General features: G+C 71.9%; 47 protein-coding genes. 32 read left to right on the top strand and 15 right to left on the bottom strand.

Translation table 11 applies throughout. From position 1 onward, the window contains the following. Positions 1-34 precede the first annotated feature (34 nt). Both TR48_RS00495 and nagB read right to left on the bottom strand, forming a co-directional pair. Positions 35-1,465, bottom strand: coding sequence for an amidase (locus TR48_RS00495; RefSeq protein WP_042363738.1), 1,431 nt, complete (start codon positions 1,463-1,465; stop codon positions 35-37). Positions 1,466-1,586: 121 nt separating this feature from the next. Beyond that, positions 1,587-2,372: a glucosamine-6-phosphate deaminase gene (gene nagB, locus TR48_RS00500; RefSeq protein ID WP_042363739.1), complete on the bottom strand. Its 786-nt coding sequence runs from the start codon at positions 2,370-2,372 to the stop codon at positions 1,587-1,589. A 183-nt stretch (positions 2,373-2,555) separates the two neighbouring features. On the opposite strand from nagB, the gene TR48_RS00505 reads away from it, so the two are divergent. From TR48_RS00505 to TR48_RS00520, 4 genes are read left to right on the top strand one after another with little or no spacing between them, the layout of a single operon-like run. Continuing rightward, positions 2,556-5,120, top strand: a complete 2,565-nt coding sequence (locus tag TR48_RS00505) for an ATP-binding protein (RefSeq protein ID WP_042363906.1) — start codon at positions 2,556-2,558, stop codon at positions 5,118-5,120. Next, complete coding sequence (locus tag TR48_RS00510) at positions 5,117-5,800, top strand: response regulator (RefSeq protein WP_042363740.1); 684 nt, start codon at positions 5,117-5,119, stop codon at positions 5,798-5,800. Before TR48_RS00505 ends, TR48_RS00510 begins: the two co-directional genes overlap by 4 nt. 49 nt (positions 5,801-5,849) lie before the next feature. Continuing rightward, the gene (locus TR48_RS00515) at positions 5,850-6,248 is read left to right on the top strand and encodes an OB-fold nucleic acid binding domain-containing protein (RefSeq protein ID WP_042363907.1); all 399 of its coding nucleotides are present in this window, start codon (positions 5,850-5,852) and stop codon (positions 6,246-6,248) included. A gap of 4 nt (positions 6,249-6,252) precedes the next feature. After that, positions 6,253-6,966, top strand: a complete 714-nt coding sequence (locus TR48_RS00520; protein ID WP_042363741.1) for a DUF3159 domain-containing protein — start codon at positions 6,253-6,255, stop codon at positions 6,964-6,966. 217 nt (positions 6,967-7,183) lie between these two features. Here the strand turns inward: TR48_RS00520 and TR48_RS00525 are convergent, their stop codons facing one another. After that, complete coding sequence (locus tag TR48_RS00525) at positions 7,184-7,846, bottom strand: potassium channel family protein (protein WP_042363742.1); 663 nt, start codon at positions 7,844-7,846, stop codon at positions 7,184-7,186. Then, positions 7,846-8,508 carry a potassium channel family protein gene (locus TR48_RS00530; RefSeq protein ID WP_042363743.1) on the bottom strand — a complete coding sequence of 221 codons (663 nt, stop codon included), beginning with the start codon at positions 8,506-8,508 and terminating at the stop codon, positions 7,846-7,848. Before TR48_RS00530 ends, TR48_RS00525 begins: the two co-directional genes overlap by 1 nt. A gap of 226 nt (positions 8,509-8,734) precedes the next feature. Between TR48_RS00530 and TR48_RS00535 the strand changes: the two genes are divergently transcribed. The 8 genes from TR48_RS00535 (at position 8,735) to TR48_RS00570 (ending at position 16,350) form a co-directional block, all read left to right on the top strand. Then, positions 8,735-10,810 carry an APC family permease gene (locus tag TR48_RS00535; protein ID WP_042363744.1) on the top strand — a complete coding sequence of 692 codons (2,076 nt, stop codon included), beginning with the start codon at positions 8,735-8,737 and terminating at the stop codon, positions 10,808-10,810. Next, positions 10,807-12,171, top strand: coding sequence for a class I SAM-dependent RNA methyltransferase (locus tag TR48_RS00540; RefSeq protein WP_042363745.1), 1,365 nt, complete (start codon positions 10,807-10,809; stop codon positions 12,169-12,171). The genes TR48_RS00535 and TR48_RS00540 overlap by 4 nt, the downstream gene beginning before the upstream one ends. A 68-nt stretch (positions 12,172-12,239) precedes the next feature. After that, positions 12,240-12,476: a toxin-antitoxin system HicB family antitoxin gene (locus tag TR48_RS00545; protein WP_042363746.1), complete on the top strand. Its 237-nt coding sequence runs from the start codon at positions 12,240-12,242 to the stop codon at positions 12,474-12,476. 52 nt (positions 12,477-12,528) lie between these two features. Further along, the gene (locus tag TR48_RS00550; protein WP_236651952.1) at positions 12,529-12,960 is read left to right on the top strand and encodes a fic family toxin-antitoxin system, toxin component; all 432 of its coding nucleotides are present in this window, start codon (positions 12,529-12,531) and stop codon (positions 12,958-12,960) included. A 23-nt stretch (positions 12,961-12,983) separates the two neighbouring features. Further along, positions 12,984-13,814 carry a putative RNA methyltransferase gene (locus TR48_RS00555; RefSeq protein WP_042363747.1) on the top strand — a complete coding sequence of 277 codons (831 nt, stop codon included), beginning with the start codon at positions 12,984-12,986 and terminating at the stop codon, positions 13,812-13,814. Between the two features lie 217 nt (positions 13,815-14,031). Beyond that, positions 14,032-15,180: an AAA family ATPase gene (locus TR48_RS00560; protein ID WP_052442301.1), complete on the top strand. Its 1,149-nt coding sequence runs from the start codon at positions 14,032-14,034 to the stop codon at positions 15,178-15,180. A 5-nt stretch (positions 15,181-15,185) separates the two neighbouring features. Then, positions 15,186-15,572 carry a nucleotide pyrophosphohydrolase gene (locus TR48_RS00565; protein WP_084728683.1) on the top strand — a complete coding sequence of 129 codons (387 nt, stop codon included), beginning with the start codon at positions 15,186-15,188 and terminating at the stop codon, positions 15,570-15,572. 193 nt (positions 15,573-15,765) lie between these two features. Then, a complete protein-coding gene (locus tag TR48_RS00570) occupies positions 15,766-16,350 on the top strand; it encodes a DUF6099 family protein (RefSeq protein ID WP_152627729.1) in 585 nt (194 codons plus the stop codon). Here TR48_RS00570 and TR48_RS44170 read toward each other — a convergent pair. Both TR48_RS44170 and dapD read right to left on the bottom strand, forming a co-directional pair. Then, entirely contained in the window at positions 16,325-16,498 is a 174-nt protein-coding gene (locus TR48_RS44170; RefSeq protein ID WP_170183513.1) for a hypothetical protein, read from the bottom strand. The genes TR48_RS00570 and TR48_RS44170 overlap by 26 nt on opposite strands. Positions 16,499-16,712: 214 nt before the next feature. After that, positions 16,713-17,717 carry a 2,3,4,5-tetrahydropyridine-2,6-dicarboxylate N-succinyltransferase gene (dapD, locus tag TR48_RS00575; protein ID WP_042363748.1) on the bottom strand — a complete coding sequence of 335 codons (1,005 nt, stop codon included), beginning with the start codon at positions 17,715-17,717 and terminating at the stop codon, positions 16,713-16,715. 163 nt (positions 17,718-17,880) lie between these two features. Between dapD and TR48_RS00580 the strand changes: the two genes are divergently transcribed. The 3 genes from TR48_RS00580 (at position 17,881) to TR48_RS38500 (ending at position 20,662) form a co-directional block, all read left to right on the top strand. Next, on the top strand, positions 17,881-18,432 hold the full coding sequence (locus tag TR48_RS00580) for a cysteine hydrolase family protein (RefSeq protein ID WP_042363749.1): 552 nt from the start codon (positions 17,881-17,883) through the stop codon (positions 18,430-18,432). Between the two features lie 154 nt (positions 18,433-18,586). After that, a complete protein-coding gene (locus TR48_RS00585) occupies positions 18,587-19,507 on the top strand; it encodes a GlxA family transcriptional regulator (protein WP_042363912.1) in 921 nt (306 codons plus the stop codon). 171 nt (positions 19,508-19,678) lie between these two features. Continuing rightward, entirely contained in the window at positions 19,679-20,662 is a 984-nt protein-coding gene (locus TR48_RS38500) for a hypothetical protein (RefSeq protein ID WP_052442303.1), read from the top strand. Positions 20,663-20,729: 67 nt separating this feature from the next. On the opposite strand, the gene TR48_RS00595 is transcribed toward TR48_RS38500, so the two are convergent. Further along, complete coding sequence (locus tag TR48_RS00595) at positions 20,730-21,197, bottom strand: GNAT family N-acetyltransferase (RefSeq protein ID WP_042363750.1); 468 nt, start codon at positions 21,195-21,197, stop codon at positions 20,730-20,732. A 132-nt stretch (positions 21,198-21,329) separates the two neighbouring features. Between TR48_RS00595 and TR48_RS00600 the strand changes: the two genes are divergently transcribed. The 4 genes from TR48_RS00600 (at position 21,330) to argF (ending at position 27,223) form a co-directional block, all read left to right on the top strand. Next, the gene (locus TR48_RS00600; RefSeq protein ID WP_042363751.1) at positions 21,330-22,838 is read left to right on the top strand and encodes a 3' terminal RNA ribose 2'-O-methyltransferase Hen1; all 1,509 of its coding nucleotides are present in this window, start codon (positions 21,330-21,332) and stop codon (positions 22,836-22,838) included. A gap of 4 nt (positions 22,839-22,842) precedes the next feature. Continuing rightward, complete coding sequence (locus TR48_RS00605) at positions 22,843-25,497, top strand: polynucleotide kinase-phosphatase (protein ID WP_042363752.1); 2,655 nt, start codon at positions 22,843-22,845, stop codon at positions 25,495-25,497. A gap of 100 nt (positions 25,498-25,597) precedes the next feature. Beyond that, complete coding sequence (locus tag TR48_RS00610; RefSeq protein ID WP_042363753.1) at positions 25,598-26,131, top strand: GNAT family N-acetyltransferase; 534 nt, start codon at positions 25,598-25,600, stop codon at positions 26,129-26,131. 90 nt (positions 26,132-26,221) lie between these two features. Then, positions 26,222-27,223 (top strand): ornithine carbamoyltransferase, encoded by a 1,002-nt coding sequence (gene argF / locus TR48_RS00615; RefSeq protein ID WP_042363754.1) that lies wholly within the window; start codon positions 26,222-26,224, stop codon positions 27,221-27,223. Positions 27,224-27,251: 28 nt separating this feature from the next. Here the strand turns inward: argF and TR48_RS00620 are convergent, their stop codons facing one another. After that, complete coding sequence (locus TR48_RS00620; RefSeq protein ID WP_042363755.1) at positions 27,252-28,205, bottom strand: helix-turn-helix transcriptional regulator; 954 nt, start codon at positions 28,203-28,205, stop codon at positions 27,252-27,254. Between the two features lie 95 nt (positions 28,206-28,300). Here TR48_RS00620 and TR48_RS00625 point away from each other — a divergent pair, with 95 nt between their 5' ends. The 5 genes from TR48_RS00625 to TR48_RS00645 all read left to right on the top strand — a co-directional run bounded on the left by TR48_RS00625 (position 28,301) and on the right by TR48_RS00645 (position 35,122). Further along, positions 28,301-29,749: an MFS transporter gene (locus tag TR48_RS00625; RefSeq protein ID WP_042363756.1), complete on the top strand. Its 1,449-nt coding sequence runs from the start codon at positions 28,301-28,303 to the stop codon at positions 29,747-29,749. A gap of 133 nt (positions 29,750-29,882) precedes the next feature. Further along, positions 29,883-32,591 (top strand): aconitate hydratase AcnA, encoded by a 2,709-nt coding sequence (gene acnA, locus TR48_RS00630; protein WP_042363757.1) that lies wholly within the window; start codon positions 29,883-29,885, stop codon positions 32,589-32,591. Between the two features lie 136 nt (positions 32,592-32,727). Then, a complete protein-coding gene (locus tag TR48_RS00635) occupies positions 32,728-33,480 on the top strand; it encodes a Clp protease N-terminal domain-containing protein (RefSeq protein WP_042363758.1) in 753 nt (250 codons plus the stop codon). 178 nt (positions 33,481-33,658) lie between these two features. Then, positions 33,659-34,030: a hypothetical protein gene (locus TR48_RS00640; RefSeq protein ID WP_042363759.1), complete on the top strand. Its 372-nt coding sequence runs from the start codon at positions 33,659-33,661 to the stop codon at positions 34,028-34,030. A gap of 99 nt (positions 34,031-34,129) precedes the next feature. After that, entirely contained in the window at positions 34,130-35,122 is a 993-nt protein-coding gene (locus TR48_RS00645; RefSeq protein WP_174501653.1) for an LLM class flavin-dependent oxidoreductase, read from the top strand. Positions 35,123-35,125: 3 nt separating this feature from the next. Here TR48_RS00645 and TR48_RS00650 read toward each other — a convergent pair whose 3' ends face one another. After that, positions 35,126-35,719: a TetR/AcrR family transcriptional regulator gene (locus tag TR48_RS00650; RefSeq protein WP_236651941.1), complete on the bottom strand. Its 594-nt coding sequence runs from the start codon at positions 35,717-35,719 to the stop codon at positions 35,126-35,128. A 334-nt stretch (positions 35,720-36,053) separates the two neighbouring features. Here TR48_RS00650 and TR48_RS00655 point away from each other — a divergent pair, with 334 nt between their 5' ends. From TR48_RS00655 to TR48_RS00685, 7 genes are all read left to right on the top strand, one after another. Next, a complete protein-coding gene (locus tag TR48_RS00655; protein WP_304941214.1) occupies positions 36,054-37,226 on the top strand; it encodes an ROK family transcriptional regulator in 1,173 nt (390 codons plus the stop codon). 168 nt (positions 37,227-37,394) lie between these two features. After that, entirely contained in the window at positions 37,395-38,501 is a 1,107-nt protein-coding gene (locus TR48_RS00660) for a sugar ABC transporter substrate-binding protein (RefSeq protein WP_042363763.1), read from the top strand. Positions 38,502-38,660: 159 nt separating this feature from the next. Further along, the gene (locus TR48_RS00665) at positions 38,661-39,449 is read left to right on the top strand and encodes an ATP-binding cassette domain-containing protein (RefSeq protein ID WP_174501528.1); all 789 of its coding nucleotides are present in this window, start codon (positions 38,661-38,663) and stop codon (positions 39,447-39,449) included. A 29-nt stretch (positions 39,450-39,478) separates the two neighbouring features. After that, positions 39,479-40,714, top strand: a complete 1,236-nt coding sequence (locus TR48_RS00670) for a sugar ABC transporter permease (RefSeq protein ID WP_084728684.1) — start codon at positions 39,479-39,481, stop codon at positions 40,712-40,714. A gap of 285 nt (positions 40,715-40,999) precedes the next feature. Then, positions 41,000-42,901, top strand: a complete 1,902-nt coding sequence (dxs, locus tag TR48_RS00675) for a 1-deoxy-D-xylulose-5-phosphate synthase (RefSeq protein WP_042363766.1) — start codon at positions 41,000-41,002, stop codon at positions 42,899-42,901. A 144-nt stretch (positions 42,902-43,045) separates the two neighbouring features. Beyond that, positions 43,046-44,410 (top strand): ArnT family glycosyltransferase, encoded by a 1,365-nt coding sequence (locus tag TR48_RS00680; RefSeq protein ID WP_236651942.1) that lies wholly within the window; start codon positions 43,046-43,048, stop codon positions 44,408-44,410. Positions 44,411-44,528: 118 nt separating this feature from the next. Beyond that, the gene (locus tag TR48_RS00685; protein ID WP_161789760.1) at positions 44,529-45,464 is read left to right on the top strand and encodes a DsbA family protein; all 936 of its coding nucleotides are present in this window, start codon (positions 44,529-44,531) and stop codon (positions 45,462-45,464) included. 275 nt (positions 45,465-45,739) lie between these two features. Here TR48_RS00685 and TR48_RS00690 read toward each other — a convergent pair whose 3' ends face one another. From TR48_RS00690 to TR48_RS00710, 5 genes are all read right to left on the bottom strand, one after another. Continuing rightward, positions 45,740-47,869, bottom strand: coding sequence for a 3-hydroxyacyl-CoA dehydrogenase NAD-binding domain-containing protein (locus tag TR48_RS00690; RefSeq protein ID WP_042363767.1), 2,130 nt, complete (start codon positions 47,867-47,869; stop codon positions 45,740-45,742). Then, positions 47,869-49,092, bottom strand: a complete 1,224-nt coding sequence (locus TR48_RS00695; protein ID WP_042363768.1) for a thiolase family protein — start codon at positions 49,090-49,092, stop codon at positions 47,869-47,871. Before TR48_RS00695 ends, TR48_RS00690 begins: the two co-directional genes overlap by 1 nt. Before the next feature lie 171 nt (positions 49,093-49,263). Continuing rightward, complete coding sequence (locus TR48_RS00700) at positions 49,264-50,565, bottom strand: HRDC domain-containing protein (protein ID WP_439654433.1); 1,302 nt, start codon at positions 50,563-50,565, stop codon at positions 49,264-49,266. A 217-nt stretch (positions 50,566-50,782) separates the two neighbouring features. After that, positions 50,783-51,508 carry a response regulator transcription factor gene (locus TR48_RS00705; protein WP_042363769.1) on the bottom strand — a complete coding sequence of 242 codons (726 nt, stop codon included), beginning with the start codon at positions 51,506-51,508 and terminating at the stop codon, positions 50,783-50,785. A 290-nt stretch (positions 51,509-51,798) separates the two neighbouring features. After that, positions 51,799-52,506: a DUF3000 domain-containing protein gene (locus TR48_RS00710; RefSeq protein WP_042363770.1), complete on the bottom strand. Its 708-nt coding sequence runs from the start codon at positions 52,504-52,506 to the stop codon at positions 51,799-51,801. 142 nt (positions 52,507-52,648) lie between these two features. On the opposite strand from TR48_RS00710, the gene hemE reads away from it, so the two are divergent. Continuing rightward, positions 52,649-53,659, top strand: a complete 1,011-nt coding sequence (gene hemE / locus TR48_RS00715) for a uroporphyrinogen decarboxylase (RefSeq protein ID WP_236651955.1) — start codon at positions 52,649-52,651, stop codon at positions 53,657-53,659. 172 nt (positions 53,660-53,831) lie between these two features. Here hemE and TR48_RS00720 read toward each other — a convergent pair. Beyond that, positions 53,832-54,658, bottom strand: an 827-nt coding sequence (locus tag TR48_RS00720; protein WP_084728654.1) for a DUF4349 domain-containing protein, incomplete at its 5' end; no start/stop codon positions are given.

A 54,658-nucleotide genomic window follows, 5' to 3' on the forward strand; every position in this document is an offset into this window, starting at 1 on the left:
CCCCGCGCCCCTTACGTGTTGCGGCTGAAGGAGGTCACCAGAGGCTGGGCTTGCGGGCTGCCCAGGGGCGGGCTGCCTCCAGCTGGGCGGAGAGGGAGATCAGCGTCGCTTCGTCGCCGTAGCGTCCGCCCAGCATGACGCCGATCGGGAGGCCGTCGGCCGTCCAGTGCAGCGGGAGGTTGACCGACGGCTGGCCCGTGGCGTTGTAGAGCGGGGTGAACGGGGTGAACGCCGCGAGCGCCTCGAACTCCGCGGCCGGGTCCGCGTCGTCGCGGAGGCCGCCGACGAGGGCCGGGGGCTGGGCCAGGGTGGGGGAGAGGATGACGTCGTACGCCTCCTGGAGCTGGGCGACCAGCAGGCCGAGCGCGCGGAAGGCGTAGAGCGCCATCGCGAAGTCGGGGCCGGAGACGTGGGCGCCCTGGGCGCGCAGGTGGCGCGTGAGCGGCATCAGCTTGTCCTCGTCCTCGGGGGCGACCGGGGTCTGTGTGGCCATCACCGCCCAGACCTGGCCGAAGACGGTGCGCAGGGTGTCGTCCGCCGGGAGGTCCAGCGTCTCGACGGTGTGGCCGAGGGACGCCAGCAGCTCCGCGGCCGCCTCCGTGGCCGCCACGCAGTCGGCGTGGACCTCGACGCCGGGGACCGGCGCCTGGGTCAGCACGGCCACCCGCAGGGCCCCGGGGGCGCGGTCGGCGAACCCGCGGAACGACTCGCCGGGCGCCAGAGACGGCGCCGCGTACGGCTCCCCGGGCATGCTGCCCGCCAGGACGTCCAGCAGGGCCGCGGCGTCGCGGACGGTGCGCGCCAGCGGGCCGGAGGTGGAGAGCCCGGAGACGTCGTAGAAGGTCGGACCGGACGCCACCCGGCCGCGGCTCGGCTTGATGCCGAACAGGCCGCAGACGGAGGCGGGGATGCGGATGGAGCCGCCGCCGTCGCTGCCGTGGGCGAGCGGCGCGAGGCCGGAGGCCACCGCCGTGCCCGCGCCGCCGCTGGAGCCGCCTGCGGAGCGCTCCAGGTCCCAGGGGGTGCGCGCGGGCGGGGCGACGAGGTTCTCGGAGTAGCAGGGCAGCCCGAACTCGGGTGTCTGCGTCTTGCCGAGCAGGACCGTCCCGGCGGCGCGCAGGCGGGTGACGACGTGGTCGTCGACGGCGGGCACGTTCTCCGCGTACGCGGCCGAGCCGAGGGTGGCCCGCACGCCCGCGACGAAGTTGAGGTCCTTGACGGGCACGGGGACGCCGTGGAGCGGCGACAGCGGGCGATCCTCGCGGCGTGCGTCGGCCGCGTCCGTCTCGGCCTGGCGGGCCTGCTCCAGGGCGATGTCGGGGGTCACCGTGACGTACGCCCCGACCGTGTCGTTGAGCCGGTCGATCCGCTCCAGGTAGTGCTCGGTGAGTTCGACGGGGGAGAGCTTCCCCGTCGCGATCAGCTCACCCTGCTCCAACGCGGTCAGGTCGTGCAGTTGGGTCATCCCCGGCCTCCTTGCCGTGCCTGCGAACCGGCAGCTACCAACGGGTAGCTCCCGGCGCGATCCTCGCACCGGGAGCCGGAGACCCGCCAGGGTCGGGGTGTGAAAAGACCGCAGGGGCCGGTTACAGCCCCTGCCAGTGCGGCTTCGCCGCGTAGGTGGCGCGGAAGTAGTCGGCGAGCTTCAGGCCCTTCGCCGCGGCCTCGTCGACCACGACGGTCGCGTGCGGGTGCAGCTGCAGCGCCGAGGCGGGGACCAGCGCGGAGACGGGGCCCTCGACGGTGGCCGCCACCGCGTCCGCCTTACCGGCGCCGGTGGCCAGCAGGACGAGGTGACGGGCGTCGAGGATGGTCCCGATGCCCTGGGTGATCACGTGGTGCGGCACCTGGTCGATGTCGTCGTCGAAGAAGCGCGCGTTGTCGATCCGGGTCTGCTCGGTGAGCGTCTTGATCCTGGTGCGCGAGGCGAGCGAGGAACAGGGCTCGTTGAAGCCGATGTGGCCGTCGGTGCCGATGCCGAGCAACTGCAGGTCGACGCCGCCGGCGTCGGCCAGGGCCTGGTCGTAGGCGGCGCAGGCGGCGGTGATGTCGGCGGCGTTGCCGTCGGGGCCCGTGAACGAGGACTCGCCGAGGCCCAGCGGCTCGACGACCTCGCGCAGCACGGTGGAGCGGTAGGACTCCGGGTGCCCGGCCCGGAGACCGACGTACTCGTCGAGCTGGCAGATCCGCGCCCGGGAGGCGTCCACCTCTCCGGAGCGCACCTTGGCGGCGAGCGCCTGGTAGATCGGCAGCGGGGTCGAGCCCGTGGCCACGCCCAGAAGCGCGTCCGGCTTCCGGGTCAGCAGGTCGGCGATCGCCGTGGCGATGAGCTCGCCACCCGCCGCGGCGTCAGGAACGATCACAACTTCCACGCTGGCCTACCGATCTGGAGAGCTGGAGAGGTATAGACCAATCTAGCAGCACGGGCGGCCGCCGCGCTCCCCCGTTCCCGCCGTCGCCGTGCGTGACTCCCAGCACCTCCACTCCGCGCGAGTGTCCAGGTCACGTACGCTCGCAGTCGGGTCGACACCGGGTCGGCAAGGAGAATGGTCGACATGGGACGCGGCAGGCTGCGCATCTATCTGGGGGCGGCTCCCGGCGTGGGCAAGACCTACGCCATGCTGGGCGAGGGCCTGCGTCGCGCCGGGCGCGGCACAGACGTCGTGGCCGCCTTCGTCGAGACACACGGACGGTCCAACACGGCCGAGCGCATCGACGGCTTGGAGGTCCTGCCCCGCCGGACCATGGCCCACCGCGGCGCGGAGTTCACCGAGATGGACCTCGACGCGGTTCTGGCGCGCCGCCCCGCCGTCGCGCTCGTGGACGAGCTCGCCCACACCAACGTGCCCGGCTCCCGCAACGCCAAGCGCTGGCAGGACGTCGAGGAACTGCTCGACGCCGGGATCGACGTCATATCCACGGTCAACATCCAGCACCTGGAGTCGCTGGGCGACGCCGTCGAGGGCATCACCGGCGTGCGCCAGCAGGAGACCGTTCCGGACGAGGTGGTGCGCCGGGCCGACCAGATCGAGCTGGTCGACATGGCCCCGGAGGCGCTGCGCCGCCGCCTCGCCCACGGCAACGTCTACGCGCCGGAGAAGATCGACGCCGCGCTGGCGCACTACTTCCGGCCCGGCAACCTCACCGCGCTGCGCGAGCTCGCGCTGCTCTGGGTCGCCGACCGTGTCGACGAGTACCTGCAGCGCTACCGCGCCGAGAACCACATCGCCAGCACCTGGCAGGCCCGTGAGCGCATCGTCGTCGGCCTCACCGGCGGCCCCGAGGGCCGCACGCTGATCCGTCGCGCCGCGCGCATCGCGGCCAAGGGGTCCGGCAGCGAGATCCTCGCCGTCTACGTCTCCCGCAGCGACGGACTGACCAGCGCCTCACCCAAGGAGCTGACCGTCCAGCGGGCCCTGGTCGAGGACCTCGGCGGCACCTTCCACCACGTGCTGGGCGACGACGCGGCGGAGGCGCTGCTGGACTTCGCCCGCGGCGTCAACGCCACCCAGATCGTGCTCGGCTCCAGCCGCCGCAAGGCCTGGCAGTGGATCTTCGGTCCGGGCGTCGGGGCCACCGTCGCCCGGGAGGCCGGCGACATCGACGTGCACATCGTCACCCACGAGCAGGTCGCCCGCGGCCGGGTGCGGCCGATCCGGCGGATCGCCAACCTCGGCATGCCGCGCACCGTGGCGGGCTGGCTGGTGGGCGTCGGCGGGCCGCTGCTGCTGACCTGGGTGCTGAGCTTCTTCCCCTCGACCAGCGACAACCACACCGAGATGCTGCTCTACCTGGGCCTGACGGTGGGCGCCGCGCTGCTCGGCGGGCTCTTCCCGGCGCTGGCCTCGGCGGCGGTCGGCTCGCTGCTGATCAACTGGTTCTACACGCCGCCGCTGCACACGCTGACCATCAGCTCGCTCCAGAACATTGTCGCCGTGGCGGTCTTCCTCGCCGTGGCGCTCTCGGTCGCGTACGTCGTCGACCTCGCCGCCCGGCGCACCGCCGAGGCCGCCCGCAGCCGGGCCGAGGCGGAGACGCTGAGCTTCCTCGCCGGCAGCGTGCTCGGCGGCACGAGCGGGCTGCCCGCGCTGCTGGAGCGGGTCCGGGAGACCTTCCAGATGGAGTCGGTCACCCTGCTGGAGCGCCCCGACGAGTTCGCCCCCTGGCGCACCGCCGGCTGCATCGGGCCCAGCCCGGTCACCCGCCCCGAGGACGCCGACGTCGACGTGCCCGTCGGCGACCACCTCGCGCTCGCGCTCAGCGGCCGCGTGCTGCCCGCCGGGGACCGCCGCGTGCTGGTCGCCTTCGCCGCCCAGGCGGCGGTGCTGCTGGAGAAGCGCCGCCTGGAGGAGGAGGCGGCCGAGGCGCGTCGCCTGGCCGAGGGCAACCGGATCCGCACCGCGCTGCTCGCCGCCGTCTCGCACGACCTGCGCACCCCGCTGGCCGGGATCAAGGCCTCGGTCTCCTCGCTGCGCTCCGACGACGTCTCCTGGGAACCGGAGGACGAGGCGGAACTGCTGGCGGGCATCGAGGCCGGCGCGGACCGGCTGGACCACCTGATCGGCAACCTGCTCGACATGAGCCGCCTGCAGACCGGAACGGTCGTGCCGATCGTGCGCGAGATCGACCTCGACGAGGTCGTCCCGCTGGCGCTGCTCGGCGTCCCCCCGGGCGCGGTGCGCACGGAGATCCCGGAGACGCTGCCGATGATCTCCGCCGACCCCGGCCTGCTGGAGCGGGCGCTCGGCAACGTGATCGAGAACGCGGTGAAGTACAACACGGGCAACCGCGCCGGGCCCGACGGCAAGGGCTGCCGGGTCGCGGTCTCCGCCAGCGAGCTCAACGGCCGGGTCGAGGTGCGGGTCGCCGACCACGGCCCCGGCATCCCCGACGACGCCAAGGACCGGGTCTTCGAGCCCTTCCAGCGCTACGGCGACGCCCCGCGCGGCGCGGGCGTCGGGCTCGGCCTCGCGGTCGCCCGCGGCTTCGTCGAGGCGACCGGCGGCACGCTGACCGCCGAGGACACGCCGGGCGGCGGCCTGACCATGGTGTTCACTCTTCCGTGTGCGGCATACGCCGCCGCACCGCTGGTCACCCACGAAAGGCAGCAGCTCACATGACCCGGGTCCTGGTCGTCGACGACGAACCCCAGATCGTCCGCGCCCTGGTGATCAACCTCAAGGCCCGGCACTACGAGGTGGACGCGGCCCACGACGGCGCCTCCGCGCTGGAGCTGGCCGCCGCCCGCCACCCCGACGTGGTCCTGCTCGACCTCGGCCTGCCGGACATGGACGGCACCGAGGTCATCCGCGGCCTGCGCGGCTGGACCAAGGTGCCGATCATCATCCTGTCCGCCCGGCAGAACTCGGACGAGAAGGTCCAGGCGCTGGACGCCGGCGCGGACGACTACGTCACGAAGCCCTTCGGCATGGACGAGCTACTGGCCCGCCTGCGCGCCGCGGTCCGGCGCGGCGCGCCGGTCGGGCCCGAGGCCGAGAGCGCGACCGTCACCACGGCGTCCTTCACCGTCGACCTGGCCGCGAAGCGGGTGAGCCGCGACGGCAAGGACATCCGGCTGACCCCGACCGAGTGGCACCTGCTGGAGGTCCTGGTCCGCAACAGCGGACGCCTCGTCAGCCAGAAGCAGCTGCTCCAGGAGGTCTGGGGCCCCGCCTACGGCACCGAGAGCAACTACCTGCGGGTCTACATGGCGCAGTTGCGGCGCAAGCTGGAGGTCGACCCGAGCGCTCCGCGGCACTTCGTCACCGAGCCGGGCATGGGTTACCGGTTCGAGTTGTGATCCGTCCGGGCAGGCCCTTCGGGCCATGTCCGGGCTGTACCCTTCGGGCATGAGCAGTGAGATCTCCAGCGCGCGCCCGCAGGGGCGCCTGCGCCGCATGTTCAGCAAGCTGAGCAGCAGCAACGAGGAGCTGAACGCGGAGCAGCTGCGCCAGGACGTCGAGCAGACCGGTGCCATCCCCATCGTGTCCTGCGGCGACCGCCAGGAGGTCACCGTCAGCGGCACGCTCCGCGCCGTCACGCTGCGCCCGCGCGCGGGCGTCCCGGCGCTGGAGGCCGAGCTCTTCGACGGCACCGACGCGCTGGACGTGGTCTGGCTCGGCCGTCGCTCGATCGTGGGAATCGAGCCGGGGCGCAAGCTCATCGCCCACGGCCGTATCAGCCATGCCCGGGGGCGCCGGGTGCTTTTCAACCCGCGCTACGAACTGCGTCCCCACGGACAGGAGTGACCGCGTGAGCCACCGCGCAGCGTCGGCCGAGGCCGCCGCCGACACCTCCCTCATCGACGCGTTCGGGGGGATCCGCGGCATGGTCGACATGACCGTGCCCGGCCTGGTCTTCGTCGTCCTCTACACGATCACGAAGAGCGTCGGGATCTCGTCGTGGTCGGCGGTGGGCGTCACCCTGCTGCTGGTCGTCTGGCGCCTGCTGCGCAAGGAGACGCTGAAGCACGCCTTCGGCGGCGTGCTGGGCGTGGCCATCGGTGCGTTCATCGCCATGGAGTCCGGCAAGCCGCAGAACTTCTACCTGCCGTCGATGATCTACGGCCTGGTGCTGATGGTCGTCTACGCGGTCTCGGCGCTGGTGCGCTGGCCGCTGCTGGGCGTCATGCTGGGCCCGGTGCTCGGCGAGAACATGACCTGGCGCACGCAGAACCCCGGCCGCCTCGCCGCGTACACCAAGGCGACGTGGGTCTGGGTCGCGCTCTTCGCGCTGCGCGCGGCGATCCTCTTCCCGCTGTACTGGGCGGGCCAGATCACCTGGCTCGGCGTCGCCAAGATCGGCCTGGGCGTCCCGCCGTGGCTGGTCGCCATCTACCTCTCCTGGCTGATCCTCTCCAAGGCCCCCGCCCCCATCAAGGTCACGTCGGACGAGGACCCCGAAGCCACCGACGCCCCCGAGCCCCAGGCCGGCCGCACGACGGACGACGCCTTCTCCGAGCGGTAGTCGCAGCACGCGCAGGGGCGCGGGGCTCCGCTGATGTGCGGCTCCGCCGCGTGGGCGCGACTTGGTCAGGAGCGCTCCTGTGGGTCGTCGCAGCACGCTCACGGGCGCGCGGGGAACTGCGCGAGCAACCCACCGTGTGCGGATGGCCCTGCCCGCTGACCGACTCACCGCACAGGGTGGCTCGTCGCGCAGTTCCCCGCGCCCCTGAGCGCCGCAACTAACTCGGGGCGGCGAAGAGGGCCTCCAGCTCCGGTTCCCGTTCCGCCGTCGCGACGAAGAGCAGTTCGTCGCCGCCCTCGAGGACGTCGCTGCCGGACGGCACCAGCACGCGGCCCTCGCGGATGATGGTGACCAGGGCCGTGTCCTCGGGCCAGGCGATCGACTTGACCTGGGTGCCGACCACCGGCGCGTCCGCGCCGAGGGTGAGTTCGACGAGGTTGGCGTCGCCCTGGCTGAAGCGCATCAGGGTGACCAGGTCACCCACGCTCACGGCCTCCTCGACGAGCGCGGACATCAGGCGCGGCGTCGATACGGCCACGTCCACGCCCCAGGCCTCGTTGAACAGCCACTCGTTCTTCGGGTTGTTCACCCGGGCCACGACCCGCGGAACCCCGTACTCGGTCTTGGCCAGCAGCGAGACGACCAGGTTGACCTTGTCGTCGCCGGTGGCGGCGATCACGACGTTGCAGCGCTGCAGCGCCGCCTCGTCGAGCGCGGTGATCTCGCACGCGTCGGCCAGCAGCCACTCCGCCTGGGGGACCCGCTCGACCGAGATGGACTTCGGGTTCTTGTCGACGAGGAGCACCTCGTGACCGTTCTCCAGGAGCTCGCCCGCGATGGAACGACCCACCGCGCCCGCTCCGGCGATTGCTACGCGCATCAGTGCTCCTCCGGGCCCTTCGCGAAGACGGCCTCGACGGCCTCCAGATCAGCCGTGCGCAACATCACATGCACCAGGTCGCCCTCCTGCAGGACCATGTCGGGCGTCGGCAGGACGCCCTGGCCCAGGCGGGTCACGAAGGCGACGCGCACCTCGGCCTCCTGCTCGAGCTTGGAGACGCGGTGACCGATCCAGGCGGGGGAGTAGGGGACCTCGGCCAGCTGGACGGTGCCGCTCGGGTCCTGCCAGTTCGGCTCGGAGCCGGACGGGAGGAGCCGACGCAGCATCTGGTCCGCGGTCCAGCGGACGGTGGCGACGGTCGGGATGCCGAGGCGCTGGTAGACCTCGGCGCGGCGCGGGTCGTAGATCCGGGCAGCGACGTTCTCGACGCCGAAGTTCTCCCGGGCCACCCGGGCCGCGATGATGTTGGAGTTGTCGCCGCTGCTCACCGCGGCGAACGCGCCGGCCTCTTCGATTCCGGCCTCACGCAGCGTGTCCTGGTCGAAGCCGACCCCGGTCACCCGCTTGCCGATGAAGTCCGACCCGAGACGGCGGAACGCCGTGGGGTCCTGGTCGACGACGGCGACCGAGTGACCCTGCTTCTCGAGGGTGCGCGCGAGGGTGGATCCCACGCGTCCGCAGCCCATGATGACGATGTGCACGATCGTCCTTCCGGTGTCGGTGTTCGAGGTCGATGGTGACACCCTCTTAACGCTCTCTTGTCACCAGGGTGGCACTCCCGGAATGATTTGGTACCCACAGCGCGGTAGTTGAACAACCTTCGTCGCGGAACCCTCACAGGAGGTAACGGGCCCTTTCCGCCTGCGAAGCCCCTGTTTTTTGGACCCTGCTACCTGCGAACCTTCGGCAGCATCTACCATCCTCTGCGTGCCAAAACTCACGGACCTGTCTAAGCGCATCCTTATCGGTCGCGCGTTGCAGAGCGACAAGCTCGGCGAGACCCTGCTGCCCAAGCGGATCGCTCTGCCGGTCTTCGCCTCCGACGCGCTCTCCTCGGTCGCCTACGCGCCCGAGCAGATCTTCCTGTCCCTGTCGGTGGCGGGCATTGCCACGATCCACTTCTCCTGGTGGGTCGGCGCGATCGTCGGCTTCGTGATGCTGGTCGTCGTGGCGTCCTACCGCCAGAACGTCCACGCCTACCCGAGCGGCGGTGGTGACTACGAGGTCGCTACCGTCAACCTGGGCGGCAACGCGGGCCTGACCGTGGCCGCGGCGCTGCTGGTCGACTACGTGCTGACCGTCGCGGTCTCCACGACCTCGGGCGTCGCCAACATCGTCTCCGCGATCCCCTCCCTGCACGGACACGAGGTGGCCCTCTCGGTCACCCTGGTGCTGGTGCTCATGGCGATGAACCTCCGCGGCGTGCGCGAGTCCGGCACCGCCTTCGCGATCCCGACCTACGCCTTCATGGGCGGGATCTTCGTCATGATGATCTGGGCCGCGATCCGGAACTTCGGCTTCGGCGCCCACATGCACGCGGCCAGCGCCGGGTTCTCGATGGTGCCGGAGCCCGGCCACGTGGACCCGACCGGCATCGCCATGGTCCTGCTGCTGCTGAAGACCTTCTCCTCCGGCTGTGCCGCGCTGACCGGTGTCGAGGCGATCTCCAACGGCGTCCCGGCCTTCCGCAAGCCCAAGAGCAAGAACGCCGCCACCACGCTGCTGATGATGGCTCTGATCGCCGTCACGATGCTCGTCGGCATCATCTGGATGGGCAACCTGACCGGCCTGAAGATGGCCGAGAACACCAGCCAGCTGCACGGCGCCCCGGCCGGCTACCAGCAGAAGACGGCGATCGCGCAGATCTCCGAGGCGGTCTTCTCCAACTTCCACCTGGGCTTCTACTTCATCGCCGCGGTCACCGGCCTGATCCTGGTGCTGGCTGCCAACACGGCCTTCAACGGCTTCCCGGTGCTCGGCTCGATCCTCGCCCAGGACCGCTACCTGCCGCGCCAGCTGCACACCCGCGGTGACCGGCTCGCCTTCTCGAACGGCATCATCCTGCTGGCGGGCGTGGCGATCGTCTTCATCGTCGGCTACGGCGCGGACCCGAACCGCCTGATCCAGCTCTACATCATCGGCGTCTTCGTCTCCTTCAACATGAGCCAGACCGGCATGATCCGGCACTGGACGCGCCTGCTGAAGACCGAGACCGACCCGGCCGTCCGCCGCAGGATGATCCGCAGCCGCGTCATCAACGCGATCGGCCTGACCTGCACGGCCTGCGTGCTCGTCGTCGTCCTGGCGACCAAGTTCATGTCCGGCGCCTGGATGTCCTGCCTGCTGATGGTCGTCTTCTTCATCACCATGAAGGGGATCAACAAGCACTACACCCGGGTCTCCGCGGAGCTCGCCCTCGACGACGCCGAGGCCGAGGCGGAGGCGCTGCCGGCCCGCATCCACGGTGTGGTGCTGGTCTCCAAGCTGCACAAGCCGACCCTGCGGGCGATCGCCTACGCGCAGCTGTCCTCGCGCGGCAGCGCGCGGCTGGAGGCGGTCACCGTCGACGTCGACCCGCTCGACACCAAGGCGCTTCAGGAGGAGTGGGAGCGCCGTGGCATCGAGGTGCCGCTGAAGGTCCTGCACTCGCCCTACCGCGAGATCACCGGCCCGGTCGTCGAGTACGTGCGCCAGCTGCGCAGCAGCAACCCGCGCGACGTCGTCACGGTCTACATCCCGGAGTACGTCGTCGGCCACTGGTACGAGCACCTGCTGCACAACCAGAGCGCGCTGCGCCTCAAGGGCCGCCTGCTGTTCAAGCCCGGGGTGATGGTGACCTCGGTACCCTGGCAGCTGGAGTCCTCCGAGCGCCGCCGCAAGCAGCGCCCGTGGAACGCGCCGGGGCAGATCCGGCGCGGCGACGTCGGACGCCGCGAGGAGCGGCCGACGGCGACCGCCTCCGCCGTTCCCGCTCCCTCAGCCGCTAAGGACGACCAGGCGTGACCTCCCGCCGCAGCACCGCCCCCCGCCGTTCCGCCCAGTCGGACGCACCGTCGCTCGTCGGCGAGCGCTACGAGGTCGAGGTGGGCCCGGTGGCCCACGGCGGCCACTGCGTCGCCCGCCACGAGGGCCGGGTCCTCTTCGTCCGGCACACGCTGCCGGGCGAGCTGGTGATCGCCGAGGTGACGGACGGCACCGCCTCCTCGCGCTTCCTGCGCGCGGACGCGGTGGAGGTGCTGCGGCCTGCCAAGGAGCGTGTCGCACCGCCCTGCCCGTACGCGGGCCCGGGGCAGTGCGGCGGCTGCGACTGGCAGCACGTGACGCCGGGCGGGCAGCGCAAGCTCAAGGTCGCGGTGCTGACCGAGCAGCTGCGCAACCTCGCCGGGCTCACCCCGGAGGAGGCGGGCTGGGACGGCAGCGTCGAGCCCGCCCCGGGCGACAAGCTCCCGGCCGGTCAGGTCCCGGCCTGGCGCACCCGGGTGCAGTACGCGGTCGACCGGGCCACCGGTCGGGCCGGGCTGCGCCGCCACCGGTCGCACGAGGTGGTGCCCGTCGACCGGTGCCTGATCGCCGCGCCGGGCGTGCAGGAGCTCGGGATCGAGCGGCGCGAGTGGCCGCAGATCGCGAGCGTCGAGGCGATCGCGGCGACCGGCTCCTCCGACCGGTCCGTGATCCTGGTCCCGACGCCGGGCGGCCGGCTGCCGATCGTCGAGCTGGACAAGCCCGTCTCGGTGCAGCGCATCGACGACCAGGGCGGTCACCACCGCGTCCACGGCCGCACCTTCGTGCGCGAGCGCGCGGCGGACCGGACCTGGCGGGTCAGCAACGGCGGCTTCTGGCAGATCCACCCGGCCTCGGCCGACACGCTCGTGAACGCCGTGCTCGACGGCCTGGAGCCGCGCGAGGGCGAGAACGCGCTCGACCTGTACTGCGGTGTCGGCCTGTTCGCGGGCGCGCTCGCGGACCGGCTCGGCGAGGACGGCGCGGTCCTCGGCATCGAGTCCAGCAAGCAGGCCGTCGCCGACGCCCGCCACAACCTCGCCGACCTGATCGGCGAGCAGCGGGTGCGGATCGAGGCGGGCCAGGTCGAGAAGCTGCTGCCGCGCACGGGCATCGAGGAGACCGACCTGATCGTCCTGGACCCGCCGCGCTCCGGCGCGGGCCGGGAGACGGTCAAGCACCTCGCCGGTCTCGGCGCTCGCCGCATCGCCTACGTGGCCTGCGACCCGGCGGCGCTCGGCCGGGATCTGGCCTTCTTCGCCGAGTCCGGCTACCGGTCGGTCAGGCTGCGGGCGTTCGACCTTTTCCCGATGACGCACCACTTCGAGTGCGTGGCGATTCTGGAGCCCCGAGGCGGGGAATGACCTCTGCCACGGGCTTGTCCGAAAACTGACCCCTTCCTGTGCTAGCAGAATCGCGCTAGCTTCAACGTATGAGCAAAAAACAGTTGAATGTCCGGGTTGACGCCACGACGGCGGAGATCGCGCGCACACGGGCGGAACAGGAGGGGATCAGCATGAACCAGTACATCGAGAAGCTGGTCCAGCAGGACATGGGCGAGACGGGTCGCGCCTTCGTGGACGCCGCGGCGCAGTTCATGAAGGAGTACGAGGCGGTCTTCCTCGCGGAGTTCGGCGGAGATCGAGAGGGCCCGGGACAGCGCCGTTGAAAGGATCCTGTCGTTGACTGTCAATGTCGAGATCGACCTGTCCTGGCTGCTCATGGTCGCCGAGCAGTACACACCGGGCGACCCCCGGGTCACCGACTACGGCTCCCTCGTCGCGGCGGTGACCCGGCATCAGGCCGAGATCTTCGACGTCCTCGTCTACCCCGAACCCGAGGACCGCGCGGCCGCGTTGATGCACCAACTGATCAGGGTGCCGGCGCTGGAGCGCAACAACGAACTGTTCGCGACGGCCGTGGCCTTCGCCTACCTGGTCGCCGGAGGCGCCACGGTGGCCACCACGACCCGCGAGATGCGCGCCCTGTCACGGGCCGTCCGCGAAGGGCGCCTCGGCGTCGGCGGCACGGCGCAGCGCCTGGGCGGCTGGGTCGTCGACCAGACCCCCGAGGGCGCCGCCTCCGAACGCGCCGAGGACGATGCCGACGACCCCGACGAGGAGCCGGGCGAGGAAGGCTCCGACGAGGACTGACGGGCGAGGACTGAAACCGCACCATGCTCCACGACATCGTTCCCTGGCTGCGCTGCCCGCTCTGCCGCGCCGAGTTGACGCTCGATCAGAACTCCTTGCGCTGCCCCGCGCGCCACGCCTTCGACGTGGCCAGGCAGGGCTACGCCAACCTGCTCCCCGGCGGCGCGCACACCGGCACCGGCGACACGGCGGCCATGGTCGCCGCCCGCGTCGACTTCCTCGGCGCCGGCCACTACGCGCCGATCGCCGACGCGCTCGCCGCGGCCGTCCCCGCCGGAACGGAGCACGTCGTCGACCTCGGTGCGGGCACCGGCTCGTATCTCGCGCGGGTGCTCGACGCGGTGCCCGCCGCGCACGGACTGGCCCTGGACATCTCCAAGTTCGCGCTGCGCCGGGCCGCGAAGGCCCACCCGCGCGCGGGCGCGGTCGTCTGCGACGCCTGGCAGCCCCTACCGCTGCGGGACGGCGTGGCGGACGTGGTGCTGAACGTCTTCGCGCCGCGCCGCGGCGAGGAGATCCGGCGCGTGCTGCGACCGGGCGGCCTGCTGCTGGTGGTCACCCCGACGCCACGCCATCTGGCGGAGCTGGTCGGCGAGCTGGGCCTGCTCGGCGTCGACGACCGTAAGGACGAACGCCTCGCCAGGGCCCTGGAACCCCACCTCGCGCCCGAGGGCGCGAGCGAGCACACCTTCACGATGAAGCTCACCCACACCGAGGTCGCCACCGTTGTCGGCATGGGCCCCAGCGCCTGGCACACGGCCCCGGAAGTCCTCGCGGCACGCATCGCCACCCTCCCGAACCCAGCCCCGGTCACGGCCTCGGTCACGCTCAGCCGCTTCACCGCACCCACCTGAGGGCGCGCGGCTCCGCCGCCCGAATGGGCGCTGCGGGGACGGAGAGCCGACCCTGTCGGGTTCTGCCCGGGCGTGCGGCGACGTCCGTGTCCCGTCCGGCGTCCCGGGCCCTTGGCGCGTCGCCGCGTCCCCGGAGTGTCGGAACGTTCCCCCGGCGGGGTGGATCATTGGCTGGTGAGACGTTTCCGCAGGTCATTGGGGCAATAGTCTCGGGGTCGTGCCTCTTCGCCCCGCGCTGACCGAGCTGAGACCGGCCGCCTTCAAGTCCTTCCGCGACGCGGTTCTCCCGCTCGACGCGGTGACCCTGCTGCACGGCGCCCCGGGCGCGGGCAAGTCCAACGCCCTGGAGGCGCTGGTCGTGCTCGCCGTTCTGGCGGAGGGGGAGGACGCGGGCACGGCGCTGGCCGCCGCGCGTGGGGGCGCGGCGGGGTGTGTGCCGTTCGGGGAGGACACGGTCCGGCTCGGCTGCTCCGTCGACGGGCCGCACGGCGAGGCGCGCCTGGACGTCACGGTGCGGGTCGAGGGCGAGGACGCGGTCGTCGTCGGCGAGCGCCTCGCGCTCGGCGGGCGGTTGTTGGTGACCACGGGCGCGGTCGACCCGGTCGGCGGGCGGATCGACGTGGCCTGGCACAGCGACGGGCGGCAGGGCGACATCCGCGCGCCGCTCTCCGCGTCCGCGCTCGTCACCGCGCAGCTGCCGCTGCGCGTCGCCGGGGCGACGGCGGGGGAGCGGCTGGTGCTGGCCGCCGCCGAGCAGGTGCTGACAGCGCTGCGGGAGACCTTCGCCCTCGACCCCGCGCCCGCGCGGATGCGCGCCTGGGTCAGGGCCGACGACGACGCCCGCCTGCGGGGCACCGCCGAGAACCTCTCGGCGGTGATCGCCCGGATCGAGGGCGAGTGCCGGATCCGCTTCGGCAAACTCGTGCAGGCGGCCCGCGAGATGAGCGCCGTGCCGGTCAGCGGTCTCGGCGCGCTGCGCCGCCGCGAGGACGACGGGGCCGCGTGGGTCTGCGCCGCCCTGGACGAGCCGGGCGGACGCCGCGTCGCCGCGGACACGCTGCCCTCCGGCGCGCTGCGTCAACTGGCCTTCGCCACCGCGCTGCTGACCGGCCCAGGGGTGCTCCAGATGAGCCCGGCCGCCGAGGTCCCGGACGCGGAGCGGCTGCTGCAGATCCTCGCGGACGGCCTCGACCTCGGCCTGCCGCCGGAGCGCACCGCCGCGCTGCTCGCGCTGGCGGCGGAGGTCGCCGCGCGCGGCCACGTGCGGCTTCTCGCCACGGCGGGCGTCCCGGTCGCGGTCCCGGGGGTGCGCACGGTGCTGTGCCGTCGGGACGAGGCGGGGCACAGCGTGTTTCGGGGAGAATGATCCGCATGGACGCATCCACGCCGCAGGGCGAGCAGGGACCGGCCGAGTCCGAGCAGGGTCTGACCGTCGAGGTGCTCACGGGCCGGCTGCGGGCCTTCGCGGCGGCGCGGAACTGGCAGCCGTACCACACGCCGAAGAACCTGGTCGCCGCGCTCAGCGTGGAGGCGGCCGAACTGCTGGAGATCTTCCAGTGGTTGACCCCGGAGCAGGCCGCCGAGGTGATGAGCCACCCGAAGCGCGCGCACCAGGTCGAGGACGAGGTCGCGGACGTCCTCGCCTACCTGCTGCAGTTCTGCGGCGTCCTCGGCGTCGACCCGCTGGCCGCGCTGGCCGCGAAGATCGAGCGCAACGAGCTGCGCTTCCCTGCGGCGGCGCCGCAGCCGCTGGACTGAGCGGCACAAGGGGCGCACCGGCGCTCACCCTTGCGGGTGGCCGGGTTTTCCACACCCCCGGGGTTGTCCACAGAACGCGGGCGGCCCGGGACGGCGGTCGGTGATCGGGCGGAGTCTGGGTTCCAACAGAAGCGGGGCGCGGCGGAGACTACGTCGGCCCGGCTCGGCCCGGATCCGAGGGGTGGGTGGCGTCATGGACGCACTGCGACTGATCAAGACGACCCGGCACGCGCTGGTGGAGGCGCGGTCCGCGACCGACGTGACGGTGGAGGCGTGGCAGGCGTGCCGCGTCACCGAGGCGGTGGCCCAGACGGCGGCGCTGGCGCTGACCCACCGGGCGCTGGAGGGCGGCCCGGGCTGCGGGCCGGTCGAGATCGCCCGGGCGCTGGCCGAGGCGGGCGCCCACGCGGCGGAGTGCATCGGCCGCCCACCGGACGAGCCGGTCACGGGGGACCGGGCCGCCCGGCTCAGCGAGTTGGCGGATCCGGTGGCCACGGTGCGCGAGCTGCGCGTGCTGCTGCGGGAGGTCTGCCAGTCGCTGCTGGTGGTCGCCCTCGGGGCGGACGAACAGAGCCTCTACTGGTCCTGCGTCGACGGGGTCGACGCCGCGTTCGAGGCCCGCGAGCTGGCCACCGAGCTGATGCGGGCGCTCGGCGAGGAGCCGCCGGACACGGCGGCGGCGACCGGGGAGACGGAGGCCGAGGGAACGAGCGAGGGTGCGAGCGAGGAGGAGGTGCTGGCCCGCATCGGCGTCAGGCTCGATCCGCCTCCGGGGTGAAGACCCCGCCCTCCCGCTCCTCCTCGTCGGCGGGGGCCGCCGACGGCTGGAGCTCGGCGTCGAGCTGGACCAGGTCGGCGCTGAGCGCCGCCAGCATCAGCTCCATCTGCGCCAGCAGGTTCTGGGGGCTCGGTGGTTCGGACGACATGGCGGGGCTGGCCCTCCTCGGAGCGGGGACGGGACCGGCGTTCAGTGCCGGTCCCGTGCGGCCAACGATCCGACCAACCGGCCGGTCACTCCCCGTCACACCCAAGAGCGCACCCGCCAGGGGCGGTTCACCCCCAAGCGGGACGCCGTTTGAACGGCGGCGTCCTCGCCTGCTAGAGGCCCACGGAGCGACGGTGCCGCCGACTGGGCGCGCCTCAGTTGTGCGCGTGCAGGTCCGCGTTCAAGCCGCCCCAGCTGCCGCTGCGGGCGATGACCTCGACCGCGCCCGACTGGGAGTTGCGGCGGAACAGAAGGTTCGACTGACCGGACAGCTCGACGGCCTTGGCCACGCTGCCGTCGGGGGTGGTGACCCGGGTGCCCGCGGTCACGTAGAGGCCGGCCTCGACCACGCAGTCGTCGCCGAGGGAGATGCCGATACCGGCGTTGGCGCCGAGCAGGCAGCGCTGGCCCACCGAGACGACCTGCTTGCCGCCGCCGGAAAGCGTGCCCATGATCGACGAGCCGCCGCCGATGTCGCTGTGGTCGCCGACGACCACACCGGCCGAGATGCGGCCCTCGACCATCGAGGTGCCCAGGGTCCCGGCGTTGAAGTTGATGAAGCCCTCGTGCATGACGGTGGTGCCCTCGGCCAGGTGCGCGCCGAGGCGGACCCGGTCGGCGTGGGCGATCCGGACGCCGCCGGGGGCGACGTAGTCGGTCATGCGCGGGAACTTGTCGATCCCGTAGACGGCCAGTTGGCCGCCCTCCGCCCGCACCGCGAGGCGCGTGGCCTCGACCTGAGCGACGGGCACGGGGCCGATGCTGGTCCAGGCGACGTTGGCCAGCAGCCCGAAGATCCCGTCCAGGCTCTGGCCGTGGGGCTGGACCAGGCGGTGGCTCAGCAGGTGGAGGCGCAGGTACACGTCGTGGGTGTCCAGCGGCTTGTCGTCGAGCGAGCCGATCACCGTGCGGACCGCGATCACCTCGACGCCGCGGCGCGGGTCCACCCGGAGGGCGGCTGCCGCGCCGGCGCCCAGCTCAGCCTCGGCCTGCTCGGCGGTCAGGCGGACGGACCCGGCCGGGCCGGACTCCTCCGACCCCGCCGCGACCAGCTTCGGCGCGGGGAACCAGGTGTCGAGGACGGTGCCGTCGGCGGCGACGGTGGCCAGGCCGACGCCGACGGCGCCGCCCTTGGGAGCGGTGGAGGTCTCAGTAGTCACGCCAGAACGCTAACCAATCGGGCGGGCGGATGCCGAACCCGTCCCGCTGGACGGACTGCGTGTCCGCTCTGCGGCGGCCCCCGCGGGTGCTGACCGGATCGTTCCGGCGCTCGACCCGATGCGGCCTTATCCGCGCGCGTCATGCCAGGCCAGACTAGGTCTCATGAGTCGCGCACTGATCGTCATCGATGTCCAGGAATCGTTCCGCGCCCGCGCCGAGGGCCCCGAGGGCTGGGCCGGCATCGACAACCCCAAGATCGCCGAGCCGGTCAACCGACTGGTCCGGCTGGCCCGTCGGCAGGGCGACACCGTCGTCTGGGTCCTCCACGAGGAGCCGGGCACCGGGACCGAATTCGACCCGGCCAGTGGCCACGTCCGGCTGCTGGAGGAGCTGGACCAGCCGCTCGACGGCGAGATCACCGTCCGCAAGACCAGTCACAACGCGTTCACGACCACCAACCTGCAGCAGCAGCTGACCGAGCGGGGCGTGACCGAGCTGGTCCTCTGCGGCATCCGCACCGAGCAGTGCGTGGAGACCACCACGCGCGTGGGCAGTGACCTCGGCTACCGCTGCACCTTCGTCACCGACGCCACCACCACGAACCCGATCGGTGCGCTGAGCGTCGCCGCCATCGTCGAGCGCACCGAGGCGGTGCTGCGAGGCCGCTTCGCGGAGATCACCACCGTCGACGAGCTGGTCGCCGCGGCCGGATGAGCCGCACCCCGGCGGGCCTCGGCCGCTTGATCCCGGGCCGGGTGAGCCTCGGCCGGGTGGACATCGGCCGGGTGGGCCCGGGCCGGGTGGGTCGCCGTCGGCCGGCGGGGGAGGGCGACGGCGGCGGGCGCGGAGGTCGGGCGATGATGTGCCGGTGACGTGTCGCATCGCCTTCCTCCTGGCCCCCGGGGTCCATCTGCTGGACCTGGCCGGGCCGGCCCAGGTCTTCGGGACCGCGGCGACCTTCGGGCACCCCTACGAGCTCTGCTACGTCGCGGAGCGGGAGTCCGTGCTCAGCGCACAGGGCCTCCCGCTCCAGGCCGGGACCGAGTGGCCTGAGCTCGGGGTGGACGACCTGCTGGTGGTGCCGGGCTGGCACGTTCCGGACCAGCCGGACGCCGAACTGCCGCTGCCCCTCGGGGAGGCCTCGCTGGAGGCGCTGCGGGCACACCACGCGGCGGGGGGTACCGTCGCCAGCGTCTGCGCCGGGGCGCAGGCGCTCGGCGCCGCCGGCCTGCTCGACGGGCGGCGCTGCACCACCCACCACGATCTGCAGGACGAGCTGGCACGCCGTCATCCGCGGGCCCACGTGGTGCGGGACGTGCTGTTCACCACCGACGACCGGGTGGTGACCTCGGCGGGCATCGCGTCGGGGATCGACCTGGCGCTGCACCTGGTCGCCGGACGGCACGGGCCGGCCGCGGCCGCGCAGGTGGCGCGGGACATGGTGGTCTACGCCCGGCGCAACGGCCACGAGCCACAGGCGAGCGCGATGTTGCGGCACCGTTCGCATCTGGACGACAGCGTCCACCGGGTGCAGGACCTGATCGACGCCCGGTTCGCGGAGGCGTTGCCGCTGGCGCGGCTGGCCGCGGCGGGCGGGGTCAGCGAACGCACGCTGACCCGTGCCTTCACCCGGGCCACCGGGGGGCTGACGCCGCTGCGCTACCAGCAGGCGCTGCGGCTCGAGCGGGCGGAGCACCTGATCAGCCACGGTGCCACCGTCGAGGCGGCGGCACGAGATGTGGGTTTCGACGACGCCCGGATGCTGCGCCGCCTGCGCTCGCGGGGCTGAGTGCCACTCATGTCGGATGTTGCACAAGAGAAATGAGCGGCACTCAGCTTTCTTGCCGCTGACTCACAGCTCTCGCTCAGTCCTTACCTTCGGGCCTCTTGTTGTCACCCCATGGCGGGGTGTGTGATGTGGACTCGTCAGGACTTCCTTCCCCAATCAGGAGGTACGAGGATGTTCCGGATACGACGGGGCGCCACCGCGTCCATCGCCGCCGGGTGCGGCATCGCCTTAGCCGCCCTCTTCGCCGGCGCCCCCTCCGGTGTCGCGGCCGCACGGCCCGCCGCCCCACAGGCCGCCGCCCCGCAGGCCGCCGCCCCGCAGGCGGGCAACGTCCGCCTGGTCCGCTCCCACGGGCACGTCTACCGGGTGGAGATCCACGGCCGGCACGGGGTGATCCCGATGCGCGGCGCGCGCGGTGACGCCGTGCGCAGGCAGGTGGGCCGGGCTCCCGCCGACAGCACGCTGATCTACAACGGCGGGCCTGTCCAGCACCAGGTGAGCGTCTACCTGGTCTTCTGGGGTAACCAGTGGGACAGTGACAGCAATGGCGTGGAGCAGTACCAGAGCAACCTCTTCAACGGTCTCGGCACGTCCTCGGACAGCTGGTCCACCGTCACCTCGCAGTACACCGACAACAGCGGCCAGGGCCCGTCGTTCGGCGGTCCGGTGCTCGGCGGCACGTGGGTGGACGACTCCGCCCCCGCCCCGGCCAACGCCCAGCAGGCCGACATCGCCGCCGAGGCCGACGCCGCCGCCTCCCACTTCGGCGTCTCCGGTCCGGACGTGCAGATCGTCGTGATGAGCCCGAGCGGCACCTCGCCCGACGGCTTCCCCAACAGCGGCTTCTGCGCCTGGCACGACTACGACGGCACGGTCTCCTACACGAACATGCCCTACGTCCTCGACGCCGGTTCGAGCTGCGGCGCGAACTCGGTGGCGAACCAGCTGGACGGCTTCAGCATCGTCGGCGGCCACGAGTACGCCGAGTCGCTGACGGACCCGCAGCCCTCCAGCGGCTGGGTCGCCTCCGACGGCGAGGAAAACGGCGACCTCTGCGCCTGGCAGAACCTGGGCACGATCTCGCTGCCCACCGGCGACTTCGCCATGCAGCCGACCTGGAGCAACGCGGCCGGCGGCTGCGCGATGTCGGGCTGACGCAGGCCCGCTGAACCATCAGGTGGCGGGTCGTGGGCGCCGACAGCGACCCGCCACCGACCAGGTCTCAGGCCAGCCGGAGTTCGGCGGCCACCTGGCCGTAGATCACCTCGCCGGTCGGGCGGAAGCCGAGGTTCAGATAGAACCACTCCGGGCCGTGCCGGCCCGGCAACCACAGCACGCTGACCTGGCGCTCGCCGCGACTGCGGGCCTCGGCGCAGATCGCGGCGACGGCGAACCGGCCGTAACCGCGCCCCTGGTGCTCGGCGGCGATGTTCAGCCGCCAGATCCCGCAGCGGAACGCCTCGACGGGGCTGCGCGGATCGAAACTGCCCATTACGAAGCCGACCAGTTGATCCCGGTCGAAGACAAGCCGCGGCCACGCATGGGACCCGTGGGCGTACGCGTCGGCGAGCGACTTCACCACCGGGGCGACGAAGCCGTTCTGTTCCGGGCGGACCAGCAGAGCACAGGCCGCATCGACGTTCGCTGCCGTGACCTGTTCCAGTCGCAGCCAGGGCGAGAAGGGCGTCATGTCGGCACGATACGTATCCGGATGCCCGGGCAGAAGATCTGGGGTCCGATCCGTTCCACGGGAATTCGCCCAGGCTCCGGCCAGGGCAAAAGTCCGTGGGCGAAAGTCGAACACTTGGTCATACTCGTCCCTGTGTTCCTGACGATCAGCACCACCGGCACCGACCGGCGTCCCGCCACCGACCTGGGCTTTCTCCTGCACAAGCACCCGGAGAGGGCCCAGTCCTTCAGCACGGCCCACGGCCTCGCGCACGTCTTCTACCCGGAGGCGACCGCCGAGCGCTGCACGGCCGCGTTGCTGCTGGAGGTCGACCCGATCGCCCTGGTCCGCCGGGGCCGCGGCGCGAAGGGACGCGGCGGTTCTCCGGACTTCGCGCTCGCCCAGTACGTCAACGACCGCCCGTACGCGGCCTCCTCGCTGCTCGCGGTCGCCATGAGCGCCGTCTTCAAGAGCGCCATGAAGGGCGACTGCAAGAACCGGCCCGAGCTGGCCGCCGCGCCGCAGCCGCTGACGATCGAACTGCCCGCCGTCCCGGCCAAGGGCGGCGCGGACCTGGTGCGCCGCCTGTTCGAGCCGCTGGGCTGGCTGGTCGAGGCCGAGCCGCTGCCGCTGGACGCGACCTTCCCGGAGTGGGGCGAGTCCCGCTACGTCGCGCTGCGCCTGACCGGCACGCTGCGGCTGGCCGAGGCGCTCAGCCAGCTCTACGTGCTGCTGCCGGTCCTGGACGACGCCAAGCACTACTGGGTCGCCCCGGACGAGGTCGACAAGCTGCTCGCCCGTGGCGAGGGCTGGCTGGCCGAGCACCCCGAGCGACAGCTGATCGTCCGTCGGTACTTCTCCCGCCGCTCCTCCCTGGCGCGCGCCGCCAACGAGCGGCTGGAGCTGGCGCGGCTGGCGGAGGCGGACGACCGCGAGCCGGAGGAGCTCGACAACGCCGTCCCGGAGGAGGGCGCGGAGCCGACCGCCGCGGACGGACAGGCGCCCGGCGCCGAAACGGCCGAGCCGGCGCCGACCCCGCTGGCCGTCCGCCGTCGCGCCGCCATCATCGAGCGGCTGCGCGCCGCCGGGGCCAAGCGCGTGCTCGACCTGGGCTGCGGCGAGGCCGCGCTCGTGGCCGAGCTGCTCAAGGACCGCGCCTTCACCGAGATCGTCGGCGTCGAGGTCTCCGCCCGCGCCCTCGCGATCGCCGCGCGCCGGCTACGCCTGGACCGGATGAACGAGCGCCAGGCCGCCCGGGTCAGGCTGGTCCAGGGCGCGCTGACCTACACCGACGCGCGCCTGACCGGCTACGACGCCGCCGTGCTGTCCGAGGTGATCGAGCACCTCGACGAGGAGCGGCTGCCCGCGCTGGAGTACGCGGTCTTCGGCGCGGCCCGACCCGGCGCGGTCGTGGTTACCACGCCCAACGTCGAGTACAACGTGCGCTGGGAGTCGCTGCCCGCCGGTCACGTCCGGCACGGCGACCACCGCTTCGAGTGGGACCGGGCCCAGTTCCGCGCCTGGGCGGAGCGGACCGCCGAGACCTACGGCTACTCCGTCGACTTCGGTCCGGTCGGCGACGAGGACCCGGAGGTAGGGCCGCCGACCCAGCTCGCCGCCTTCACCCGCACCGATGAGACCACCGCCCCGAAGGGAGCGTGACCCGATGACCGACACCACTGCGACCGAATCCGCCGCGACCGGAACCGAGGGGGCGCTCCGGCGCGAACTCGCGGTCCCCGATCTCTCCCTGGTCGTGCTCGTCGGCACCACCGGCTCCGGCAAGTCCAGCTTCGCCGCCCGGCACTTCCTGCCGACGCAGGTCGTCTCCTCCGACGCCTGCCGCGGCCTGGTCGCCGACGACCCCAACGACCAGGCGGCCACCGGCGACGCCTTCGACCTGCTCCACTACATCGCCGGCAAGCGCCTGGCGGCCGGTCGCGTCACCGTCGTCGACGCGACCAACGTGCAGCAGGAGTCGCGCCGCAAGCTCGTCGAGCTGGCCCGCGAGCACGACGTGCTGCCCGTCGCCATCGTGCTGGACCTGCCGCCGCAGCTTTGCGCGGAGCGCAACTCCCGCAAGCCGGACCGCGCGCACTTCCCGCCGCGGGTGCTGCAGCGTCAGCAGAGCGAGCTGCGCCGATCGCTGCGCCACCTGGAGCGTGAGGGCTTCCGCAAGGTTCACGTGCTGCGCACCGAGGCGGAGGTCGACGCCGCCGAGGTGGTCTACGAGAAGCGCTACAACGACCTCCGGCACCTGACCGGGCCCTTCGACGTCATCGGCGACATCCACGGCTGCCGGTCCGAGCTGGTCACCCTGCTCGGCAGGCTCGGCTACGCGGTGACCCGCGACGCCGAGGGCCGCGCGGTCGACGCCGCGCACCCGGACGGCCGCACCGCCGTCTTCGTCGGCGACCTGGTCGACCGCGGCCCGGACACCCCGGGCGTTCTGCGCCTGGTGATGGGCATGGTCGCGGCCGGGCACGCGCTGTGCGTGCCGGGCAACCACGAGAACAAGCTCGGCCGCGCGCTGGCGGGCCGCAAGGTGACGGTCAGCCACGGCCTCAAGGAGTCGCTGGACCAGCTGGCCGCCGAGCCGCCGGAGTTCGTGGCGCAGGTGCGCGCGTTCATCGACGGCCTGGTCAGCCACTACCTGCTGGACGACGGCCGGCTGGTGGTCTGCCACGCCGGTCTGCCGGAGAAGTACCACGGCCGCACCAGCGGCCGGGTGCGCTCGCACGCCCTCTACGGGGACACCACCGGCGAGACCGACGAGTACGGCCTGCCCGTGCGCTACCCGTGGGCGGAGGAGTACCGCGGTCAGGCGCTGGTCGTCTACGGCCACACCCCGACGCCGACCGCGAGCTTCCTCAACAACACCATCTGCCTGGACACCGGCTGCGTCTTCGGCGGCCGGATGACCGCGTTGCGCTACCCGGAGCGGGAGCTCGTCGAGGTCGACGCCGAGCAGGTCTGGTACGAGCCCGTCCGGCCGCTGATCAGCGACGCGCCCGGCGCCCGGGAGGGCCGCCCGCTCGCGCTGACGGACGTCGCGGGCAAGCGCATTGTGGAGACCCGCCACCACGGCCGGGTCGCCGTCCGGGAGGAGAACGCCGCGGCCGCACTGGAGGTGATGAGCCGGTTCGCGATCGACCCGCGCCTGCTCGCCTACCTGCCGCCGACCATGGCCCCGGTGGGCACCTCGCAGCGCGAGGGCTACCTCGAGCACCCGGACGAGGCCTTCGCCGCCTACCGGGCGGACGGCGTGCGCCAGGTCGTGTGCGAGGAGAAGCACATGGGCTCGCGCGCGGTCGTCCTGGTCTGCCGCGACGCGGAAGGCACGGCGGGCGAGAAGCGCTTCGGTGTGCCGACGGGCGGCCAGATCTGGACCCGCACTGGCCGGGCCTTCCTCGACCACCTCACCGTGCCCGGCGTCCCGGACGGGCACGGCGCGGTGACGCGCGCGGTGCTGGACCGGCTGCGTGCCGCGGCGGAGTCCGCCGGGCTCTTCGCGGAGCTGGACAGCGACTGGCTGCTGCTCGACACCGAGCTGCTGCCGTGGTCGCTGAAGGCCGAGAGCCTGCTGCGCCGTCAGTACGCGGCGGTCGGCGCCGCGTCCGGCGCGGCGCTGGGCGCGGCGCGGGCCGCGCTCGCGGCGGCGTCCCGGCGCGGGGTCGACGGCCTGGACGTCGCCGAGCTGTCCGAGCGCCAGGCGGCGCGCGCGGCGGACGCCGCCGCGTTCACCGAGGCGTACCGGCGCTACTGCTGGACGGTCGAGGGGCTGGACTCGGTGCGCCTCGCACCGTTCCAGCTGCTCGCCGCCGAGGGCGCGAACCTGGCCGTGCGCCCGCACGACCAGCACCTCGCCTGGATCGACCGCCTCGTCGACGCGGACGCATCGCCGCTGCTGCGTCCGACCAGGCGACTCGTCGTCGACACCGAGGACCCGGACTCCTGCGCGTCCGGCGCGGCCTGGTGGGAGGAGCTGACCGCGCGCGGCGGCGAGGGCATGGTCGTCAAGCCGGTGGCCGCGCTGGTCCGCTCGGAGGCCGGCGGCGGACGCCTGGTCCAGCCGGGGGTGAAGGTCCGCGGCCGCGAGTACCTGCGGATCATCTACGGTCCCGACTACACGCGCCCGGAGCACCTGACCCGTCTGCGGTCCCGTGCCCTCGGCCACAAGCGGTCGCTCGCGCTGCGCGAGTACGCGCTCGGGATCGAGGCGCTGGACCGCCTGGCGGCGGGCGAGCCGCTGTGGCGCGTGCACGAGGCGGTCTTCGCGGTCCTGGCCCTGGAGTCGGAACCGGTCGACCCCCGTCTGTAGTGGCAGTCCCCGGGGCGTGGGGTCCGCCGCTGCGGGAGGATTTCCCCACGCTCCGGGGGCCTGGCCCATCGGAAAATCGGAAAGCAGCAGGGAACAGCTCATGACCTACCGCATCCACCGCGTCCAGCCCGAGGACTGGCAGCGTGTCCGCGACATCCGCCTGCGGATGACCAAGGACACGCCCATGGCGTACCTGGAGTCCCACCAGACCGTGCTCGACCACGGCGAGGACCTCTGGCGGTTCCGTGCCGCGCGCAGCACCCAGCCCGGGAACACCGGCTATGCCGCCGTCCTGGAGGAGACCGGGGAGTGGGTCGGCGTGATGAACGCCTACGTTCCGGCCGCGGACCCGGGGCAGGCCCCGGAACGGGCATGGCTGGTGGGCGTCTGGGTGGACCCGGCCCACCGGGGCCCGGAGGTCGGCTTGACCGACGCACTGCTGGACACCTGCATCGCCTGGGCCAGGGACGAGGCGGCGGCTCCGGCGCTGTACCTGGAGGTGCACGAGCGCAACGTGCGCGCCATCCGCTTCTACCGGCGTCGCGGCTTCCTGCCGACCGGCCACACCCAGCCGTACGACCTCGACCCGGAGACCATGGAGCTGGAGATGAAGCTTACGCTCGGCACTGCATAACCATCCACTCCTATGCACGTATATGCTGGGCGTCAGTCGTCACCGATCCCCGTGGCGTCCCCGTCCGCCCACGTCTGCCAGGAGCCCGGCATGGCCTTCAATCTGCGCAACCGGCACTTCCTCAAGGAGTCGGACTTCACCGCCCAGGAGTTCCGCTTCCTGGTCGACCTCTCGGCCCGGCTCAAGGCGGCCAAGTACGCGGGGACGGAGCAGCCGCGCCTGCGCGGCAGGAACATCGCCCTGGTCTTCGAGAAGGGCTCCACCCGCACCCGCTGCGCCTTCGAGGTCGCCGCGGCGGACCAGGGCGCGCACACCGTCTACCTGGACCCGTCCGGTTCCCACCTCGGCAGCAAGGAGTCCGTCAAGGACAGCGCCCGGGTGCTGGGCCGGATGTTCGACGCGATCGAGTACCGGGGCCACGGCCAGGCGATCGTCGAGGAGCTTGCGCAGCACGCCGGCGTCCCGGTCTGGAACGGCCTCACCGACGAGTGGCACCCCACGCAGATGCTGGCGGACGTCCTCACCGTCCAGGAGCACAGCGCCAAGCCGCTGGGCGAGGTCTCCCTCGCCTACCTCGGCGACGCGCGCAACAACATGGGCAACTCCCTCCTGGTCACCGGCGCCCTGCTCGGCATGGACATCCGCATCGTCGCGCCGAAGGCGCTCTGGCCGGCCGACGAGGTCCAGTCCGAGGCCCGCCGCCTCGCGGCGGGGAGCGGCGCCCGCATCACCCTCACCGACGACGTGGCGGCCGGCGTCGCGGGCGCGGACTTCCTCTACACCGACGTCTGGGTCTCCATGGGCGAGCCCAAGGAGGTCTGGACGGAGCGCATCGCGCTCCTCGCCCCGTACCAGGTCTCCATGGACACCGCCCGCGCGACCGGCAACCCGGACGTCAAGTTCCTCCACTGCCTCCCGGCCTTCCACGACCTCGGCACCGAGGTCGGCCGCCAGATGCACGCGGCCACGGGCATGACCGAACTCGAGTGCACGGACGAGCTCTTCGAGTCGAAGCACTCGATCGTCTTCGACCAGGCGGAGAACCGCCTCCACACCATCAAGGCCGTCATGGTCGCGACGCTGGGCGACTGAGGCCGGCCGGCGCCGCCATGCATCGAGGTCACCCCGTGGCGTTCTTGGCCCGCTCGCCCAGGGTGCGCAGCTGGTCGACCAGGGCCGGGGGCGACTGGACGGTGAAGGGCAGGTCGAGCATCAGCAGCCGGACCGCCATCCAGTCGAGGCGGTCCGCGTCGACCCGCCAGCGGGCGCGGCCGTCCGGCAAAGGGGAGACCTCGCCCGGGGCCTGGCCCAGTTTGGACCTGAGCAGGTCCGGGTCCGCGTCGAAGTCCACGACCGCCGGGGACGACGGCCACATCCGGCGCAGCTTGTCCTGGACGAAGGCCGCCGCGTCCGCGGCGGGCAGGTCGCGGGCGGTCGACCGGGCACCGGTGGCCGTCGGGGTGACGAGGCGGTCCACGCGGAACAGCCGCCAGTCGTCGCGGTCCAGGTCCCAGGCGACCAGGTACCAGCGGCGGCCGGTCGCCACCAGGCGCTGCGGTTCGACGTGGCGTCGCGTCTCCGCTCCGTCCGCGGCGCGGTAGGAGAAGCGGACGCGTTCGTGGTTGGTGATCGCGCCCGCGACCACCGTCAGCACGGCCGGTTCCACGCGCGGTCCGCCGCCCGTCATCGTGACCACGGCGGAGCCCAGCGCGCCGACGCGGTAGCGCAGGCGTGAGGGCAGGACCTGCTCCAGCTTGGTCAGCGCGCGCAGGGACGCGTCCTCGATGCCGTCGACCGCGCTGCCCGCGGCCGCGCGCAGGCCGACGGCGATGGCGACGGCCTCCTCGTCGTCGAGCAGCAGCGGCGGCAGCGCGCGGCCTGCGACGAGGCGGTAGCCGCCGATGGAGCCCATGGTGGCCTCGACCGGGTAGCCGAGGTCCCGCAGGCGGTCGACGTCGCGGCGGATGGTGCGGGTGCTGACCTCGAGCCGGTCGGCGAGCTCCGTGCCCGACCACTCCCGCGGGGTCTGCAGCAAGGAGAGCAGATTCAACAGTCGTGCCGAGGTGTCCATCATGTTTTCCAGAGTCCGCGACCACTAGGACAAGACCTGTCCTATATGCCGCATAGCGTGGCTCCTGTCAACGAGAGAGCGGCAGGGGAGAAGGACAGATGAGCACCACGGATCGCAGGCGGTGGATCGCCCTCGCCGTCGTGATGACGGCCAGTTTCATGGACCTGGTGGACGCGACGATCGTCAATATCGCCATCCCGAGCATCCAACGCGACACGGGCGCGGGCTTCAGCGCGATCCAGTGGATCACCGCCGGTTACGCGCTCGCCTTCGCGGTCGGTCTGATCACCGGCGGTCGCCTCGGGGACATCTACGGCCGCAAGCGCGTCTTCCTCATCGGCACCGCAGGATTCACCGCCGCCTCGCTCCTGTGCGGACTGGCGGCCAACCCGGAGATGCTGGTCGCCACCCGCATGCTGCAGGGCGCGACCGCCGCGCTGATGGTGCCGCAGGTGCTCTCGATCATCCACGCGACCTTCAGCGGCGAGGAGCGCGGCAAGGTCTTCGGGATGTTCGGCGCGATCATCGGTCTCGCCGCCGTCACCGGCCCGCTGCTCGGCGCGGTGCTGACGACGTGGAACCTGTTCGGTCTCGAGTGGCGGCCGATCTTCCTGATCAACCTGCCCTTCGGCATCGCGGGCCTGCTCCTCGGCCGCCGCTTCATCGACGAGTCGAAGGCGCCGCACGCGCTGCGGCTGGACCTGATCGGGGTCGCGCTGGCCACCGCCGGTCTGCTGATGGTGATGTACCCGCTGGTCCAGGGCCGGGAGAACGGCTGGCCGGTGTGGGGCTGGGCGCTGATGGCGGCCGGTCTCGCGACGCTCGGCGGCTTCGTCCGGTACGAGCGCTTCAAGGGTGCGAAGGACGGCTCCCCGCTGGTCGAGCTGGGCCTGTTCAAGGCGCGCAGCTTCGCCGCCGGCATCGGCGTCCAGCTGATCTTCGGTGCGGGCTGCGGCATCTTCTTCCTGGTCTGGACGCTCTACATGCAGATCGGCCTCGGCTGGACCCCGCTGCACGCCGGCCTGACGGGCCTTCCGTTCACCGTCGCCTGCTCCGCCGCCGCCGGGATGTCGGTCCAGCTGCTGGTGCCCCGCCTCGGCAGCCGCCGGGTGCTCCAGCTCGGCGCGCTGACGACCGCCGCGGGCGCGCTGATCTACATCGGCGAGGCCTACCGCTACGGCCAGGGCGTCCACTCCTGGCAGATGGCGCTGCCGCTGCTGGTCATGGGCGCCGGGATGGGCATGATCTTCTCCCCGTTGACGGACGCGGTTCTGTCCGAGGTCCCGAGGCAGCACGCCGGCTCGGCGTCCGGGCTGATCAACACCACCAACCAGCTCGGCAACGCTTTCGGCCTGGCGCTGGTCTCGCTCGCCTTCACCGGCTCGACGGTGGTCCGCTCGTTCGGCCACGCCATGTTCTGGATGGTCGGTGCGCTGGCCGTGGTCACGGTCCTGATGGCCGCTCTGCCCAAGCGCGGCGCGCACGCCCCCGAGGGCGTCGCCGACGCTGCGGCGGACGCCGCCGACCAGCCGGTTCTCGTCGGCTGACCCCGCCACCCGGTTTCGCGCGATTCACCGACGTGTACTAGGGTGGTATCTCGACATCAAGATATCTGCCGCTACACTCGACTTGGATCGCGTGAGCAGCGCGCCCGGAAGACCCAGAACACAGGGAGAAGTCGTGTCCGCGAACAGCTTCGACGCCCGCAGCACGCTGCAGGTGGGCGACGAGTCGTACGAGATCTTCAAGCTCGACAAGGTCGAGGGCGCCGCCTGCCTTCCCTACAGCCTGAAGATCCTGCTGGAGAACCTGCTCCGCACGGAGGACGGCGCGAACATCACCGCCGACCACATCCGGGCGCTCGGCGGCTGGGACCCGAACGCGGAGCCCTCCGAGGAGATCCAGTTCACCCCCGCCCGCGTGATCATGCAGGACTTCACCGGCGTGCCCTGTGTCGTCGACCTCGCCACCATGCGTGAGGCCGTCAAGGAGCTCGGCGGCGACCCGTCCCGGATCAACCCGCTGGCCCCGGCCGAGATGGTCATCGACCACTCGGTCATCGCCGACAAGTTCGGCACCAAGGACGCGTTCACCCAGAACGTCGAGATCGAGTACGGCCGCAACAAGGAGCGCTACCAGTTCCTGCGCTGGGGCCAGACCGCGTTCGACGAGTTCAAGGTCGTCCCGCCGGGCACCGGCATCGTGCACCAGGTCAACATCGAGTACCTGGCCCGCACGGTCATGGTCCGCAACGGCCAGGCCTACCCCGACACCTGCGTCGGCACCGACTCGCACACCACCATGGTCAACGGCCTGGGCGTGCTGGGCTGGGGCGTCGGCGGCATCGAGGCCGAGGCCGCGATGCTCGGCCAGCCGGTCTCCATGCTGATCCCGCGCGTGGTCGGCTTCAAGCTCACCGGCGCGCTGCCGGACGGCGCCACCGCCACCGACCTGGTGCTCACCATCACCGAGATGCTGCGCAAGCACGGCGTCGTCGGCAAGTTCGTGGAGTTCTACGGTGACGGCGTCGGCTCCGTGCCGCTGGCCAACCGCGCCACGCTCGGCAACATGTCGCCGGAGTTCGGCTCGACCTGCGCGATCTTCCCGATCGACGGCGAGACCATCAACTACCTGCGCCTGACCGGCCGCAGCGAGCAGCAGCTGGCGCTCGTCGAGGCCTACGCCAAGGAGCAGGGCCTGTGGCACAACCCGGCGCAGGAGCCGGTCTACTCCGAGTACCTGGAGCTGGACCTGGCCACCGTCGTGCCGTCGATCGCCGGCCCGAAGCGCCCGCAGGACCGCGTGATCCTGGCCGAGGCCGCCTCCAAGTTCCGCACCGCCGTGCGTGACTACATCTCCACCTCGGACGAGGCGGGAGAGGAGTCCTTCCCGGCCTCCGACGCACCGGCCGCCGCCAACGGCATCCACAACCCGTCCCCGGTCACCGCCCCCGACGGCTCGACCTACGAGATCGACAACGGCGCGGTCGTGATCGCCTCGATCACCTCCTGTACCAACACCTCCAACCCCTCGGTCATGCTGGGCGCCGCTCTGCTGGCCAAGAAGGCCGTGGAGAAGGGCCTGACCGTCAAGCCGTGGGTCAAGACCACGCTGGCGCCGGGCTCCAAGGTCGTCATGGACTACTACGAGAAGGCCGGCCTCCTCCCCTACATGGAGAAGCTGGGCTTCAACCTGGTCGGCTACGGCTGCGTCACCTGCATCGGCAACTCGGGCCCGCTGCCCGAGGAGGTCTCCAAGGCCGTCAACGACCACGACCTGGCCGTCGTCTCGGTGCTCTCCGGCAACCGCAACTTCGAGGGCCGGATCAACCCCGACGTCAAGATGAACTACCTGGCCTCGCCGCCGCTGGTGGTCGCCTACGCCATCGCGGGCAACATGAACGTCGACATCACCCGTGACGCGCTGGGCGCCGACGCCGAGGGCAACCCGGTCTACCTGCACGACATCTGGCCGACCGAGCAGGAGGTCGCCGACGTCATCGCGACCTCGATCGACCAGGACATGTTCACCAAGGACTACGCGGACGTCTTCGCGGGCGACCACCGCTGGCAGTCTCTTCAGGTGCCGACCGGCAACACCTTCGAGTGGGACGCCGAGTCCACCTACGTCCGCAAGCCCCCGTACTTCGAGGGCATGGCGCACGAGCCGGCTCCGGTCACCGACATCTCCGGCGCCCGCGTCCTGGCCAAGCTGGGCGACTCGGTCACCACCGACCACATCTCCCCGGCCGGCAACATCAAGGACGGCACCCCGGCGGCCGAGTACCTCAAGGCCAACGGCGTCGAGAAGCGTGACTTCAACTCCTACGGCTCGCGCCGTGGCAACCACGAGGTCATGATCCGCGGCACCTTCGCCAACATCCGCCTGCGCAACCAGATCGCGCCGGGCACCGAGGGCGGCTACACCCGCGACTTCACCCAGGCCGACGGCCCGGTGTCGTTCATCTACGACGCCTCGCAGAACTACCAGGCCGCCGGCACCCCGCTGGTCGTCCTGGCCGGCAAGGAGTACGGCTCCGGCTCGTCCCGCGACTGGGCGGCCAAGGGCACCGCGCTGCTCGGCGTCAAGGCCGTCATCGCCGAGTCCTACGAGCGCATCCACCGCTCGAACCTGATCGGCATGGGCGTCCTGCCGCTGCAGTTCCCGGAGGGCCACACGGCCGACTCCCTCGGCCTCACCGGCGAGGAGACCTTCTCCTTCGCGGGCGTGACCGAGCTGAACGAGGGCCACACCCCGAAGACGGTCAAGGTCACCACGGACTCCGGCGTCTCCTTCGACGCCAAGGTCCGGATCGACACCCCCGGCGAGGCGGACTACTACCGCAACGGCGGCATCCTGCAGTACGTGCTGCGCTCGCTGATCAAGTAATCCGCGACCGGTCGGCGACGGCCCCGCTCCCCTCCCGGGAGCGGGGCCGTTCCCGTTTCCCGGCGAAGCCGTTGACGGGATGTACCCCCATGCATAACCCTAAGAGGGGTTAGAGAGGCTCCATGGAGGAGGCGGCATGCCGAAGATCAACGTCTATCTGCCCGACGACCTCGCCGCCGCGGTGAAGGCCGCCGAGATCCCCGTCTCGGCCGTCTGCCAGAAGGCCCTGGCCGACGCCGTCCAGGCGGTGACGCTCGCCCGCAAGGGCGTGGCCCTGCTGCGCGACCCGGACTTCGACCCGGACGCCCGTCCGGAGCTGGCGGCCCGCCTCGCCGGCCGGATGACGGACCGGCTCAAGGCCTCGGTCGAGCTCGCCCACCAGGCCGCGGGGGAGGATCCCGTCGGCACGAGGCACCTGCTCGTCGGTCTGATCGACGAGGGCGGCAACCTCGGGGTCCGGCTGCTGCCGGCGCTCGGCGAGGAGCCCGACGCGCTGCGGGAGGCCGCGCTGGCGAGCACGGCGGACGAGCCGCTGCCGAACGCGACGGGGGCGGTGCGGGAGGCGGGCGGCTTCTGGACCGGGCTGACCATGCCCGCCCGCAGCGCGATCGGCGCCGCGTTGGAGGCGGCGCTCGAACTCGGTCACAACTACATCGGCTGCGAGCACCTGCTGATCGGCCTGCTCGCCGAGGAGGAGAGCGGCGCGGGGCGGATCCTCGTCGCCGCGGGCCTGGACGCCGCCGCGGTCCGCCGGGCGATCGCCACCGCGATGGCCGGCTTCGCCCAGGCTCGCCAGAACGCGACCCCGCCCGGCACCGAGTCGCTGCTGCGGCAGCTCGCCCAGCGCCTCGACGGCATCGAACGCCGCCTCGGCGCGGCGGGTTTCTGAGCCGTACCGGCGCGGCTCAGGTGTGCCTGAGCCGCGCCGACGCGGAGGGCTGGTCGAGGAGCGCCTGCAGCTTCTTCGGGGCGAGGGTCCGGTAGCTCTCGGTTGCCTCAGCGTCGGGTGCCGGGGCGCGGCATGATCGGCTGGTCGAAAATCGAAAATCTGTTCCTATACTGGTGGAGTGAACACCTCGCCCGTCCCTCCCGGCTGGCCGGAGCGCGTGCAGCCCCCTGGCAGCCCCGGCTGGGAGGAGTCTGCGCGCAGGTGGCTCTACGACCAGGTCCCGGGCGAGTGGCGGCGGTACCACGTGCTGTACAAGCACCCGCTGATGCTCGCGAGGGATGTCCGCTACCTCACCGACGGCTCCCTGCAGGTCGCCCGCGCCGCGTACTCCCGCGCCCGCGTGGAGCTCGCCGAGAACTTCGAGCCCCACGCGATCGAGGAGCGCCTGCGCGCCTACGCGGAGGAGGGCGCCCGGCTCAACGTCCTGGCCCGCCAGGTGCAGCTGGTCGAGGATGCCCTCTCGGGCGTGCGCTGGGTGCCCAAGCTCTGACGGCGGGCGTGCGCGGGCGCTTGTTCTCTCGTGCGGGCGGTGGTACCCATGCCGATAGCTGACGTGTCGTCAGTTCTCGGCGCCGGAAGGGACGAACCCGTGACGGTCACCACGCTGCGCTTCAACCAGGTCGCGCCCGGCCTGGACCGCAAGGATGTCGCCGCCCGCTACCGCGCCACCGTCGAGATGGCCGTTCACGCCGAGGCGCACGGCTTCGACCTGATCACGCTGGAGGAGCACCACGGGGTCGCCGACGGCTGGAGTCCCGCGCCGATCGCGACGGCCGCGGCGATCGCTGGGGCCACCAGCCGCATCCCGATGATGCTGTGCGCGCTGATCACTCCGCTGTACGACCCGCTGCGGCTGGCCGAGGAGCTGACGGTGCTGGACCACCTCAGCGACGGTCGGGTCACCACCGTCGCGGGGCTCGGCTACCGGCCGGCCGAGTACGAGCTCATGGGCGTCGAGTGGAAGGAGCGCGGCCGGATCCAGGACGAGGTGCTGACCGCGCTGGTCGCGGCCTGGTCGGGGGAGGAGTTCGTGTACCGCGGCCGCACGGTCCGGCTCACTCCGCCGCCGTTGACCGCGCCCCAGCCGCCGCTGATCGTCGGCGGCTCGTCCCGGGCCGCCGCGCGGCGCGCGGTCCGGCTGCGGCTGCCCCTGTTCACCGCCGCCCACCTGCCCGAACTGGTCGAGTACTACGCGTCGCTGGCAGCGGCGGCGGACTGGCACGAGGGCTTCGTCCTGCTGCCTCCGGAGCGCACCCGGATGGTCCACTGCACCGAGGACCCCGACCGCGCCTGGGCGCGGTACGGCGAGCACTTCCTGCACGAGGCCCGCACCTACGCCTCGTGGCAGACGCCCGACATCCGCTCGGCGGTCGCGACGAAGGCGCTGACGGTCGATCAGCTCCGGGCGGAGGGCGTCTACTGCTGCCTGACCCCGCAGGAGTGCGTGGCGGTCGCCGGGGAGGAGGGGCCGATGGGCACGCTGCTGCTGCACCCGATGTGCGGAGGGATGCCCGTCGAGGCGGGCTGGGAGAGCCTGCGTTTGTTCACGGACCAGGTGATGCCGCGACTCAGGAGCGCGTAGCGGTCAGTCCGGGGCGGTGAGATAGCCGCGCAGGAGCTTCTTGCACTCGGCGATGAGCACGGGATCGCCCTCGGTGTCCTGGCGGAAGGCGAGGCGCAGGACCGCGTCCGCGCATTCCAGCGCGACCTGCAGGGAGATGCGCGCCGCCGCGCGGTCCTCGCCGCCGATGAGGTCGCCGAGCAGGGCCCAGAGCCGGTCCGCGACCGCGGCGTTGTTCTCCAGGACCGAGTCCAGCAGGTGCACGCTCTGCGCGTCCTCGCGCCCGACCGCGCCGAAGTCGACGACGCCGAAGCCGGGGACGGCGCGGTGCATGGCGACATACTCCTCGACCGCCAGGTCGACCATGGTGGCGATGTCGGACGGCCGCTCGGCCTCCATCCGCCGGGTCAGCCGGTCCATGAAGTGCTCGAGGTTGCGCTCCGCGAGCGCGCCCAGCAGTCCGTCGACACCCGGGAAGAACTGGTAGAGGGTGCCGATCGGGACCTCCGCGCGACGGGCGACCTCCTTGGTGGTCAGCGCGGTGTATCCGACCTCGTCGAGCAGGCGCGCGGTGGCGTCGAGGATGCGGTCGAAGCGCTCCTGACTGCGCCGCTGCACGGGCCGGCGACGGACGCTGCCTTCGGATGGCGCGGGAACGTGCATGGCCTCACTCTGCCTGATCGGATACGGCCTTGGCGAGTCACTAACGTGAGTTCTCCTCGCGTTGCTGGGGGTCTGCCCGAAGGCAGCCCTTGCCTTCGCCCCTCCCCGCGCCGCGCGGGGCAGTACCGGCGCGCTACGGCAACGTTTAGGGCACCTCTTTCCGTTCAGCCTTGACACGACTTCATCCCATTGGCTCTGCTTGAAGTTCAGAAGTTGTATTCAAGGCCGAAAGCAGGCCGCGAAGAGGTCTCCGCCGCAAGGGCGCGGGGAGGATGGATCGATCATGTCCGTGGAAACGCCGGGTTCACAGTCGTCGCTGCACCGGGCCAACCTGGAGCGTGTGCTCCGGGCCGTCCGGATGGCCGGATCGCTGACCCAGGCCGAGATCGCGCGGAGCACGGGGCTCTCCGCGGCGACGGTCTCCAACATCGTCCGCGAGCTCAGCGAGGTCGGGACGGTGGTGGTCACGCCCACCTCCTCCGGCGGGCGCCGGGCCCGCAGCGTCTCGCTCAGCGCGGACGCGGGCATCGTCGTCGGCGTCGACTTCGGCCACTCCCACCTGCGGGTGGCCATCGGCAACCTGGCGCACCGGGTGCTGGCCGAGGAGAGCGAGCCGATCGACACCGACGCCTCCGCCGACCAGGGCTTCGGCCGGGCCGAGCAACTGGTGGCCCGACTGCTGGAGCAGACCGGCTTCCCCGTCGAGAAGGTCATCGGCGTCGGGCTCGGCGTCCCCGGCCCGATCGACGTGGAGACCGGCGCGCTCGGCTCGACCGCGATCCTGCCGGGCTGGACCGGCATCAATCCGGCCCAGGAGCTCTCCCGCCGCCTCGGCATGGCGGTCCTCGTCGACAACGACGCGAACCTCGGCGCGCTGGGCGAGCTGGTGTGGGGCGCCGGCCGCGGGCTCTCCGACCTCGCCTACATCAAGGTGTCCAGTGGCGTCGGCGCCGGCCTGGTCATCGCCGGGCAGATCTACCGGGGCCCCGGCGGCACGGCCGGCGAGATCGGGCACATCACGCTGGACGAGGCGGGCCCGGTCTGCCGCTGCGGCAACCGCGGCTGCCTGGAGACCTTCGTCAGCGCCCGGCACATCCTGGCCCTGCTGCAGCAGAGCCACGGCGCGGACCTGAGCATGCCGAAGGTGGTGCAGCTCGCGCAGCGCGGCGACCTCGGCTGCCGTCGCGTGATCGCGGACGCCGGCCGCCAGATCGGCACGGGTGTCGCCAACCTCTGCAACCTGCTGAACCCGCGCCGGGTCATCCTCGGCGGCGATCTGGCCGAGGCGGGGGACCTGGTGCTGGACCCGATAAGGGAGTCGGTGGCCCGCTACGCCATCCCGAGCGCCGCGCGACAACTGTCGGTCGTGCCCGGAACGCTGGGCGGAAGGGCCGAGGTTCTTGGAGCCTTGGCGTTGGTGATGTCCGAAATGAGCGATTCCAGCGCATTGTCCACGGGGTGATGTCCGCATTCCGGGGGCTTGGTTGCCGCCATGCCTTCAGGAAGATAACGAATGGATTCGGATCGCCTGTTCATCGACTTTAATTATTGACGTCAGCCCGGAGTGCGGGGTTGACTCCTCACACCTCGGTCGCAGTGTGGCGACCGCGTCAGGGAGGCACCCCAAACGATGAACAGCACTCTGCGCCGCACGGTCGTGGTAACCACCGCCGTTTCCATCGCGCTCGGCCTGGCCGCTTGTGGCAAGGCGGGCAGCAGCACCGCCAGCTCTTCTTCTTCCTCCAGCTCGGCCGCGGGCGGCTCGCAGACCATCGGTCTGCTGCTCCCCGAGAACACCACCACCCGGTACGAGCAGTTCGACAAGCCGCTGTTCGAGGCCAAGGTCAAGGCCCTGGCCCCGAACGTCACCGTCCAGTACGCCAACGCCGGTGGCAGCGCCCAGACCCAGGCGCAGCAGGTCCAGACGATGATCAACCAGGGCGTCAAGGTCCTCGTGATCGACGCCCAGGACTCGGCCCAGATCAAGGCCTCCGTCCAGGCCGCCCACGACAAGGGCATCAAGGTCGTCGCCTACGACCGCCTGGCCCAGGGCCCGGTCGACGCCTACGTCTCGTTCGACAACGAGAAGGTCGGCGAGCTGCAGGGCCAGGGCCTGCTGACGGCCATGGGCTCGGCAGCCACCGCGTCCGCCAAGGTCGTGGAGATCGACGGCGACTCGGCCGACCCGAACGCCGCCGACTTCAAGAAGGGCTTCCAGACCGCGGTCCAGGGCAAGGTGAACATCGCCTACGACGCCTCTGGTCTGTGGAAGCCCGACGTCGCCGCGCAGAAGGCCACCGCCGCCTTCAACCAGCTCGGTGCGAAGAACGTCGCGGGCGTCTACTCCGCCAACGACGGCATGGCCGCCGGTATCGTCACCTCGATGAAGAACGCCGGCGTCAACGCGCCGATCGGTGGCCAGGACGCCCAGCTCGACGCGGTCCAGCGCATCGTGGCCGGCACCCAGGCGTACACGGTCTACAAGGCGTACAAGCCGGAGGCCGAGGCGGCCGCCACGCTCGCCGTCGACCTGCTGAACGGCCAGTCCATCAGCTCGGTCGCCACCGCCACCAAGACCAGCCTCTCCGGCAACACGGTCCCGTCCGACCTGCTCACCCCGGTCCTGCTGACCAAGGCGAACATCAAGGACACCGTCGTCGCCGACGGCCTCTACACCGTCTCGCAGATCTGCACCTCGGACTTCGCCACCGCGTGCAAGGCCGCGGGCCTGCAGTAGTCCGGACGTAGTCCCGACGGTAGGTCAGATATCCGCCCGCACACGGGATTCCCGTGTGCGGGCGGACGCGGGACATTCCATTCAAGGCTTTACGCACGACCTCGCAGGCGCCAGGGCTGGCGCGGCATCCCGTCCGAGGCACCGGACGGGGAGAAGGAGTTGGTTCACGTGACAAGCGCGCCCGTACTGGCGTTGCGCGGAGTCTCCAAGCGGTTCGGCGCCGTCCAGGCGCTGACCGACGTCGAGCTGGAGGTCCACGCCGGAGAGGTGGTGGCCCTGGTCGGTGACAACGGCGCCGGTAAGTCCACCCTGGTCAAGACCATCGCTGGGGTCCACCCCATCGATGACGGCCAGATCGAGTGGGAGGGACGCCCGGTCCACATCAACCGGCCGCAGGACGCCCAGCACCTCGGCGTCGCGACCGTCTATCAGGACCTCGCCCTCTGCGACAACCTGGACGTCGTCAACAACCTGTTCCTCGGGCGCGAGTTGAAGCGCCGCGGCACCCTCGACGAGGTCGCCATGGAGCAGAAGGCGCGGGAGCTGCTGGACACCCTGTCCATCCGCATCCCCTCCGTCCGCATCCCGATCGCGTCCCTGTCGGGTGGACAGCGACAGGTCGTCGCGATCGCCCGCTCGCTGATCGGCGAGCCGAAGATCGTCATCCTGGACGAGCCGACCGCCGCCCTCGGCGTCGAGCAGACCGCGCAGGTCCTGGACCTGGTCGAGCGGCTGCGCGAGCGCGGCCTCGGCGTCATCCTGATCAGCCACAACATGGCCGACGTCCGCGCCGTCGCGGACACCGTCGCGGTCCTGCGCCTCGGGAAGAACAACGGCACCTTCCCGGTGCAGCAGACCACGCAGGAGACCATCATCGCCGCCATCACCGGCGCCACCGAGAACGCGGTGACCCGGCGCGCGGCGCGCACGGCGGAGGCCGCGAAGTGAGCAACGACACCAAGACCACCCCGAACACGATGCCGGGCCCCGCCGTCGACCCGCGGCTGCTCCAGCGCGAGTCGGGCCTCTCGGGCTACCTCACCGAGTTCGTCCGCAAGGTCCGCGGCGGCGACCTCGGCTCGCTGCCGGTCATCATCGGCCTGATCGTCATCTGGCTGGTCTTCAGCCTCAACGACGACAAGTACTTCGCCGCCTCGACGGCCGAGTTCATCGCCTACTACATGGTGGGCATCGGTCTGCTCGCCGTCGGCCTGGTCTTCGTGCTGCTGCTCGGCGAGATCGACCTCTCGGTCGGCGCCGTCAGCGGTCTGGCCGCCGCCGTCTACGCGGTGCTGTCCGTCAACGACCACGTCGACCCGTGGCTCGCGGTGCTGCTCACGCTGCTCACCGGCACCGCGATCGGCGCGCTGCACGGCTTCGTCTTCGCCAAGATCGGCGTGCCGGCCTTCATCGTCACCCTGGCCGGCTTCCTGGCCTGGCAGGGCGTGATGCTGTGGCTGCTGGGCAACTCCGGCACCATCAACCTGGACGACAAGGGCCTGAACCACTTCCTGTCCGGGAACTCGTACTTCCTCGGCGGCGACATCTCCGGCGCCTACATCCTGGCCGTGCTCGCCGTGGCGTCGCTGCTCTTCGGCGGCTTCAGCGAGCAGCGCCGCCGCCGCTCCGCCGGCGTCCCGTTCAAGCCGACCAGCGAGCTCGTGCTGCGCGCGGCGCTGCTGGCGATCGGCGCCTTCGGTGCGGCCTACGTGCTCAACCAGGCCAGCGGCGTGCCGAACGCGCTGGTGCTCTTCCTGGCGCTGCTGATCATCTGCGACTTCGTGCTGCGCCGCACGAGCTACGGCCGCAAGATCTTCGCCGTCGGCGGCAACATCGAGGCGAGCCGCCGCGCCGGTATCTCCGTCCCGGCCATCCGGATCTCCGTCTATGCGATCTCCGGCACCTTCGCCGCGCTCGGCGGTCTGGCCATCGCGGCCACCACCAACGCGGCCGGCCAGGCCGGTGGCGACCCGAACAACCTGATGATGGCCATCGCCGCGGCCGTCATCGGCGGCACCTCGCTCTTCGGCGGGCGCGGCCGGGTCTGGTCCGCCCTGCTCGGCATGCTGGTGATCGAGTCGATCAACGCCGGCCTCTACATGCTCGGCCTGACCCTGGACATCCAGTACATGATCACCGGTGGCGTGCTCCTCGCCGCCGTGGTCGTGGACTCGCTGTCCCGGCGCACCCAGAAGTCCTCGGGACGCGCCTGACGTCCTGCTCGGGGGACGGCCAGCACCGCCGGCCGTCCCCCGAAAGGACGCGCGAAACGCCGTCCGCCCTCCGCAACGTGTTCGGTTCTCTTGAGGGGGAGAGCCGGTCACGGGGCTGACGGAACGCAAAATGACCGCCCGGCACCGATACCGCTCCGGTGCCGGGCGGTCGCGCGCGTGCAGAGGACAACTAGACTGAGCGGACTTGGGCGTCCACGGCCGCCCGGGTGGGAGAGGGCACCGGGCGAAGACGCCCGGCGCCGGACAGAGATAGAGGAGGAACGGGTGGCCCTGCTGACCCGCATTCGGGGACCGCGCGATCTGGACCGTCTCAGCCCGGGACAGCTGGCCGTGCTGGCCGAGGAGATCCGTGGCTTCCTGGTCGAGGAGGTCTCGAAGACGGGTGGCCACCTCGGCCCCAACCTCGGTGTCGTCGAGCTGACCATCGCCCTGCACCGGGTCTTCGAGTCGCCGAAGGACCGGATCCTCTTCGACACCGGGCACCAGTCCTACGTCCACAAGATCCTCACCGGCCGTCAGGACTTCAGTCGCCTGCGCAGCAAGGGCGGCCTCTCCGGCTACCCGTCGCGCGGCGAGTCCGAGCACGACGTCATCGAGAACTCGCACGCCTCGACCGTCCTCGGCTACGCCGACGGCCTGGCCAAGGCCAACCAGCAGCTCGGCCACGCCGACCGCCACGTCGCCGCCGTCATCGGCGACGGCGCGCTGACCGGCGGCATGGCCTGGGAGGCGCTGAACAACATCGCCGAGAGCGACCGCCCGGTGATCATCGTCGTCAACGACAACGAGCGCTCCTACTCGCCGACCATCGGCGGCCTGGCCAACCACCTCGCCACGCTGCGCACCACCCAGGGCTACGAGCGCTTCCTGTCCTGGGGCAAGGACGCGCTGCAGCGCACGCCCGTGGTCGGCCAGTCGCTGTTCGAGACCCTGCACGGCGCCAAGAAGGGCCTGAAGGACTTCATCGCGCCGCAGGGCATGTTCGAGGACCTCGGCCTGAAGTACGTCGGCCCGATCGACGGTCACGACGTCTCGGCGCTGGAGTCGGCGCTCAAGCGCGCCAAGGGCTTCGGCGGCCCGGTCATCGTGCACTGCCTGACCCAGAAGGGTCGCGGCTACCGCGCCGCCGAGCAGAACGAGGAGGACCGCTTCCACGCGGTCCCCGTCATCCACCCCGACACCGGCCTCCCGGTGAAGACGGCGGGTCAGGACTGGACCTCCGTCTTCGGCGAGGAGATGGTCGCCATCGGCCGCGAGCGCAAGGACGTGGTCGGCATCACCGCCGCCATGCTCCACCCGGTCGGCCTGGCCCCCTTCGCCAAGGAGTTCCCGGACCGCATCTACGACGTCGGCATCGCCGAGCAGCACGCCGCGGTCTCGGCCGCCGGCCTCGCGACGGGCGGCCTGCACCCGGTCGTCGCCGTCTACGCGACGTTCCTGAACCGCGCCTTCGACCAGGTGCTGATGGACGTCGCGCTGCACCGCTGCGGCGTGACGTTCGTGCTCGACCGAGCCGGTGTCACCGGCGCGGACGGCGCCTCGCACAACGGCATGTGGGACATGTCGATCCTTCAGGTCGTCCCCGGCCTGCGCCTGGCCGCTCCGCGCGACGCCGACCAGCTGCGCGCGCAGCTGCGCGAGGCCGTCGAGGTCGAGGACGCGCCGACGGTCGTCCGCTACTCCAAGGGCAACGTCGGCCCCGCGGTCGCGGCCGTCGGCCGCGTCGGCGGCATGGACGTCCTGCTGGACGGCAGCGTCGACGGCGCGGACGCGGACGTGCTCATCGTCTCCGTCGGCGCGATGGCCCAGACCTGCCTCGACGCGGCGGACAAGCTCGCCGCCCAGGGCATCGCCGTGACGGTCGTCGACCCCCGCTGGGTCAAGCCCGTCGACCCGGAGCTCGCGCCCCTCGCGGCGCGGCACCGCGCGGTCGTCACCGTCGAGGACAACGGCCGCGTCGGCGGCGTCGGCGCGACGATCGCGCAGGCCCTGCGCGACGCGGGCGTCGACGTCCCGCTCCGGGATCTGGGGATCCCGCAGCAGTTCCTCGACCACGCCACCCGCGACGAGATCCTCCAGGAGATCGGCCTCACCGCCGAGGGCGTGGCGGAGAAGGCCGCCGCCCTGGTCGCCAAGGTCTCCCTGGACCCTGCGACGGTGCTGTAGTTGCAACCTCCCAAGGGGCGCGGGGAACTGCGCGAGCGACCACCCGGTGCGGATGGCCCTGCTCGTTCGGCGACTCACCACTTCGGTGGCCTGGCGCGCAGCGCCTCGCGCCCCTGGGTGCTGCAGCTGGCTCTCCTCGCAGCCGTGACCGTCCTGGTCCACGTGCCGGCGTTCACGCGGGCCTTGTGGAACCCCGACGAGGGGTACCTCGCGACCGAGGCGCGGATGCTCGCGCACGGCGGGACGCTCTACGTCGACGTCGTGGACCGCAAACCGCCGCTGTTGCCGTGGCTCTACCAGGGCGCGTTCGCGCTCTTCGGCTCGGACTCGCTGTGGCCGCTGCGCGTACTCGCGGTCCTCGCCTGCCTCGCGACAGCGCTGTTCACCGCCGCCGTCGCCCGTCGCCGCTGGGGCGACGCCGCGGGGACGGGCGCGGGGCTGTTCACCGTGCTGCTCAGCGTCGCGCTCGCGCCGGAGGACACCCAGGCGGCGACCTTCGAGGTCTTCATGCTGCCCGCCACCGCAGCGGCGTTCTGGTGCGCGAGCACCAGGCGCTGGGCCGGTGCGGGGCTCGCCGCGGCCCTCGCCGCGATGGTGAAGCAGACCGGGGGAGTCGTCCTGCTCCCGGCGCTCTACCTGCTCTGGCGCGACGATCGGCGCCCCCGCGCCGCCCTGCGGCTGCTCCTCGGCTTCGTCGTTCCCGTCGCCGCGCTCGCCCTGTTGACCGGCCCGAGGAACTTCCTCTTCTGGGTCGTCTCCGGCTCCGGCGACTACGCCTCGCTCGACGGGGCCTGGACCACCGCGCTGGGACGGGCCGCCGGGAACGCGGGGATCATGCTCGCCGCCGTCGTCCCCGCGGTGATCCTGCTCGTTCGCAGCCTGCGCGTCTCGCTCCGCGAGGAGACTGACGTGTGGCTGTGGTTCGCCGGCTCCGCCGTCGGGGTCGTCGTCGGGTTCCACTTCTTCGGGCACTACTACCTCCAGCTCGTCCCGCCGCTGGCCCTGCTGTGCGCCGGGGCCCTGCACCGCGTGGCCGAACCGCGCTGGACCCGGGTCGCGGTCACCTGGACGGCGATGGCCGCCGCGGTCTTCGTCGCGCTCGGCCTCCTCGCGTCGACGCAGCCGCTGACGCGCGTGCGGACCGTGGCGCAGGCCGTCGACGCGGACACCGGCCCTGACCAGCGCGTGCTGGTCTGGGGCATGCACCCGGAGATCTACTGGCTGGCCGACCGCGCCCCCGCGAGCCGCTACCTGACCGCGGGGCTGCTCACCAACTTCGCCGGCGGCCGGGGCGGCAAGGGCGTGGGGGTCCAGAAGGCCGTGGCGGGCGCCTGGACGACCTTCGAGCGGGAGGTGGCCGCCCATCCGCCCGCGCTCGTCGTGGACGACTCCCAGGGCGCTCCCTACGCCCCCGCGGCCGTCCCGCCGATCCGGGACCTGCTCGCGGCGCGTTACGAGCGGGTCGGGACCGCGGGGGGCGCGGTGATCTACCGGCTGCGCGGGCGTTGAGCCATGATCCAGTTGAAGCCTTCACATGTTCGCATGAGAGGCTGACCCCCGTTCCCCGAACTGAGCAGTAGGCCAGTCGGACACACAGCACGGACCGAGTAGTCGAGGACAGGTGGAAGTGAAGAGCTCCACGGACAACAGCCCGCAGCCGGCGGGGGCGTCAGTTCGGAGTACGCCGTGGCGCCGCTGGATCGTGGCCGGCGGTGTCGTCGTCGCGATCTTCGTGGTCGCGGGCCTGATCGGATCCGTGGTGCGGGCCCACAAGGAGACCCAGCTGGCGCCTCCGGCCGGGGCGATCGGCACGCCCGCCCTGGCCGTTCCGGAGTACGGCCACGCGGCCGTCACCCTGACCGTCTACGAGGACCTGCGCGACCCCGCGACGCTGGCCTTCGAGAACACCTACGGCGCGACCCTGCGCCAGCTCGTCGCCTCCGGCGTGGCCAACGTCTACTACCACGAGACCGACGGCGTGGACGCCAGCCAGGGCGGCGACGGCTCGCTCCAGGCGGGCAACGCGCTGGGCTGCGCGCTGGACGCGAAGAAGTTCGCCGACTACCGCGCGGTCCTGCTGAACCACCAGCCGGCCGAGTCGGACGACGCCTTCGCGTCGACGAGCGAGCTGATCACGCTGGCGAAGAAGATCAAGGGCCTGGACACCGACGTGTTCCGCGCCTGCGTGGACAACGGCGACCACAAGGTCTGGGTGCAGGACTCCACGAAGGCGTTCACCGCGCTGAAGCTGGGCGCGGCCCCGGTCATGGTGATGCAGAGCGCGGCCGACGCCGGGGCCGGCAACGCGAACGCGACGACGGTCGTCTCCGCGACGCAGTCGCTGACCCCGCAGCAGCTGCGGGACCGCGTCCTCGCCGCGGCGGTCTCGGCCACCCCGTCCTCGGGCGACCTGCCCTCCATCGCCGTCACCAACGGCGCGACCCCGACGCCGACGGCGTCGCTCACGCCGAGCACCTCGGTGTCGGCGAGCCCGAAGCTCAAGGCGGCCAAGGACAAGAAGCCCACGGCCTCCGTCACCCCGTCGGCCTCCGTCACCCCCTGACGCGCCCGGCGAACCCTCCCGCGGGAACGCGACCAACCCCAGGCCCCGGCCCTTCGGCCGGGGCCTGCGGCATCCCCGCCGCAGCCCCAGTGCTTCGGCGCCGCGCACGGCCGCCTGAGCCGGGCCCGACGCCCGGGTCGGCAGCCCGGGACAGCGACACCGCGACGGCCCGACTGGGACCCCGGCGCGGGAGCCGGTCGGGTGGGAGGCAAAGCGGAAGGGCGGCTTCCCGAGAGGATCTCGGGAAGCCGCCCTTTTGGGTGTCAGCTATCGCCTCACGCCGGGACGCTCGCGACGCCCTGGGCGAGGAAGCGCTTGCCGTTGGCCCGCTCGGAGACGCCCGCGCGGTCCAGGTACGGCGTGATGCCGCCCAGGTGGAACGGCCAGCCCGCGCCGGTGATCAGGCAGAGGTCGATGTCCTGCGCCTCGGCGACGACGCCCTCGTCCAGCATCAGCTGGATCTCCTGGGCGACGACGTCCAGCGCGCGGTCGCGGACCTGCTCCTCGGTGAGGACCTTGTCGCCGACCTGAAGCAGCGCGACGACCTCGGGGTCCAGCTCCTGCTGGCCCGACGCCCAGGTGTAGAAGCCGCGCTTGCCGGCCTGGACCACGCGGGCCAGGTTCTCGGAGACGAAGAAGCGCTCGGGGAAGGCGGTGTGCAGGGTCTCCGACACGTGCAGGGCGATGGCCGGGCCGACCAGCTCCAGCAGCATGATCGGGGACATCGGCAGACCGAGCGGCTCGACGCCCTTCTCGGCGACGGCGATCGGGGTGCCCTCGTCGATGATCTGCTGGATCTCGCCCATGAAGCGGGTGAGAATCCGGTTCACGACGAACGCCGGGGCGTCCTTGACCAGGACGGCGGTCTTCTTCAGCTTCTTCGCGACACCGAACGCGGTCGCCAGCGACGCGTCGTCCGTCTTCTCGCCGCGGACGATCTCCAGCAGCGGCAGGACCGCGACCGGGTTGAAGAAGTGGAAGCCGACGACCCGCTCCGGGTGCTCCAGCTTCGACGCCATCTCGCTGACGGACAGCGAGGAGGTGTTGGTCGCCAGGATGCAGGTGGGCGAGACCACGGCCTCGACCTCGGCGAAGACCTGCTGCTTGACGCCCATCTCCTCGAAGACGGCCTCGATGACGAAGTCCGCGTCGCCGAAGGCGGCGGCCTTGTCGAGCGAGCCGGTGACGAGCGCCTTGAGGCGGTTCGCGTTGTCGCCGTTGATCCGGCCCTTGGCGAGGAGCTTGTCGATCTCGCCGTGGACGTAGCCGACGCCCTTGTCGATGCGCTCCTGGTCGATGTCCGTGAGGACGACCGGCACCTGGAGGCGGCGGGCGAACAGCAGCGCGAGCTGCGAGGCCATCAGGCCGGCGCCGACGACGCCCACCTTGGTGACCGGGCGGGCCAGCGACTTGTCCGGCGCACCGGCCGGGCGCTTGCCGCGCTTCTGGACCAGGTTGAAGGCGTAGATGCCGGAGCGCAGCTCGCCACCCATGATCAGGTCGGCCAGCGCGGCGTCCTCGGCGTCGAAGCCGGCCTGCAGGTCGCCGTCCTTGACCTGGGCGATGATGTCCAGCGCCCGGTAGGGGGCCGGAGCGGCGCCGTGGACCTTGCCGTCGACGACGGCGCGGCCCCAGGCGACGGCGTCGTCCCAGGCCTGACCGCGGTCGACCTCGGGACGCTCGACGGCGAGGGCGCCGGTGAGGACCTTGGCGGTCCACAGCAGCGACTGCTCGACGAAGTCGGCCGGCTCGAAGATCGCGTCGGCGATGCCGAGGTCGAAGACGTCCTTGCCCTTGAGCTGCTTGTTCTGGGCCATCGCGTTCTCGATGATGACCTGGACGGCCTTGCCCGCGCCGATCAGGTTCGGCAGCAGGGTGCAGCCGCCCCAGCCCGGGACCAGGCCGAGGAAGCACTCCGGCAGCGAGAAGGCCGGCAGGCCCGAGCTGACGGTGCGGTAGGTGCAGTGCAGGCCGACCTCGACGCCGCCGCCCATCGCCGCGCCGTTGTAGAAGGCGAAGGACGGGACGGGCAGGGCCGCGATCCGCTTGAAGACGTCGTGGCCGCCCTTGCCGATGGCCAGCGCGTCGCTGTGCTCCTTGAGCACCTCGACGCCCTTGAGGTCGGCGCCGACCGCGAAGATGAACGGCTTGCCGGTGATGCCGACGGCGACGATCTCGCCGGCCGCGGCCTCACGCTCGACCTGGTCCAGCGCCTCGTTCAGCTTGGCGAGGGAGCCCGGGCCGAAGGTGGTCGGCTTGGTGTGGTCGAAGCCGTTGTCCAGGGTGATCAGCGCGAAGCGGCCGGCGCCCAGCGGCAGGTCGAGGTGACGCACGTGAGCGGTCGTCACGACCTCGTCCGGGAACAGCTCGTGAGCCTTGAGCAGCATCTCGGTGGTGGTGGTCATCACTTGCTCCCGTTACCGTCGAAGTGCGGGTTCTCCCAGATGACCGTTCCGCCCATGCCCATGCCGATGCACATGGAGGTGAGGCCGTAACGGACGTCCGGACGCTGCTCGAAGCGGCGGGCCAGCTGGGTCATCAGACGCACGCCGGAGGAGGCCAGCGGGTGGCCGAAGGCGATCGCGCCGCCGAAGGGGTTGACCCGCTCGTCGTCGTCGGCGATGCCGAAGTGGTCGAGCATGGCCAGCACCTGGATGGCGAAGGCCTCGTTGATCTCGAACGCGCCGATGTCGGAGATGGACAGACCGGCCTTGGCCAGCGCCTTCTCCGTCGCCGGGACCGGGCCGATGCCCATGACCTCGGGCTCCACGCCGGCGAAGGCGAAGGAGACCATGCGCATCTTGACCGGCAGCTCCAGCTCGCGCGCCACGTCCTCGGCGGCGATCAGGGAGGCGGTGGCGCCGTCGTTCAGGCCGGCCGCGTTGCCGGCGGTGATCCGGCCGTGCGGGCGGAAGGGGGTCTTCAAGTTCGCCAGCGACTCCAGCGTGGTGCCCGGGCGCATCGGCTCGTCGGCGGTGGCCAGGCCCCAGCCCGTCTCCCCGCCCTCCGGGTTGGTGCGGCGGATGGCCACCGGCACCAGGTCGGGCTGGATGTTGTTGTCGGCGTAGGCCTTGCCGGCCTTCTCCTGGCTGCGGACGGCGTACTCGTCGCAGCGCTGCTTGGTCAGGTGCGGGAACCGGTCGTGCAGGTTCTCCGCGGTCATACCCATGAACAGGGCGGACTCGTCGACCAGCTTCTCGGAGAGGAAGCGCGGGTTCGGGTCGACGCCCTCACCCATGGGGTGGCGGCCCATGTGCTCGACGCCACCGGCGAGGGCGACGTCGTAGGCGCCGAAGGCGATGCCACCGGCGACGGAGGTCACCGAGGTCATCGCGCCGGCGCACATGCGGTCGATGGAGTAGCCCGGAACGGACTTGGGCAGACCCGCCAGCAGGGCGGCGGAGCGGCCGAGCGTCAGGCCCTGGTCGCCGATCTGGGTGGTGGCGGCGATCGCGACCTCGTCCACGAGGGCCGGGTCCAGGTTCGGGTTCCGGCGCAGCAGCTCCCGGATCGCCTTGATCACCAGGTCGTCGGCGCGGGTCTCGGCGTAGATGCCCTTGGGGCCGGCCTTGCCGAAGGGGGTGCGGACGCCGTCGACGAAGACGACGTCCCTCGCGGTACGAGGCACGGTGGCTCTCCTCCCAAGCGCCCGTTCGCAGCGGGCACGGTGTGGTCACAGGGGAACGGAGCAGCCGACGGCGGCAGAAGCTCGCGACTGCGGCTCACGACTGCGACGTCCCGAGAGTGATGCTACCCGCCGGTAACCAACGCGCCAAGGAGGGGAGGGATGAGCCGTGGGTCACTCCACGGCGGAAGCGTGCGCCGCGGCGCCGTTCGGGCTCACCCGCGCGGTCACGAAGGCCCGGGCGATCACCGGGGAGACCTGCTGAACCTGCCACGGACGCGCGCCGAGCACCGCGAGCGCGTCCGCCACCGATCCGTCGGTGACCCGGGAGGGCGGCGTCCAGGCGAGGCGGCGCACCAGCTCGGGGGTGACCAGGTTCTCCTGCGGCAGGTGCAGCTGCTCCGCGAGCGTGGTCACGGCGGCGCGGGCGGCGGAGAGCCGGGCGGCGGCGAGGGGGTCCTTGTCCGCCCAGGCGCGCGGCGGAGGCGGTCCTTCGTGCGTCGCGGTGGCCGTCGGCAGCTGCAGCTCCGGCAGCGCCCGGGCGACCTCGATCGCGGCTATCCACTGTTCCAGCGCGCGTCGGTGCATGCGCGGCCCGAAGCCCGCCACGGCCTGCAGCCCGGCGATGGACGACGGCATCGCCAGCGCGGCCGCCACGATCGCGGCGTCGGAGAGCACGCGGCCGGGGGAGACGTCGCGCTCGCGCGCCAGCCGGTCCCGCACCTGCCACAGCTCCCGCACGGCCGCCAGCTGCCGACGTCGGCGGATCTTGTGCACGCCGGACGTCCGCCGCCACGGGTCCACCCGCGGCGCGGGCGGGGGAGCGGCGACGATGGCGGCGAACTCCTGCTGCGCCCACTCGAGCTTGCCCTGGTCGTGCAGCTCCTGCTCGAGCGCGTTGCGCAGCTCGACCAGTACCTCCACGTCGAGCGCGGCGTAGCGCAGCCACGGCTCAGGCAGCGGGCGCGTCGACCAGTCGACGGCGGAGTGGCCCTTCTCCAGGCTGAGCCCGAGCACGTTCTCGACCATCGGCCCGAGACCGACGCGCGGAAAGCCCGCGAGGCGTCCGGCCAGCTCGGTGTCGAACAGCCGGGTCGGCCGCATGCCGAGCTCGGCGAGGCAGGGGAGATCCTGGTTGGCCGCGTGCAGCACCCACTCGTTGTCGGCGAGCACGGCCCCGAGCGCGGAGAGGTCCGGACATGCGACCGGGTCGATCAGCGTGCTGCCGGAGCCCTCGCGACGCAGCTGCACGAGGTACGCCCGCTGCCCGTACCGGTACCCGGAGGCCCGCTCGGCGTCGATCGCCACCGGGCCGTGCCCGCGCGCGAACCGGCGGACGATTGCGTCGAGCGCGTCCGCGTCCGCGATCACGGGCGGAATGCCCTCGCTCGGCTCGAGCAGAGGCACCGCGTGGACCGCCTGCCCGGGGGCATCGCTGCTTGCTTGGTCGATGGCGTCTTCAGGGGCGTCGGTCACGAACAAAGACTACGCCCGTAGCCGGTCGATGCTCTTCCGGTGCGCCAAGCGGTTGCACCACTAGGGGCGCGGGGAACTGCGCGAGCGACCACCGTGTGCGGACGGCCCTGCTCGAGCGGTGACTCATCACACGGGGGTGGCTTGTCGCGCAGTTCCTCGCGCCCCTGGTAGTGCAGCGGGAGGTCCGCCGAAACGTTCCCTCCGGGGAGGGGCAGGATCAGTGGATGATGCCCGTCCGGAGCGCCACCGCGACCATGCCCGCGCGGTCGCCCGTGCCGAGCTTGCGGGCGATGCGGGCCAGGTGGGACTTCACGGTGAGCGCCGAGAGGCCCATGGCGACGCCGATCGCCTTGTTGGACTGCCCCTCCGCGACCAGGCGCAGGACCTCGACCTCGCGGCCGGAGAGCTCGCGGTACGCCTGCGGCGCCGGCTGGCCCTGGGCCGGGGCGGAGCCCGGGACGCCGGGGCCGGGCGGCATCTGCATGCCGGGGCGCCGCAGGTGGGACGCCGAGCCGGGGAGGCCCGGGCGCAGTGCGGGGACGCCGTTCATGCCGGGGCGCTGCGGGACGCCGTTGCCGACGCGGGTGCCGGTCACGACGTAGCCCTTGACGCCGCTGGCCAGCGCACTGCGGACCGCGCCGATGTCGTCGGCGGCGGAGAGCGCGAGACCGTTGGGCCAGCCGGCGGCGCGGGTCTCGGCCAGGATGGCGAGGCCGGAGCCGTCCGGGAGGTGAACGTCGGCGACACAGATGTCACGGGGGGTGCCGACCCGTGGCCGGGCCTCGGCGAGAGAGGAGGCCTCGATCACGTCGCGCACGCCGAGGGCCCAGAGATGCCGGGTGACCGTGGAGCGAACGCGCGGGTCCGCGATGACCACCATGGCGGTGGGCTTCGTCGGACGGTAGGCGACCAGGTTTGCGGGGTGCTCAAGGAGAACGGACACCAGGCCTCCTGTGGTGAGGTGCCGGGAAGAGGGTCACTGTCTGCTTCGGCACCATCGGTGCCCGGCTTTAGCGAATGATCACGATTGAGTGAGGGGCAAATCGGGCAGTTCGGATGTTTTGTTCAGCCTGATTGAGCCTAAGTCACCCGAAAGTGATCAAAAGCGGTCGACACGCCGAACATGTGGCCCAAATGTCCGAAATCGGATACCCCAGCGTACGCCGAAGCTGACGAACCTTCACCTGATCGGCGTGAGGAACGTGGGGAACGTGAGGAAGGCCGAGCCCCGGCTCAGGCCCCGCCGCGCGGCTGGCGGCGGGTCGGCATCGGGACGACGCTGCTCACCTGTGAGGGCGCGGTCGGTGACGGTGCGCCCGGAGCGGGCAGCGGCAGCGGTGACGGCGGCAGGCCCGCGCACTGGCACAGCAGCTCGCCCCACGCACGCAGGTGCGCGCCCAGGTCGAGCGAGCCGTCACCGCGCGGGACCGGCGTCCAGGACGCACGGATCTCGATCTCCGTGCTGGAGGGGCGGTCCGCGATCGCGCCGAAGTACTGCGAGTACGCGCGCGAGACCGTGCCGCTGGGCTCGGTGTAGGCGCAGCCGAACTGCTCCAGCGCGTCCGTCAGCCAGGACCAGCCGACCTCCGCGAGCAGCGGGTCGTCCGCGATCTCGCGCTCCAGCTCCGCCTGCGTCAGCGAGACCAGCCTGAACTCGCCCCGCCAGGCCTCGTGCCCGGAGGGGTCGTGCAGCAGCACCAGCCGGCCGTCGGCCAGCTCCTCGCCGTCGGACTCGACGGTCGCGGTCAGCGCGTAGGCGTAGGGCGCGAGACGGCGCGGGGCGGGGGTGTTCCCGAGCGTGATCTCCGACCGCATCCGGGTGCCGAGCAGCTCCGTGACGGCCGCCCGGAACGGCTCGGGAACCGACGGCTCCCCCGACGCCCCGTCACCGAACCCGGAACCGCCCTCGTACCTCGGCTTTCCGCCGTTCACCCCAGCCATGCCGGAAGACTATGCGCCCGGCCGGTCCGCGCAGCGCAGACACCACGGAAGAGGCCCGCTTCGAGCGTGCGAAGATTTCAGGGTGACCCAGAGCGAGAGCGGCCCGATCGGCCAGAGCAGCCCCACGTACGACTCCGCGTTCATGCGCGCCTGCCGTGGGGAGGAGGTTCCGCACACCCCGGTCTGGTTCATGCGCCAGGCGGGCCGTTCGCTGCCGGAGTTCCGCAAGGTCCGCGAGGGCATCGCGATGCTGGACTCCTGCATGATGCCGGAGCTGGTCAAGGAGATCACCCTGCAGCCGGTCCGCCGGCACGGCGTGGACGCGGCGGTCTACTACAGCGACATCGTGGTGCCGCTGAAGGCCATCGGCGTCGACCTGGACATCAAGCCCGGCGTCGGCCCCGTCATCGCCCACCCCGTGCGCACCCGTGAGGACCTCGCGCAGCTGCGTCCGCTGGAGCCCTCCGACGTCCCCTACGTCACCGAGGCCGTCGGCCTGCTGGTCGCCGAGCTCGGCGAGACGCCGCTGCTCGGCTTCGCAGGTGCGCCGTACACGCTGGCCAGCTACCTCGTCGAGGGCGGCCCGTCGCGCACCTATGAGAACACCAAGGCGATGATGTACGGCGACCCTGAGCTCTGGGCCGAGTTGATCGACCGTCTCGCGGTCATCACCGCGGGCTTCCTCAAGGTCCAGATCGAGGCCGGGGCCTCGGCCGTCCAGCTTTTCGACTCCTGGGCGGGCGGGCTGGCGCCGGACGACTACCGGCGCTCGGTGATGCCGGCCTCGCAGAAGGTTTTCGCGGAGGTCGCCTCGTACGGCGTCCCGCGGATCCACTTCGGCGTGGGCACCGGTGAGCTGCTCGGCCTGATGGGCGAGGCGGGCGCGGACGTGGTCGGCGTGGACTGGCGCGTCCCGCTTGAGGAGGCGGCCCGCCGGGTCGCCGGCGGCAAGGCGCTGCAGGGCAACCTGGACCCGACGGTCCTGTTCGCCCCCGAGGCCGCCGTCCGCGCCAAGACGGACGAGGTCCTCGCCTCCGCGAAGGCCTCCGGCCGCGGCCACGTCTTCAACCTCGGCCACGGCGTCCACCCGACCACCGACCCCGACGCCCTCACCCGCCTCACGGCGTACGTGCACGAGCAGACGGCGAAGTAGCTGCACTCTCCGGGGGCGCGGGGGACTGCGCGAGCCACCACCGGCGTGCGGATGACCCTGCTCGTGCAGCGACTCACCCACAGTGGCTGTCGCGCCCCCGCTGGGGGCGCCTCCCGGCCGAAGGCTGAGGGCGGAGCCGCATGCCGGCAGCGCCCCGCGCCCCCTGGAGGTGCTACTTCTCGTCTGCCTCGGCTTTCCGGCCGCGGCGGGTGAAGCGGAAGATGCCGTAGCCCAGCAGGGCGAGCAGTAGCAGGAACGGCAGGCTGGCCGTGAGCGCGACCAGGAGGCCGCGACCGACCAGGTACAGGCCGTGCCAGCCCGCGCCGAGTGCGTGGCCTGCCGCGCCCCACGCCCCGGAGGGCTTCGGCTTCGCCGAAGGATGCGGGGCCGCGGTCTGGAAGAGCTCGACCGTCACGGTCGACATCGCGACCTGCCCCTGCAGGGAGGCGATCTGGGACTCCAGCGAGTTGAGATCGGACTCCCGCTGGGTGACCGCCTGCTCCAGGGTGAGCATGTCGTTCAGTGAGCCCGCCTGCCTCATCAGCGCGTCGAGCCGGTCCAGGCTCGCCCTCTCGCTGGTGACGCGGGCGTCGAGGTCGACCACCTGCTCGGTGACGTCCTGGCTGGAGCGCTCGCGGGCCAGGAGCGTTCCGAGCGAGGAGAGCTGGGTGAAGACCGCGTCGTAGGACGCGGACGGGACGCGCAGGGACAGGACCGCGGCCTCGCCCGAGGCCTGGGGCGGCGGGGCGAGCGGGATGGCCTGCGGAGTGCCGGAGTCGGAGGCCGCACCGCCGTTCCAGGGCATGGTCGTGGCATCGCCGACCTGCTCGGAGTCGATGTAGCCGCCCACGGACCGGACCAGCGTCTGCGCCTGCTGCACCGCCGCGTCGACGTGCGCGGAGCGCAGCTGGATCTCACCGCTGTAGATCACCGACCGGTTCGACGTCGCCCCGTCCTCCGCGCCCGTCGCCCCCGGCGAGGGCGCGGAGGACGGGGCGC

It is taken from the genome of Streptacidiphilus neutrinimicus (genome assembly GCF_000787815.1).
In the GTDB taxonomy this organism is placed as follows: Bacteria; Actinomycetota; Actinomycetes; order Streptomycetales; family Streptomycetaceae; genus Streptacidiphilus; species Streptacidiphilus neutrinimicus.

Coding starts and splice junctions, on each gene's coding strand:
- TR48_RS00495 (WP_042363738.1), bottom strand. CDS start 1,465: ATGACCCAACTGCACGACCTGACCGCGTTGGAGCAGGGTGAGCTGATC.
- TR48_RS00505 (WP_042363906.1), top strand. CDS start 2,556: ATGGGACGCGGCAGGCTGCGCATCTATCTGGGGGCGGCTCCCGGCGTG.
- TR48_RS00510 (WP_042363740.1), top strand. CDS start 5,117: ATGACCCGGGTCCTGGTCGTCGACGACGAACCCCAGATCGTCCGCGCC.
- TR48_RS00515 (WP_042363907.1), top strand. CDS start 5,850: ATGAGCAGTGAGATCTCCAGCGCGCGCCCGCAGGGGCGCCTGCGCCGC.
- TR48_RS00525 (WP_042363742.1), bottom strand. CDS start 7,846: ATGCGCGTAGCAATCGCCGGAGCGGGCGCGGTGGGTCGTTCCATCGCG.
- TR48_RS00545 (WP_042363746.1), top strand. CDS start 12,240: ATGAGCAAAAAACAGTTGAATGTCCGGGTTGACGCCACGACGGCGGAG.
- TR48_RS00550 (WP_236651952.1), top strand. CDS start 12,529: ATGGTCGCCGAGCAGTACACACCGGGCGACCCCCGGGTCACCGACTAC.
- TR48_RS00555 (WP_042363747.1), top strand. CDS start 12,984: ATGCTCCACGACATCGTTCCCTGGCTGCGCTGCCCGCTCTGCCGCGCC.
- TR48_RS00565 (WP_084728683.1), top strand. CDS start 15,186: ATGGACGCATCCACGCCGCAGGGCGAGCAGGGACCGGCCGAGTCCGAG.
- TR48_RS00570 (WP_152627729.1), top strand. CDS start 15,766: ATGGACGCACTGCGACTGATCAAGACGACCCGGCACGCGCTGGTGGAG.
- TR48_RS44170 (WP_170183513.1), bottom strand. CDS start 16,498: ATGTCGTCCGAACCACCGAGCCCCCAGAACCTGCTGGCGCAGATGGAG.
- TR48_RS00580 (WP_042363749.1), top strand. CDS start 17,881: ATGAGTCGCGCACTGATCGTCATCGATGTCCAGGAATCGTTCCGCGCC.
- TR48_RS38500 (WP_052442303.1), top strand. CDS start 19,679: ATGTTCCGGATACGACGGGGCGCCACCGCGTCCATCGCCGCCGGGTGC.
- TR48_RS00595 (WP_042363750.1), bottom strand. CDS start 21,197: ATGACGCCCTTCTCGCCCTGGCTGCGACTGGAACAGGTCACGGCAGCG.
- TR48_RS00605 (WP_042363752.1), top strand. CDS start 22,843: ATGACCGACACCACTGCGACCGAATCCGCCGCGACCGGAACCGAGGGG.
- TR48_RS00610 (WP_042363753.1), top strand. CDS start 25,598: ATGACCTACCGCATCCACCGCGTCCAGCCCGAGGACTGGCAGCGTGTC.
- argF (WP_042363754.1), top strand. CDS start 26,222: ATGGCCTTCAATCTGCGCAACCGGCACTTCCTCAAGGAGTCGGACTTC.
- TR48_RS00620 (WP_042363755.1), bottom strand. CDS start 28,205: ATGATGGACACCTCGGCACGACTGTTGAATCTGCTCTCCTTGCTGCAG.
- TR48_RS00625 (WP_042363756.1), top strand. CDS start 28,301: ATGAGCACCACGGATCGCAGGCGGTGGATCGCCCTCGCCGTCGTGATG.
- TR48_RS00635 (WP_042363758.1), top strand. CDS start 32,728: ATGCCGAAGATCAACGTCTATCTGCCCGACGACCTCGCCGCCGCGGTG.
- TR48_RS00660 (WP_042363763.1), top strand. CDS start 37,395: ATGAACAGCACTCTGCGCCGCACGGTCGTGGTAACCACCGCCGTTTCC.
- TR48_RS00670 (WP_084728684.1), top strand. CDS start 39,479: ATGCCGGGCCCCGCCGTCGACCCGCGGCTGCTCCAGCGCGAGTCGGGC.
- TR48_RS00690 (WP_042363767.1), bottom strand. CDS start 47,869: ATGACCACCACCACCGAGATGCTGCTCAAGGCTCACGAGCTGTTCCCG.
- TR48_RS00710 (WP_042363770.1), bottom strand. CDS start 52,506: ATGGCTGGGGTGAACGGCGGAAAGCCGAGGTACGAGGGCGGTTCCGGG.
- hemE (WP_236651955.1), top strand. CDS start 52,649: ATGCGCGCCTGCCGTGGGGAGGAGGTTCCGCACACCCCGGTCTGGTTC.